43 protein-coding genes (2 of these 43 running past the window's edge) are annotated in these 57,671 nt (G+C 40.2%); 15 read left to right on the top strand and 28 right to left on the bottom strand.

The window, feature by feature from the left end; all coding sequences use genetic code 11:
- Nucleotides 1-476: the 5' portion of a menaquinone-dependent protoporphyrinogen IX dehydrogenase gene (hemG, locus tag L2672_RS06850; protein WP_248995083.1), read on the bottom strand. It extends 46 nt beyond the left edge of the window; only the first 476 of its 522 coding nucleotides appear in the window; its start codon is at nt 474-476; the stop codon falls past the left edge of the window.
- A gap of 375 nt (nt 477-851) precedes the next feature.
- Here hemG and L2672_RS06845 point away from each other — a divergent pair, with 375 nt between their 5' ends.
- The gene (locus tag L2672_RS06845) at nt 852-1,682 is read left to right on the top strand and encodes a TIGR03899 family protein (protein ID WP_420833135.1); all 831 of its coding nucleotides are present in this window, start codon (nt 852-854) and stop codon (nt 1,680-1,682) included.
- 9 nt (nt 1,683-1,691) lie between these two features.
- On the opposite strand, the gene L2672_RS06840 is transcribed toward L2672_RS06845, so the two are convergent.
- Complete coding sequence (locus L2672_RS06840; protein WP_248995082.1) at nt 1,692-2,411, bottom strand: hypothetical protein; 720 nt, start codon at nt 2,409-2,411, stop codon at nt 1,692-1,694.
- A 204-nt stretch (nt 2,412-2,615) separates the two neighbouring features.
- Nucleotides 2,616-3,926 (bottom strand): amidohydrolase family protein, encoded by a 1,311-nt coding sequence (locus tag L2672_RS06835; RefSeq protein ID WP_248995081.1) that lies wholly within the window; start codon nt 3,924-3,926, stop codon nt 2,616-2,618.
- 355 nt (nt 3,927-4,281) lie between these two features.
- Between L2672_RS06835 and L2672_RS06830 the strand changes: the two genes are divergently transcribed.
- Both L2672_RS06830 and L2672_RS06825 read left to right on the top strand, forming a co-directional pair.
- Complete coding sequence (locus L2672_RS06830; RefSeq protein ID WP_248995080.1) at nt 4,282-6,450, top strand: cation:dicarboxylate symporter family transporter; 2,169 nt, start codon at nt 4,282-4,284, stop codon at nt 6,448-6,450.
- Nucleotides 6,451-6,609: 159 nt separating this feature from the next.
- Nucleotides 6,610-7,353: an oxidative stress defense protein gene (locus tag L2672_RS06825; RefSeq protein WP_248995079.1), complete on the top strand. Its 744-nt coding sequence runs from the start codon at nt 6,610-6,612 to the stop codon at nt 7,351-7,353.
- 100 nt (nt 7,354-7,453) lie between these two features.
- On the opposite strand, the gene lgt is transcribed toward L2672_RS06825, so the two are convergent.
- The gene (lgt, locus tag L2672_RS06820; RefSeq protein WP_248995113.1) at nt 7,454-8,263 is read right to left on the bottom strand and encodes a prolipoprotein diacylglyceryl transferase; all 810 of its coding nucleotides are present in this window, start codon (nt 8,261-8,263) and stop codon (nt 7,454-7,456) included.
- 169 nt (nt 8,264-8,432) lie between these two features.
- Here lgt and L2672_RS06815 point away from each other — a divergent pair, with 169 nt between their 5' ends.
- The 4 genes from L2672_RS06815 (at nt 8,433) to L2672_RS06800 (ending at nt 13,544) form a co-directional block, all read left to right on the top strand.
- A complete protein-coding gene (locus L2672_RS06815) occupies nt 8,433-9,287 on the top strand; it encodes a pseudouridine synthase family protein (RefSeq protein ID WP_248995078.1) in 855 nt (284 codons plus the stop codon).
- Between the two features lie 160 nt (nt 9,288-9,447).
- On the top strand, nt 9,448-10,035 hold the full coding sequence (locus L2672_RS06810; protein WP_248995077.1) for a hypothetical protein: 588 nt from the start codon (nt 9,448-9,450) through the stop codon (nt 10,033-10,035).
- 117 nt (nt 10,036-10,152) lie between these two features.
- Complete coding sequence (locus tag L2672_RS06805; protein WP_248995076.1) at nt 10,153-11,319, top strand: BamA/TamA family outer membrane protein; 1,167 nt, start codon at nt 10,153-10,155, stop codon at nt 11,317-11,319.
- Nucleotides 11,320-11,477: 158 nt separating this feature from the next.
- Entirely contained in the window at nt 11,478-13,544 is a 2,067-nt protein-coding gene (locus L2672_RS06800; RefSeq protein WP_248995075.1) for a M13 family metallopeptidase, read from the top strand.
- 77 nt (nt 13,545-13,621) lie between these two features.
- Here L2672_RS06800 and L2672_RS06795 read toward each other — a convergent pair whose 3' ends face one another.
- The 3 genes from L2672_RS06795 to L2672_RS06785 all read right to left on the bottom strand — a co-directional run bounded on the left by L2672_RS06795 (nt 13,622) and on the right by L2672_RS06785 (nt 17,193).
- Nucleotides 13,622-15,133 (bottom strand): M20 family peptidase, encoded by a 1,512-nt coding sequence (locus tag L2672_RS06795; RefSeq protein WP_248995074.1) that lies wholly within the window; start codon nt 15,131-15,133, stop codon nt 13,622-13,624.
- Between the two features lie 58 nt (nt 15,134-15,191).
- Entirely contained in the window at nt 15,192-16,193 is a 1,002-nt protein-coding gene (locus L2672_RS06790; RefSeq protein WP_248995073.1) for a TauD/TfdA family dioxygenase, read from the bottom strand.
- An 85-nt stretch (nt 16,194-16,278) separates the two neighbouring features.
- The gene (locus tag L2672_RS06785; protein ID WP_248995072.1) at nt 16,279-17,193 is read right to left on the bottom strand and encodes a 2-hydroxyacid dehydrogenase; all 915 of its coding nucleotides are present in this window, start codon (nt 17,191-17,193) and stop codon (nt 16,279-16,281) included.
- 546 nt (nt 17,194-17,739) lie between these two features.
- Between L2672_RS06785 and L2672_RS06780 the strand changes: the two genes are divergently transcribed.
- Nucleotides 17,740-20,061 carry a TonB-dependent receptor gene (locus tag L2672_RS06780; RefSeq protein ID WP_248995071.1) on the top strand — a complete coding sequence of 774 codons (2,322 nt, stop codon included), beginning with the start codon at nt 17,740-17,742 and terminating at the stop codon, nt 20,059-20,061.
- A gap of 164 nt (nt 20,062-20,225) precedes the next feature.
- Here the strand turns inward: L2672_RS06780 and acuI are convergent, their stop codons facing one another.
- Together acuI and acuR are read right to left on the bottom strand one after the other, a co-directional pair.
- On the bottom strand, nt 20,226-21,209 hold the full coding sequence (gene acuI, locus L2672_RS06775) for an acrylyl-CoA reductase (NADPH) (RefSeq protein ID WP_248995070.1): 984 nt from the start codon (nt 21,207-21,209) through the stop codon (nt 20,226-20,228).
- A gap of 98 nt (nt 21,210-21,307) precedes the next feature.
- Complete coding sequence (acuR, locus tag L2672_RS06770; protein ID WP_248995069.1) at nt 21,308-21,943, bottom strand: acrylate utilization transcriptional regulator AcuR; 636 nt, start codon at nt 21,941-21,943, stop codon at nt 21,308-21,310.
- Nucleotides 21,944-22,112: 169 nt separating this feature from the next.
- Between acuR and L2672_RS06765 the strand changes: the two genes are divergently transcribed.
- A complete protein-coding gene (locus L2672_RS06765; RefSeq protein WP_248995068.1) occupies nt 22,113-22,904 on the top strand; it encodes a substrate-binding periplasmic protein in 792 nt (263 codons plus the stop codon).
- A 172-nt stretch (nt 22,905-23,076) separates the two neighbouring features.
- On the opposite strand, the gene L2672_RS06760 is transcribed toward L2672_RS06765, so the two are convergent.
- The gene (locus L2672_RS06760) at nt 23,077-24,267 is read right to left on the bottom strand and encodes a patatin-like phospholipase family protein (RefSeq protein WP_248995067.1); all 1,191 of its coding nucleotides are present in this window, start codon (nt 24,265-24,267) and stop codon (nt 23,077-23,079) included.
- Nucleotides 24,268-24,665: 398 nt separating this feature from the next.
- Between L2672_RS06760 and L2672_RS06755 the strand changes: the two genes are divergently transcribed.
- The 3 genes from L2672_RS06755 to L2672_RS06745 all read left to right on the top strand — a co-directional run bounded on the left by L2672_RS06755 (nt 24,666) and on the right by L2672_RS06745 (nt 30,177).
- The gene (locus tag L2672_RS06755; protein ID WP_248995066.1) at nt 24,666-26,330 is read left to right on the top strand and encodes a hypothetical protein; all 1,665 of its coding nucleotides are present in this window, start codon (nt 24,666-24,668) and stop codon (nt 26,328-26,330) included.
- A gap of 218 nt (nt 26,331-26,548) precedes the next feature.
- Complete coding sequence (locus L2672_RS06750; protein WP_248995065.1) at nt 26,549-28,597, top strand: carboxylesterase family protein; 2,049 nt, start codon at nt 26,549-26,551, stop codon at nt 28,595-28,597.
- Nucleotides 28,598-28,713: 116 nt separating this feature from the next.
- Complete coding sequence (locus L2672_RS06745; protein ID WP_248995064.1) at nt 28,714-30,177, top strand: phospholipase D family protein; 1,464 nt, start codon at nt 28,714-28,716, stop codon at nt 30,175-30,177.
- A gap of 1,106 nt (nt 30,178-31,283) precedes the next feature.
- Here the strand turns inward: L2672_RS06745 and L2672_RS06740 are convergent.
- On the bottom strand, nt 31,284-33,470 hold the full coding sequence (locus tag L2672_RS06740) for an OsmC domain/YcaO domain-containing protein (RefSeq protein ID WP_248995063.1): 2,187 nt from the start codon (nt 33,468-33,470) through the stop codon (nt 31,284-31,286).
- Nucleotides 33,471-33,770: 300 nt separating this feature from the next.
- On the opposite strand from L2672_RS06740, the gene L2672_RS06735 reads away from it, so the two are divergent.
- Nucleotides 33,771-35,675, top strand: a complete 1,905-nt coding sequence (locus L2672_RS06735) for a TonB-dependent receptor plug domain-containing protein (RefSeq protein WP_248995062.1) — start codon at nt 33,771-33,773, stop codon at nt 35,673-35,675.
- Entirely contained in the window at nt 35,665-37,164 is a 1,500-nt protein-coding gene (locus L2672_RS06730; protein ID WP_248995061.1) for an AbgT family transporter, read from the top strand. Before L2672_RS06735 ends, L2672_RS06730 begins: the two co-directional genes overlap by 11 nt.
- Nucleotides 37,165-37,254: 90 nt before the next feature.
- On the opposite strand, the gene L2672_RS06725 is transcribed toward L2672_RS06730, so the two are convergent.
- The 8 genes from L2672_RS06725 to aspT form a co-directional block, all read right to left on the bottom strand.
- Nucleotides 37,255-37,497: a hypothetical protein gene (locus tag L2672_RS06725; protein WP_248995112.1), complete on the bottom strand. Its 243-nt coding sequence runs from the start codon at nt 37,495-37,497 to the stop codon at nt 37,255-37,257.
- Between the two features lie 806 nt (nt 37,498-38,303).
- Nucleotides 38,304-39,236, bottom strand: a complete 933-nt coding sequence (gene rluF, locus L2672_RS06720; RefSeq protein WP_248995060.1) for a 23S rRNA pseudouridine(2604) synthase RluF — start codon at nt 39,234-39,236, stop codon at nt 38,304-38,306.
- A gap of 217 nt (nt 39,237-39,453) precedes the next feature.
- On the bottom strand, nt 39,454-41,808 hold the full coding sequence (locus L2672_RS06715; RefSeq protein ID WP_248995059.1) for a 3-keto-alpha-glucoside-1,2-lyase-like domain-containing protein: 2,355 nt from the start codon (nt 41,806-41,808) through the stop codon (nt 39,454-39,456).
- Between the two features lie 443 nt (nt 41,809-42,251).
- The gene (cspE, locus tag L2672_RS06710) at nt 42,252-42,461 is read right to left on the bottom strand and encodes a transcription antiterminator/RNA stability regulator CspE (protein ID WP_248995058.1); all 210 of its coding nucleotides are present in this window, start codon (nt 42,459-42,461) and stop codon (nt 42,252-42,254) included.
- A 272-nt stretch (nt 42,462-42,733) separates the two neighbouring features.
- On the bottom strand, nt 42,734-43,231 hold the full coding sequence (locus L2672_RS06705; protein WP_248995057.1) for a VF530 family protein: 498 nt from the start codon (nt 43,229-43,231) through the stop codon (nt 42,734-42,736).
- 263 nt (nt 43,232-43,494) lie between these two features.
- Nucleotides 43,495-44,349, bottom strand: a complete 855-nt coding sequence (gene pdxY / locus L2672_RS06700; RefSeq protein ID WP_248995056.1) for a pyridoxal kinase PdxY — start codon at nt 44,347-44,349, stop codon at nt 43,495-43,497.
- Nucleotides 44,350-44,557: 208 nt separating this feature from the next.
- The gene (locus L2672_RS06695; RefSeq protein WP_248995055.1) at nt 44,558-46,174 is read right to left on the bottom strand and encodes a bifunctional aspartate transaminase/aspartate 4-decarboxylase; all 1,617 of its coding nucleotides are present in this window, start codon (nt 46,172-46,174) and stop codon (nt 44,558-44,560) included.
- An 86-nt stretch (nt 46,175-46,260) separates the two neighbouring features.
- Complete coding sequence (gene aspT / locus L2672_RS06690) at nt 46,261-47,964, bottom strand: aspartate-alanine antiporter (protein ID WP_248995054.1); 1,704 nt, start codon at nt 47,962-47,964, stop codon at nt 46,261-46,263.
- Nucleotides 47,965-48,726: 762 nt separating this feature from the next.
- On the opposite strand from aspT, the gene L2672_RS06685 reads away from it, so the two are divergent.
- The gene (locus L2672_RS06685; protein ID WP_248995053.1) at nt 48,727-49,053 is read left to right on the top strand and encodes a cupin domain-containing protein; all 327 of its coding nucleotides are present in this window, start codon (nt 48,727-48,729) and stop codon (nt 49,051-49,053) included.
- 125 nt (nt 49,054-49,178) lie between these two features.
- Here the strand turns inward: L2672_RS06685 and L2672_RS06680 are convergent, their stop codons facing one another.
- The 9 genes from L2672_RS06680 to L2672_RS06640 form a co-directional block, all read right to left on the bottom strand.
- Nucleotides 49,179-49,607: a ribosome recycling factor family protein gene (locus L2672_RS06680; RefSeq protein WP_248995052.1), complete on the bottom strand. Its 429-nt coding sequence runs from the start codon at nt 49,605-49,607 to the stop codon at nt 49,179-49,181.
- 153 nt (nt 49,608-49,760) lie between these two features.
- Nucleotides 49,761-50,009 carry a DUF3297 family protein gene (locus L2672_RS06675; protein ID WP_248995051.1) on the bottom strand — a complete coding sequence of 83 codons (249 nt, stop codon included), beginning with the start codon at nt 50,007-50,009 and terminating at the stop codon, nt 49,761-49,763.
- Between the two features lie 108 nt (nt 50,010-50,117).
- Nucleotides 50,118-50,927, bottom strand: coding sequence for an SDR family NAD(P)-dependent oxidoreductase (locus tag L2672_RS06670; RefSeq protein ID WP_248995050.1), 810 nt, complete (start codon nt 50,925-50,927; stop codon nt 50,118-50,120).
- Nucleotides 50,928-51,273: 346 nt separating this feature from the next.
- Nucleotides 51,274-51,723 carry an Hsp20 family protein gene (locus L2672_RS06665; RefSeq protein WP_248995049.1) on the bottom strand — a complete coding sequence of 150 codons (450 nt, stop codon included), beginning with the start codon at nt 51,721-51,723 and terminating at the stop codon, nt 51,274-51,276.
- Nucleotides 51,724-52,017: 294 nt separating this feature from the next.
- Nucleotides 52,018-53,745: a bifunctional UDP-sugar hydrolase/5'-nucleotidase UshA gene (gene ushA, locus L2672_RS06660; RefSeq protein WP_248995111.1), complete on the bottom strand. Its 1,728-nt coding sequence runs from the start codon at nt 53,743-53,745 to the stop codon at nt 52,018-52,020.
- A gap of 200 nt (nt 53,746-53,945) precedes the next feature.
- Nucleotides 53,946-54,428: a GNAT family N-acetyltransferase gene (locus tag L2672_RS06655; RefSeq protein ID WP_248995048.1), complete on the bottom strand. Its 483-nt coding sequence runs from the start codon at nt 54,426-54,428 to the stop codon at nt 53,946-53,948.
- A gap of 73 nt (nt 54,429-54,501) precedes the next feature.
- Nucleotides 54,502-54,720: a DUF6500 family protein gene (locus L2672_RS06650; protein WP_248995047.1), complete on the bottom strand. Its 219-nt coding sequence runs from the start codon at nt 54,718-54,720 to the stop codon at nt 54,502-54,504.
- Nucleotides 54,721-54,840: 120 nt separating this feature from the next.
- Nucleotides 54,841-55,716, bottom strand: coding sequence for an aspartate/glutamate racemase family protein (locus L2672_RS06645; RefSeq protein WP_248995046.1), 876 nt, complete (start codon nt 55,714-55,716; stop codon nt 54,841-54,843).
- Between the two features lie 89 nt (nt 55,717-55,805).
- On the bottom strand, nt 55,806-57,671 hold the final stretch of the coding sequence (locus L2672_RS06640) for an Ig-like domain-containing protein (RefSeq protein ID WP_248995045.1). Its footprint extends 6,927 nt past the window's final position; only the last 1,866 of its 8,793 coding nucleotides appear in the window; the start codon falls outside the window, past its right edge; its stop codon occupies nt 55,806-55,808.

Below are 57,671 nucleotides of genomic sequence, written 5' to 3'. Positions count from 1 at the left end.
TCGGTGTATTCCACTTTAGTGTTGGGATCAGTCGGACCTTTGGTGATCCACATAATGAATCGAATAATATTGCGATCAAATGGCCCATAACCTTGATAATCTAAATTGCCTGCAAAGGTATGGAGAATGTTAGGTTTCCAAACAGATTGCTCTAAAAATGCCTGCATGTAAGCATTGGTTTCTGGAGTGTTTTTATTGGGTTTACGCGCCACTAAGCTGACAGAAAAGAAGCCGCTGGGCTTGGTTTCTAATTCAGTTTGATAACGTTGGATAAATTCATATAAAGCAGGACGGTGTTTACCATGACGAATGCTAGCACCAATAAACACTTTATCGAATTGAGAAAGATCACTCACTTCATCTAGCGTCGCAATGGTCACCTTATTATCAGTTTGCTCAATTTTTGATTGAAGGTAATCACAGATCTTACGTGTTTGTCCGTGCACACTTGAGTAAACAAGTAAAATATTCGCCATAGGGCCACCTAAAAAATAAATTATTGTATTATATTACGATATACAAATACTTTAGACGTTGAAACAGATCACGTGAACAACAAGACTCAATTAAAGAATCCACTTTATGAAGAAAATGGCTTTAATTAAGCCCTAAAATGAACATCGTCTCCAGTGACGATAACGGTAGGTGTTCTGATACTCTACTTTCATCTTGATGCCTAACTGGATAAACTCCCTAAAATGGTATTTTTTATCGGTGCTGGATTTGCGGTTTACTCGTTAATTTTAGCCTGTAATGTCCCCCAAAGTCCCCCGAGAAGAGTTCGAAATCTATTGGCCAAAACAATCAAACTCGTCAATGGTGCCTAAATATAATAAATATAGGGGTAATGAATGATGTCTGAACAACAAAATAACGTAGCGGACGAGTCTGATATTTCTGCTAGAAAAAAAGCATTATTGCTGGGCAGAATGCTTGGGCTAGCCAGTGAAGATGATTATCGCCCATCCACGGCATCCATTGCTGAACGCGCACAACATCGGCAACGCAAATTACAAAGTCATTGCCAAGCCAATTTAGAAACCATTTTTGCATTAGCCTTAAATTACAGCCCTTCGGATGTGACCGGTAGTAACTTAGACGCTGATTGGAGCTATCAGTTTTTTCAAATGGCCGAGCAGATTCACAATCGTAAAATGCAGGATCTATGGGCTCGAATATTAGCAAGCGAGATTATCTCACCAGGAAACTTTAGCTTACGCTCATTAGCCGTACTCAAACAGCTTACCGCAAGAGAAGCGTTAATTATTGAAAAAGCCTTAGGAATGGCAGCCAAAATAGGCAGTGAAAAAAAAGTTAAGTTACTCAGTGGCTATAAAATGAGTGGTGGGATTAAACAATATTTTCGAAAGCATAATCAGACAGTATTTCCGTTATCACAACATGGATTACCCTATTCCAATATATTGACACTTATTGATGCAGGTATTTTATATAGCAGTGAATTTGAAACAGGCTTATTAGACACAAAATCTCCCTTAACAGTCACGTTTACAAATAACCAATTTACTATTAGCCCTAAAAATCCGCATTTGTTATTCAGCTACTATCGATTTACACACATTGGGGAGGAGTTGTGTCAGTTGATTACGCCCAAGTCTGACGACAAGTTTGCCGAAGAAATTAAGATACTGATAAAGAAAGACTTTACACTAACAAACTAATCGTATTGCTTACACTTTATATAAATGAGAATACTTGGCTTTATGAGCACCAAATAAAAAATGCCTTAATGCTTCGCTAGCTTCGCCTTGAGCATTAATTTTAGCCGCCATAATACCATTTTCAGAACGCACAGGCTCAAAATCTAAGTCTACTTCTAGGCCATTATTCAATATGAGCTTACCTGATTTAAGCATGTCATTAGGTGTATCATGCATTTTGACGGTTAGACCTGAGCTAGATAAAGACAGTACTTCAATGGGTTGCTCTGTTTGATTATCAATCACAGTAACATTTTCTAAGTCAGTCACCCGCCAACTGCGCTCTGCACCTCGGGTATCAAAAACTTCAGGCACACCTATCGCAGGAGAGAAGTGCCCACTTTCATTACGATTAAGTACCATAGGAAAGTGCAGGCGGTAGTGTCCAACTTCAGCTAAAAAAGCTAATTTAGACTCACTTAACACATTGGCCATCACCGTTGGGATAGACGTGGAAATATTAACCATGTCAGATAATGAAGAGCCTTCAGCGGCTGTTAATGAAGAGCCTTCAGCTGAAGTAAATAAAGAGCCTTCAGCTGTATTGAATAAAGAGCCTTCAGCGGTTGTAATTGGCAAGTCATCCCTCAGCACTAGAGACGATGTTTGGGACGTCTTAGCATGGGTAGCACTATTCGCATTGAATATGTTTTTTAAAAAAACTAATTCGTCTTCAGATAAACTACTCATTTTTACTGCCTTAAGATTGCTATACCAACATAGAAATACTACATTCCACTTACATTGGTACGGATTTTAACCGAATACAGGTTACTTTTTAATACAATTAAAAAAGTTTCATGCTTTTTCATGGTATTAACCTAACTGGTAAGTTATACACAAAAGAAAAAAGGCATTAAAAAATAATGCCTTCAGTTATCACTATCAGTGATTTTATTGTTTATATATCACACCTGATTTCATCACAAATGGAATGTCTAATAACGCTTCAATGTCGCTCAACGGGCTTTTAGGCATAGCAATAATATCGGCATATTTTCCTGCCTCAATCGTACCTAAGGTATTAGACATATCTATTAGTTCAGCACCATTAACGGTTGCGCTAACTAATATATCCATATTACTCATTCCCGCTTGATGCATCAGCACCGCTTCTTTTGCATTATCACCATGATGAGAAACCCCACTGTCCGTGCCAAAAGCGATGTTTACGCCCGCTTTATAGGATGCTTTGAAGTTAGCCATCATATCTCCGCCAACACGAATGGCTTTTGCTTTAATGGCTGGAGACATAAAATTGGTCGTTTTAGCCATATTAACCACAGTGTCACCAGCAAGTAATGTTGGCACTAAATAAGCACCGGTCTTTTTAAACAACTTAATGCTTTCTTTATCGGCATAACTTCCGTGTTCAATGCTATCTACACCTGCTCGTAAAGCAGCGTTAATACCTGCTGCAGAATGAGCATGGCTAGCCACTTTTCGACCTAAAGCATGTGCTGCATTAATGACTTCGGTTAATTCGTCATCTTCCATTTGCTGGCCAGTTCCAGTATTGGTATCTGACAATACCCCACCTGTTGAGGTAATTTTTATCACATCAGCACCAAACTTAATCGCTCGGCGAGTCGCTTTTCTACAATCAAAAGGGCCATCACATATCGTCTTTGATGTATATTTATCTAGTAAGTCTGGGCTCATACCGTCTACGTCACCATGACCACCTGTCACAGAAACACCACCAGAGGCGATAATTCTAGGCCCTTCAACCCAACCTTTATTAATTCCATCTCGTAATGCATAAATTTGTTCTGGTTTTGCGCCTAAATCCCGCACGGTGGTGAAACCAGCTAATAATGTTTTTTTGGCAAAGTAAGCACTTTGCATCGCGACATCCGCATCTGACATGCGTAGCCTTTCACTATCATTATTGGGGCCTAGTTCACCTTGCAAGTGCACATGCATATCCATCAAACCAGGCATCACAAAAGATTGACTCAGATCAACTATCGAAACCGTGTCTTGTTGGTCGTGTGATACCTGACAAATAAAGCCCTTTTTCACCTCAACCACTTTTCCATCGGCAATAACAATCGTCTGTTTTTGTAAGGGAGTTTCTCCAGGAATACTCAGTAATTCGCCAGCATGAATTAAGGTAATGTCAGCCGCATTTGCAGCGGCACAGAGCAGACTGCTACTGAGCAGCAAAGAAAGTTTGGACAGTATTAAGCGTTTCGTTTTCATCTATTTTTGCCAAATTAAACCAACTGAAGCTTATAAATTGACAAAAAATCTTCTAGGTTACAAGTTATTAGTTTTTTGTTACATTTCAGTAAATTGGTAGCATGTTGAAATTCACTATGAAGATCATGCTCCGCCGTGCGTAAACCCCGACCACATTCGCTCTCTGAAAGAGTCACTCTTTGAGCGACATGACATCAGCCATAGTGGCGAGAATGAATGGGTATAATGCCAACTCCGTGAATGGGACAAACGGCGCTAACGCACTAAAAAGGGGGCAGCCACACCTGCAAACAATAACCTTGACTACACTACTGTTATTAGCAAATTAAAATAAATTGATTTAATAGGGTTCACTGTGTTTAAAAAACTGCTCAATATGTCCAGCTCGACTCAAATGATCGTTGCCATGCTAATAGGTTTTGCTGTTGGTATCTTTTTCGGTGAATCTGTTGGTTGGTTAAGTTCAATCGGTACGGGTGTCATTTTACTGATGCAAATGACGGTACTCCCTTACATTGTAGTTTCGCTTGTAGGCGGCATTGGAAAATTAAAACCCGATACAGCCAAACTGATCTTCAGCCGTGCAGGCGTTATCATGGTCAGCTTATGGGCATTAGGGTTATTTATTATTGCGTTAATGCCGTTGTCATTTCCGTTTATTGAATCCGCCTCTTTTTTTAGTACCTCCATCATCGAACCCGTTGCCGATATTGATTATTTTAAGCTGTACATTCCCTCTAACCCATTTGAGTCGATGGCGGCTGGTTATGTTCCTGCAATGGTTGTTTTTAGCATTGCGATGGGCTTAGCCTTAATTGGAATGAAAGGTGACAATAAAATTCAATTACTGTCATTTATGCATACTTGTGGTGAAATTTTTGGCCGCATTACTCAGGGGATGGTGAAAGTTTTACCCATAGGTATTTTTGCAATGTCAGCTTCTGCTGCAGGGACCATGGGGGTTGATGAGTTTGCCAGTATGCAAGTTTATTTGATCAGTTATTTTGCCTTGTGTTTATTACTCACTTTTGCGGTATTACCTTGGATTGTCGCCTCGTTAACTCCTATCACTTATTGGCAAACCGTACAGATATCTAAGGCGAGTTTAGTGACCGCTTTTGCCACAGGAAATATTTTCATTGTCCTCCCCGTTATTGTGGAAGAATGTAAAAAAGTCCTTCAACAACATAATCACACCCATGAAGACACTGACACCTTAATTGAAATATTAGTGCCAATTGCATTTACTTTCCCTAATATCGGTAAGTTAACGGTTATTTTATTCGTCTATTTTTGCAGTTGGTTTAACGGCTCACCCATTGAAATCATTGACCAAGTATCACTCTCCGCCAGTGGGTTATTATCACTCTTTGGCAGTGTTTATGTTGCGATACCCTTTATGCTCGACTTAGTACATTTACCTGCCGATTTGTTCCAACTATTTGCTATGTCGGGTTTTATCACCGGTAAATTTAACTCTATAGCCGCGGTAATGAATTTGTTCGTGTTAACGTTACTTACCGCTGCTATGTTTCAAAAGAACCTTAAGCTCTTTCCTCCACAACTCATTAAAATGGCTACAGGACTGGGGGTCAGCGTCATTATCACCGTAGCAGTTTGCCGACTTGGAATGGGGTTATTTATTCACAGCCCAGAAACCACCAGCGGGGTAATTGCTAATATGCAAGTGGCAGATAAAGTCCCGACCATTGTCAAAACACAATACCCTCAAATAGGCGTTACCCCTAAAAGTCCCGTCGCCAATATTGATATGATACGCCAACGCGGCATGCTAAAAGTGGGCTATATCCCGAGTAACGTGCCATTTAGTTATTACAATAATAACGGTGATTTAGTCGGATTTGATATCGCCATGGCAAGCAAACTGGCTGAAGATATTGGCGTAAAAGTTGAGTTTGTGCCTTTTAAAAAGAAAGATTTAGTGGAGTCACTGAACAATGGATACTTTGACATCGCCATGTCGGGGCTATCAACCGATATTGAATTATTAGGCCGCTTAAACTTTACTAATCAAGTACTAGAACTCAATTATGCTATTGCGGCACCGGATCATATGGTGAAACAGTTTAAAACCAATGAATCGATTGCGGCACTCGAAGATGCGACTATAGCGTATGTTGAACACAGCCATTCTGTACAAGAGGCGCAACGTAAATACCCTCACCTGAAGTTTGTAAAACTATCGGGATATCAGGTATTTTTTAGGCAAAAAGACAGCAAGTATGATGGCTTGCTGATCAGTGCTGAAGCAGGTTCAGCATGGACATTATTTTTCCCAGGTTATGGCATCACCTTACTTGAACATAATGTTAGATACCCTGTAGCTTATGCGGTTCAGTCTAGTAACCAATCATTACTGAACTACGTCAATAACTGGCAACAGTTAAGGCAAGTAGATGGTCATCAACAACAATTCTATGATTATTGGATGCTTGGCTTAGGCGCGAAACCGGTTAAACCTCGCTGGTCAATCATTCGAGATGTACTGCACTGGGTTGAATAAACCTTTATTTTTTAACACTGCATCCCCCTATCCAGTTTTACGATTGGATAGGGACATTTTTTGACTAAATAAATTGTTGACTAAAAAATTTAAAATTTATTAACCCTTTTAGGTTTTCTGTGCGTTTATAGCTTTAATCATTATGAATGGAGAGAAAACATGTCTGTTACTACCGCAATAAACCTGAAGCGTAAATCGATTAAAACGCTGTTATTAGCCATGGGATTAACAACAGTATGCATGGTAAACAGTGCAAATGTGTTGGCTGATGAACTCCCCTTTGCCCATATCGAAACCACGGGTAGCAGTGAAATAAGTGTTGCAGCTGATATGGCAAAAATATCAGTTGAGGTGATGGTGAATGCTGAGTCGGCAGCGCTCGCTAAACAAGCTTCTGATAATGCCATCGCCCAAACACTAAAACGTATGCAACAAGCAGGAATTGCTCAAACCGATATAGAAAGTGCCAACTTAAACATCAGGCCACAATATCAATATGCTAAAGATACGCCGCCAAAGTTAATTGCCTACCAAGCAAGCCGTCAAATGACCATTAAGGTACGTCAATTAAGTCAGCTTAATCAGCTACTTGACAGCGCACTCTCTGAGGGCATAAATCGGGTGAGTAATATTGAACTGTTATCCAGTCAACAAGCACAATTAGTTGAACAAGCTCGCCAACAAGCGATAAGAGACGCTCAACATAAAGCGGCGTCTTTAGCAAAAGGGTTTGATAAGGAGATTCAAGGCGTATGGAAAATTCGTTATTACAACCAGCATAATGTCAGGCCTGTAGTGTATAAAATGGCCGCAAGTGAAGCCGCTGATGTAAGCCAAAGTTATCAGCAAGGCCAAGTCACGATAACAGATAGTGTTGAAGTCATCTTTAAATTAAAAGAATAATTTTAAAATAGCTATTTAAATCAATAGTTTTCTTGTATTCAAAAAAATGGTCATGTATTAACATGACCATTTTTATATTCACTAAAATAAGCACGAACACTTATTTTGACTTAGCCTGTTTTACTTTCGGCGAATCATCTTTGCCCATTAAGGCCCTAGATAACAGCACCACGCCCACAATCAAAAAGGGCACACTAAGCCATTGTCCTGCGGTTAAAAATGACTCTTGGTAAGCCGTTAAACTGACTTTTACCGTTTCAATAGCAAACCTTGCGCTGAAAATTAACACCAAAAACAACCCAAAAATACCGCCATATCGTTGTTTTAAGTTGCTCATTTTGTAAATAAAACCTAGCAAAATAAAAATCAGCAAGTAAGCAATCGCTTCATACAATTGAGCTGGGTGGCGAGGGACCATATCCACATGCTGGAAAATAATACCCCATGGTTTTTCAGTGGGTTGACCAATAATTTCTGAGTTAACAAAATTGGCCATACGCACAAAAAAGCCAAAGATTGCCGTTGCTATGGCTAATCTATCGAGCAGAAACAAAAAAGGCAGTCCCATTTTGCGCTTGTAGTAATACAAGGCTAATATCGCGCCTAGCCCACCACCATGACTGGCTAAGCCACCTTCCCAAATTGCCAAAATTTTCATTGGGTTGGCAAAGTAATAACTAGGGTCATAAAAAAAGCAATGAGCTAATCTTGCCCCAACAATAATGCCAATAACACAATACAATAATAAGTTATCAAGTGATGCGACATCTATACCTTCAGCCTGATAGATTTTTTTCATCACCTGAAAACCTGCCGCTATTGCGGTGGCAAATAAGGCACCATACCAATGCACGGTTAGCCCCATGAATGACACTAAAACGGGATCAGCATTCCAAACAAAATGGTCCAAACGGTTACTCCAAAAATAATGACCAGCAATAATGGGCGCTAATGCTACGCCTTTTTTCGCCCTCAATAAAGGCACATAAGATTAAGCTCACAGATAAACTTCAAATAGATTAAGGCTTATCGAAAAAATCGCGTAAAATAGGCTTAAGATAAACTCAAATTAATGTTTTATGCCTGACACTTCTCAAATAAACACCACAGTAATTGAATGCCATGTTGACGTTTGCAGCCCTGAAAACAATGCTGTTGAGCTGTTAGCAACAGAATCTGGCTTATCAAAACAGTTGATTAAACAGGCCATGCAGAAAGGTGCGGTATGGCATAGCCATGGCAAGCAAGTGAATCGTTTAAGAAGGGCTAAAAAAGCGTTGGCAGTGGGTGATAAAGTTCATCTTTATTACAACGATCATATTTTGGCAGAAGTCCCCGCCACCGCCCAGATGCTGTTTGACCAACAGCAATATAGCTTATGGTATAAACCTTATGGTTTACGGTGTCAGCCGTCAAAATGGAGCGACCACACAACCATCAATCGGTTTGTAGAACTCAACACGCAACCACCGCGTAATGCCTACATTATTCATCGGTTAGATAGAGCCGCATCGGGGTTAATTATTTTAGGTCACACCAAAAAAGCGACTGCGGCGTTGGCAAAACTGTTTCAAACCAGAGCACTCGACAAATATTATCAAGTCATTGTGCATGGCCAATTTCCAACTACCCAAGTCACCATTAACACTGATGTCGATAATAAACCGGCGTTATCCCATGCTGACTTGCTGGAATATAATCCACAACTAAACCAATCCCGTGTACAAGTGAAAATTGAATCGGGTCGCAAGCATCAAATTCGTATTCATATGAATAGCATTGGCTTTCCGGTAGTGGGCGATCGACTGCATGGTAACGCTGCGGCAGATGCTCCTGACTTAAAACTATGTTGCTGTAAATTCGAATTTTTGTGCCCGATAACTCAGCAAAAAATGATATTTAACTTACCACAATCTTTACAGCCAAAGTTTTAACTTGCATGATTAGTTGATGTAACGGCGACATTAAAAAAGATTGCAATAAAGACAATCGACAAAAAATACGCCGCTGCCAACCTTCAATGATGCGTACTAAAATTAGCGCCTTATTAAAGACAAACTTTACCCTGTGCTTGTTAAAAGTGAGTAGTAACAAATGAAAAAACAGCATCAACAATCATATGCTGATAAGGAAGCTGACACGCTTTCGTTAGAAGAGCTTCTTGACTCAGTTGAACAAACCGAACAACAGGCCAACGCAGCATTAAATGAAAACCAAGCTGAGATTGATAAAGCCAACAATAGACGCGACTTTATCGTTTTTTTGACCCTAAAAGGGATAGATATTACTCATAAAAGTAATATTGTTGAAGTTGCCAAAAAATTTGAAACCGATGTAAGTACAGTGGCTCAAGACCTCCACACATTAAGCAACAAGGTCACTTGGAAACAACATAAAGCCCGATTAAAAGATAAAATCAACCAACAATTACATCGAAAATCTGCGCTAGTCATTGCGCGTAAAAATGATATATCCAATAAAATGCTGCAATCATTTTCATTTGATGAAGACTCACTGGTTAACCTTGCTCATGAGTTTGAGTGTCGCCCCAGCCATATTGTGGATGATATTCGCCACTTCAAAAAATTCTCAACTCAAAAAAAATTACTCATTGAACAACAAAGCAAAGCACCCGTTATAAAAGCCTTCAGCCGTTTTGCTCGTTTCAATATTAAGTACTAATGATAGCTAAGTATTACTATGTCATAAAAACATCACCTCAAATCCAATACAACTAATTAACACGGTCAGCACAAAGTGATAGCCTAACAATGCCAATCACAAGCATTTAGGTATCGTATGAACAAACATTGTCGCCTTTCTAAACTTTTACTACTGGTGCTTGCTGCTGGCACTTCGAGTTTCAGCTTGATGTCTTTAGCCAAAGATTCACCTCAAGATAACACCTCACAAGCATCTGAGACGGCAGGAAAGAAAAGCTTTATTCCTAACATTAAAGATAACGACACTGCGGTAACCGTATCTAAAGGAAATTATGTTGCCGCACCAATTCCATTTTCAAACCCAACAATTGACTCTGGTTTAGCCGGTGTTTTTGGTTACTTCTATCCTCAAGATGCACATCAAAAAGCCAATCAACCGCCTTCTGTTACAGGTATTGGCGCCATGTACTCAAGCAATAAAAGTTATGCAGCAGCAGTAGGACATGCAAGCTACTGGGACGATAATAATTGGCAATTTAAAGGGGGGGTTGGCTATGCCGACTTAAAATTACCTTTAATTAGTAGTGATGAAAATAACATTGGCTTCAATTTAAATTGGGATTTAAAAGGTGTAGCAGCGTTAGCTGAAATAAACCGCCAATTTGCCAAAAACTGGTATGTTGGCTTAACTGGTATCTACCTTGACCTAAAGCAACAATTTTCCGTCGACATAAGCTCTATACATTTTGAATTAGGTAATGAAGTCCAATCTTTTGGTCTTGGTCCAGCCATCATTTATGACTCTAGAGACGTTCCGACCAATGCATACGATGGATATTACTTTAAAGCTGAGACGATTATTTACGACAAAGCCATTGGCAGTGAGAACGAATTTACATCATATAACCTTGAAGTCGATGGTTATCACCCACTAAGAGAAGACCTTGTTGTCGCTTGGAAATTAAAAGGTTGCGCTAGAGAGGGTGATATTCCTTTATGGGCAGCATGTCGCTTGGGACTGCGAGGCTTTGCTTCAACAGAGTTCATGTCAAGACAGTCATTAGAAACCGAAGCTGAGGCCAGATGGCGCTTCCACAAAAGGTGGGGAATGGTGGCATTTGCCGGTTTAGGAGCGCTTGATGACACCCATTCCAGAATCAACGAAAGTGAAGTTATTCCTAGTTATGGTGTAGGTCTACGCTGGATGATCCAACCTGCCGAGCGAATTAATATTCGTCTTGATTACGCCCGGTCAAATGATAATAACCAAGCCGTGTATTTATCTGTCGGTGAAGCCTTTTAAAGCAGCAAGCCTATCACTAACCATTCTGATAAGTTTTCTAACAATTCATTGATTGCACCTTTGGGTACAATCAATGAATATTGTTACGTTAAATGCAAACCAGTAAAAAATATCTATTAAATAACGATAATAATGATTAAGTAAGGAAGCCAAACACAATGAAGAAATCTCTCATTGCCATTGCCTTAGCGGGAACATTTTTAACCGCATGTGGCTCATCTGATGTAAACACAAAAGTCGACACAGTTAAAACCGCACCGGAGGCCAAAGCCGAACTAGGTAGCTTTGGTATTGATTTAACCGCTCGCAATAAAGCGGTAAAGCCGGGCGATGACTTTTTTATGTATGCCAGCGGCACTTGGTATGACAACTTTGAAATGCCAGCAGATAAAACTCGTTATGGCGCCTTTAATGCCCTTGCTGAGCGCAGTGAAGTACAAGTTAAAGAAATTATCGACGACATTATTAGTCGTGATAATTTAAATGCCGAAGAGCAACTGATTGCAGATTTTTACCACACTTACATGGACACAGATACCATTAACAAACTTGGTATCGACCCAATTAAGCCCACCCTAAGCCAAATTAACGCCGTTAAAAATACTGACGACCTAACCGCAATATTCGGTTCAGCATGGCTAACAGGCGCAAGCTCACCATTATACGGTGGCATGTGGTTTAACCGCTTAGACCCTAACAAATATGAAATGTCTATTGGCGCTGGTGGTTTAGGCTTACCAGACCGCTCATATTACCTTGAAGACAGCGAACGCTTTGTTAACATTCGCCAAGCTTACGTAGACCACTTATCACAAATGCTCGCTTTTGCTGGTATTGAAAACGGTGAAGCACGTGCTAAAGCCATTTTAGCCTTAGAAACTAAAATAGCTGAAGGCCAATGGCCACGCGAAAAACGCCGTAACCGCGACTTAACCTTAAACCAAATTCAACGTGCAGATTTGGCCAAAGAATACCCTAACTTCAATTGGGATCTTTATTTTGATCAAATGGGTTATAAAGTACCACAGTTGAATATGTCTCAGCCTGAGCCTATTAAGGCGATGATTGAATTAGTCAACCAACAGTCACTTGATGTATGGAAAGACTACTTAACCGTACATACCATTAGTAATAATGCCGACTTATTATCTGAAGATATTTACAACGCTAACTTTGCGTTTTACGGTAAAACTCTTAATGGTCAAGAAGAGCCTCGCCCACGCTGGAAACGTGCTGTAGATGAAATGTCAGGAACTCAATCACTCGGCTTTGCCATTGGTAAAGTGTATGTTGCTCGTTACTTCCCTGAATCATCAAAAGCGCAAATGGCCGAATTAGTAGAAAACCTACGTACAGCACTAGGCCAACGTATTGATAATTTAGATTGGATGAGTGCCGACACTAAAGTGAATGCCCGCGCCAAACTAGCCGCCTTTAACCCTAAAATTGGTTACCCAGATGTATGGCAAGAATTTGATGGACTTAAGCTGACTAAAAACGACTTAATGGCCAACATTCACAATTTACGTCAGTTTTTCCATGAAGATAGCGTCGCCAAAGAGCTTCAGAAAACCGACCGTAATCGTTGGGGCATGACACCACAATATGTTAATGCGTATTACAATAGCTCGTTCAATGAGATTGTATTCCCAGCAGCTATTTTACAACCGCCATTTTTCGACCCTAATGCTGACCCAGCGGTAAACTACGGTGGTATTGGTGCGGTTATTGGCCACGAAATGGGGCATGGTTTTGACGACCAAGGCTCAAAGTCTGATGCCAATGGTATTCAGCGTAATTGGTGGACCGACTCTGACCGTGCAGCATTTGAAGCCAAAGCAGATCAGTTAGCAGCGCAATATAGCCAATATGAACCTATTCCAGATAACTTTGTTAATGGCCGCAACAGCCTAGGTGAAAACATTGGTGATGTGGGCGGTTTAGCCATGGCATACCACGCCTACAAGCTAAGCCTTAACGGTAAAGAAGCACCGGTTATTGACGGCTTAACAGGCGACCAACGCTTCTTTTTAGCATGGGCACAGGTATGGAAAGAAAAACGTACTGAGCAAAGTATGCTAAGCCAGCTTCGCGCAGGAACTCATGCCCCAGGTCGTTACCGTGCATTAGCGCCGCGTAACCATGATGCTTGGTACAAAGCCTTTGATGTTAAACCAGGAGATAAACTGTATTTACCTGAAGATGAACGTGTTCGTATTTGGTAATTACTGCAGGTAATCTAATGTAAAAAAAGGCCCTAGCATTCGCGTAGGGCCTTTTAGTATCTATGTGTCAATATCCATTAAAGAGATTGCACGTTATCCATAAAGGTGTAAAAAAACGAAATAGAACCCGCTAATTCTTTGGCTAAGATACGTTCGTTAATGCCATGAAAACGGGCAATATCTTTACCTGACTCAAGCTGTAAAGGAGTATAACGATACACATTAGGCGCAAAAGACTTAGCAGCAAAATGTTTGGCATCCGTACCGCCAACCGCCAAAAACGGTGTCACAATCAGGTCATTGCCCCAAGTTTGGCGAATAGTATGTTCAATTAAATTATATTCTTTACTACCAACAGGTGAGATAGCTGAAGGATTAATTGATTGCGATACATCAGCCACTGTCACTCGTTCATCATTCACTACAGCATGAACCGTTTCAATCACCGACTCAATAGTATCACCCTGTAATATCCTGAAGTTAACTACCGCTGTGGCCGTTGTTGGCAGCACATTTGCTTTAATACCGCCATTAATCATGGTCACAGCGGTGGTAGTACGTAACATAGCTTGAGTTAACGGATGAGCAGACATTCCCTCAATAAACTTTTGCTCTAATGGCGTTAGCTTGTCATCACTACCATATGCCACCGCGCTGTACATATCATGGGTCGACTCGGGTAGCTCTGGGCCTAAGTATCGATATTGGTCACGTAATGTAGAGGTAATTCGATAAGGAAATGGATTAGTTTCTAGTTGGTTAATGGCTTTGGCCAAAATGCCAATATTTGAACTCGCTGGAGGCATAGATGAATGCCCACCCGCCCCGCTCACGGTTAAAGATAAACTAACATACCCTTTTTCGGCCACCGAAATTAACGCTGTATTTTGGGCGATCCCCGGAAATAACCCCGGAGCCATTGGTGCAGCTTCATCTAATACTAGGGCGATTTTTTGGTAACCTTTTTGTTGTTCAAGCACATCAACCAGATGCTTTATACCATCTTCGCCACCCACTTCTTCATCATGGCCAAAAGCAAAAATTAACGTCCGTTCTGGCACAAAGCCGGCTGCAATTTTCATTTCAGCAGCTTCTAAAATGGCATGAATCATTGATTTATCATCAATCGCACCCCGCCCCCAAATATAGCCATCTGCAATCACACCGCCAAACGGGTCATGCTGCCACTGGTGTTTTGTTTCAGGCACAATGGGCACCACATCTTGGTGCGCCATTAACACTACTGGGGCCAGCTCGGGATTAGTGCCTTGCCACGTATACAGTAAGCTGAATTGGCGCTCTTTACCTACTAGCTCTTTTTGTAATGTTTTGTGAACCTTAGGGTAAGAATCCGCTAAAAATTGGTGATAGCCAGTAAAAGCAGCTTCATTAAAGTCATTGCGATCTTCATTTGAAATGGTCGCAAACTGTATCCCTTTCGCTAATCGGTTGGCAGCGCCCTCAACATCAACTTTTACTCGGTTTAACGCAACATCTTTCATTTGCATTGAGGTAAATTCACCTTGCTGCGCCATGATACTGGCCGAAAACAGCAAGGGGAAAAGTGTTAGTTTTTTTGAAAAACTCATGAATATGCCTTTGTTTTTTATTAATATAGGGGGCATATACAAGCCCCCACTAGTCATATTACAACCCAATTGACAACCATAGCCTTAACAAGTGACGTCTTTTATCTGGGTCAATATCGTCTTCAAATTCAGTGCGCGCATGAAGCGTTGTGTGATTTGAAATTAATTGAATATCACCAGGTTCTAATGACATATCGAAACAGTTTTTCGGATCGTTAGCGATTTTTTCGTACATTTCAAATAAAGCATGATCCTCATCAGTTAATGCTTCTACTGCATCATGACGAGGGACAGATTTAAAATAATCTAAGTGATAAAACGTCCGTAATGTTCCGTCTGCATAACAACATGGTTGAACCTCAATAGCACCATCAGGTGAATTAACCTCTTTGTCACGATTATCAACAAAGCGCTTATCAAACAGTTTTTTAGCAAGGTGTGGATGAGAAGAGACTAAATCGTTAAATACCGTGACAGAACTAGCAATTCGGCTATGGCCACCTGCTTTTGCTTTTTTCAAACACAATAAGCCTACTACATCGGCTGCATCACAATGAAAGTTAATATGCGATGCCGTTTTATATAATCTTGCTGTTGGGTCTTCACCTTGAACACCTAAATCATTGACGTGTCCTAGTAAATGTCCTTCTGGGTTTTGCAATCCTGGAGTACCTAAATGCAAGCCAAAACACCAAAAAAATAACTCTGCCTGCGCTTTATTCCAATCATCAACGGGCACACCTCTAATCACTTGAAAACCTAATCCGCGATGAATGGTGTCTCGCCATAAGGGAAATTTTTCGTCTAAAGATGGCAACGGAAAATCATCACGAGTAAGTTCAAGAGTCGGCTTATTTAATGATTCGGCATGAGCAACAGCCTGTTTTATCTCGCTCACTTCTGCTGAAGATAAAATATAAGCCACTTGCTCAAGTGGCGGTAATTCTGAACTTCGCCATGCAGCTGGGCTGTCAACGGCTTGATTGGCAACCTCTTGATGTGGACGATCCAAATAGTGCATTGCTTGCTCTTTGAAACCGAGGTAGTTTTTTAAGTTCATGTTGTGCTCCTTTAATTAGCAAGTTGAATTTTTAAATTGTTATAGCTTGCTAACATTTCCGATATCACCAAGAATATTGTTAGCCTTAAAGAGTAACTAGATTCATGGCATCCTTATTTTGATTGAGATAATGACTGATATTTTTCAACAGTGTATTCAGCATATCTTGTCGACATGCATGGGTGCCTGAACTGATATGAGGAGTCAGTAGGACATTGTCTAATGACAATAATTGCGGGTTAATATCTGGCTCAGTCTCAAAAACATCTAAAGCTGCTGCTTTTATTGATTTGGCTTGTAAACATTCAATGAGTGCAACCTCATCAATTAACCCCCCACGGGCAGTATTAATTAACATGGCAGAGGGTTTCATTAATTTCAGCTTATCGGCATTAATGATATGTTGATTATTTTCAGTTAATTGACAATGCAAGCTCACAAAATCAGCCGCTAATAATAAACTGTCTAGCTGTTCACAAAACCTTGCCCCTAACGCATTCATCTCTTGATTGGGCTTATCGGCATAATAAAGTATATCCATATCAAAGCCTTTGGCTCGTTGAGCTACTTTTTGGCTCACAACATCTGCACCCACTATCCCCAAAGTTTGATGGTGAATAGGCTCACCTATTACTCCCGTCATATTATTTGCCGACCATTGTCCTTGACGAATAAACGCATTATTTGCCACAACCTGCCGAGCTAAGGCTAATAGCAAAGCAAAGGTAAAATCAGCAGTATCATCTTTTTTAACTGGAGTGTTAGTCACTAAAATACCAGCCTTTTCTGCGGCTGCTAGATCAATATGGTCGGTCCCCACACCCACGCTAGCAATTAACTTAATATTGGGTGGAAAAGCGGCTATTTGCTTTGCATCAATCGGAGAAAATGGAGTTGTACAAATAACCTCGACGCCTTCAAAATCCTGTTGATGATCAAAATTAATAAAATGCAAAGTCCCTGCATCAATCATCACTTTCGACACCGGCAAAGCAGCCATAGTTATAATCTTATGATTTATCACTACTTATTTCCCTTATTGGTTCATCTTAAGGTTATTTACCTCAGTACATAAGCAAAACCTAGCACGTTACTATTCAAAAGCTTGGTAAAGTTTGTTGCATTTGGATAAATATTCTCACTTTCCTTTCATATTCCCCCTCCCGCGGCAGTTAAAAAATTGATAACCAAATGTAAAACATGTTGCAAACCGAAAAATAAAAGCGTGCTAACGTGAATTCGTACTTGCTTATAGATAATAAAAAATAGCGATACAAAACCATTGCAAAACACTGTTTTAAAATACTTTTTAAGGAAACACCTTACTGTAAGACCTCCGTCTTAATGTGATATTTAAGCAAAGCTAAATGGTGATTTAATTTTTTAGCTTAAATGTAGGTTTACACAGTAGAAAACAGCAGATTGAAATGGCTGATCAGTAAACAGAATACAGTGAGAGCTTGAAATAAGTGGTTATTAGCTATCACGTAATCAATTGAAAAAGAATAAATAATATTAAAACAACAAGGCTCAATTGGGGAACAATATGAATAATCACTTAATGAAACGTTCGATGCTCACTATTGCCGTATTAACGGCATTAAACTCGCCTAATTTAATGGCAGTTGAAGCTGAAGAATCAACCGACGAAAAATCATCTTCTATGGAAACGATTACTGTTACTTCACAAAAGCGCGTCGAGCGATTAATTGACGTGCCACTGTCAGTAACCAGTGTTGATCAAAAAGAGTTGGCTCAACGTGGGATTAAACAACTACAAGACCTCGGCGATACAGCGCCTAACCTGAACATTAGTGAGTCTATTGATTTTCGCTCATCAGTTTCTATTCGTGGTGTCGGAGCAGACAGTCGAAATATTGGTTTTGATAGTCGAGTAGGCATCTATATAGATGGTGTTTACCTTGGACAATCACCGTCTATCAACCAAGGTTTAGTTGATTTAGAACGTGTGGAAGTGCTTCGTGGCCCTCAAGGTACTTTGTTTGGTAAAAATACCATTGCTGGGGCGATTAACTTAATCTCGCAAAAACCTACCGATCAATTTGAAGGCTCTATTACGGCTAATGTTGGCAATTTTGATGCGCAAGATTATCACTTGAAGCTGAATATCCCTATGGGTGAATCAACGGCAGCAAAAGTGTTTGTCAACCGTGCGGTTGGCGGAGCATATACTAAAAATAATATGACAGGGCAGGATTTAGGTGGCAGAGATGCAACTTCAGGCCGAATTAATTTAGTATCAAATTTAACTGATGCGCTAGAACTTAACTTCAGTGCTGACTATTTAACACATGATATTTTAGCCGTTAACGGCATGGCGCTAACAGATGTGCTCGGTTATGACCCAGCAACAGGCCCTGCTAGCATGATGTTGAATGCCACCAATCGCCAAGACTTAAGCGTAGGCTTCACTGAAGCAACTAAAGATAACTATGCAACATTCTCGAATCGAGATACCACTGAGAAAAAAGATGTTTGGGGAAGCTCAATCACTTTCGATTACACCACCGACAGTGACTACACTTTTAAGTCAATCACCGCTTATCGAAGCACTGAAATGGATATAGACTTATCTTCTGATGTGTCTCCGCTTGATATGTTGCATACCCCTTATCAAGATACCTACAAACAAACCTCTCAAGAGTTTCAGTGGATTTCACCTGACCTTAATAATTTACGCTATTTAGTTGGCGTCTACTTATTTGATCTAGATAGTACTACAGACCGTAAAGCCATCGCGGGTCGCGATATGGATATCTACACACTGCTACTGCCCATTCCATCAACGGGTATCGATTATTCTATGCCTGCAGTTGAATCAGCGGGTTCAGTTGATACCCAAAGTTACGCAGTATTTACCAATGGTAGTTACGACTTTAATGACCAATGGCAGCTAGGTTTTGGTTTACGTTATTCCGCAGAAACAAAAGATGTTGATTGGGCGATTAAAGGGACAAACTCTGGCTTATTCCGTATGGCGACAGCGCATATTGTAGATGACAGAAAAGATGATTTTTTAGCGCCTTCATTGAATTTAAATTATGCAGTAACTGAAGATAGCCAAGCTTATGCTCGTGTTTCAACTGGCTTTAAAAGTGGCGGTTACAATTTAGACTTCGTCACTAATGATGTAATTGATGCGGGTATCGAATTTGATAAAGAAACCGTACTAAGTTATGAACTGGGCTATAAAGCTCAATTACTGGATAACCACTTACGCTTAAGTTCAGCACTATTTAGAGCAGAGTATGATGACTACCAAGTTAACCAATATGTTGATTTAGGCGGTGGACGAACGGCGATTAGCATTACCAATGCGGCAGCGGTTATTTCACAAGGGCTTGAGCTAGAAATGGACTATCAAGTGACTGATGACTTCCAAATTACTGGGTCACTGGGTTTACTTGATGCAACATTTGATAGCTTCCCAGGTGGTGGTACTGCAGGTTCTGATGCATCAGGTAACAAGCTACCTAATGCACCTGAAGTGACTGCAGCACTGGGTGTTCAGTACTACCAAAGTTTGTCGTCGCTAAACTCGACATTAATGTACCGACTAGATTACAACTATACTGCCGAGCAATATTTTTTAGTTAACAATGACGAAAACTACCAAATTCCAGGTACAGGTGAAGTGGTAGACTTTGATAAAGCAGACAGCTATAGCACCCTTAACGCACGCATTACGTTAATGAGTGATATGGATAACTGGCAAGTGTCTTTATGGGGTCAAAACCTTACCGACAGCAACCACATGGTAGAAAGCTATCGTGAGTTCTTTGGTGGTATTAACGCCATTTACGCTAAACCTCGTAGCTTTGGTGTAGAAGCGACTTATAACTTCTAACTCAGAGTTCAAGTTACAGCAAAGAAAGCCCCGATACACAATATGTGTTTCGGGGCTTTTTATATAGACGCTTTTGATTTAGACGCTTTTTATTTAGAAGCTTTCTATTTCTAAGCTGATAAATGCTAGCTTTTGTTTCTGGTTTTAATCATTAATCAAAATGCTTATTGGTTTACATCAACAATGATGCGGCCTTGCACTTTCCCATCAAGTAAATCTTGCGCAGCACTCACCGCTTCATCTAACGAAATCGTCGTTGAAATGGCATTAATCACTTCAGCATCAAGTAGTTCACCTAACTGTTGCCAAGCTTCAATTCTATCAGCCAATGGACGCATCACACTGTCTACACCAGCCAGTGTGACTCCACGTAAAATAAATGGTGCAACAGAAGCGGGGAAATCCATGCCTTGAGCCAAACCACACGCGGCAACGGTTCCACCATATTGCATACTGGCACAAACATTTGCTAACGTGTGGCTGCCAACAGAGTCCACTGCTCCAGCCCAACGCGCTTTAGCCATTGGACGACCCGGCTCAGATAAGCTTGCACGGTCAATGACTTCTTTGGCCCCTAAAGACTCAAGGTAGGTAGCTTGGCTAACACGGCCAGTAGAAGCCACAACCTGATAACCCAACTTAGCTAATAGGGCGATAGCAAAACTGCCCACACCACCATTTGCGCCAGTGACCAACACCTCGCCCTTATCAGGTGTCACGCCATTTTTTTGTAGTGCCATAACACATAGCATAGCCGTATAACCCGCAGTACCTACCGCCATTGCCTGTTGCGGGCTAACATTTTCGGGTAATGGAATTAACCACTCACTTTTTAAACGGGCACGCTCAGCCAAACCACCACAATGCGTTTCGCCTACGCCAAAACCGTTTAATAACACCGTATCACCCACGGCAAATTTATCTGAATCAGACTGTTCTACCACACCCACTAAATCAATTCCCGGCACCATTGGAAATGATCTTACCACTGGGCCTTTGCCGGTAATCGCTAAGCCGTCCTTATAATTTAGCGTGCTATAACTCACCTTAACCGTAACATCGCCTTCACCTAAAACGGCATCATCAATTTGCTGTACTGATGCGCGATAACCTTGATCATCTTTTTCAATTAAAATACCACGAAACATAAACCCACCTTTTAGACCGACCGTCTATTAAAATGCAAAAAAATTTAAAATGATAAATATGCCATAAGTCCACCCAAGGCTTTATGGCAAATTAGTGTTTAATTTTTTGGCAGCCCTGCCTGATAAAAATCATAAAAATCTTGTAATGGTTGATCGCTTTCAACCAATTTTGCACGACTTACCGCGCCTTCCCAACCAACCCAAAATATTTCAGCTAGCTTGTTGCAATCAGCATTAAAGCTAAGTTGCCCGTCATGTTGGGCTTGCTGTAAACATTGAGCTAACCTGTTTTGCCAACTCACAAATATTTGTGTTAATAATGGCCGAAAGCTTTCAGGTAATAGGTCAACTTCTTGCTCTAAGTTACCAATTAAGCAACCCCGCTTATAATTAAACTTAGCCATCCCCTGCTTGGCACTGGCAACAAAAATGCTAAGTCTATCAATGGCCGGTAAACTCTCATCTGACAAACACCGGTCTAATTGATACATAAAAAAGCTGGCATAATTTTCTATGACCGCAGTACCAAAGGCTTCTTTACTGGAAAAGTAGTAATAAAATGAGCCTTTGGGGACACCCACTTTTTTCAAAATAATATCAATACCAGAAGCGGCAAAACCGGTTTCTGTTAACTGTTCAAGCCCACTGCGAATTAATATAGCTTTAGTATCTTGATTATCTCGTGCGTGTTTCGGCGGCCGACCACGGCGAGGTTTACTATTAGTCATTTCCATCCCCTGAATATAGACCACCCGTCTACTAAATAAAACATTTTATGACTTAAATTGCGATCTAAAGCAAAATTGGTTGCTTAGCAGAGTGCCTTTTCCAAATAAAATTTGACTCCAGACAAGCGTAATTACACACTACCGAATTAATAAAACATCCAATTACGGAGTTAGATTGAAAAAGTTAGCTTTTTTCCCCACGTTCATATTTTGCTTAATGGCTCTGTATTCAATCGTTATCTCACCCTCTACTTGGGCAAGTATTCCCGCAAAAATCACCCTTGCAACCACACATTGGCCACCTTATACCTCTAGCTACCAAGATGATCAGCCGGGAATTGTATACGAGTACGTCACCGCCATTTTAGCCTCACACGATATTCGTCTTGAGGTTCAGCGCTATCCTTGGTTACGCGCCATCAAATTAGCAGAAGAAGGTCATCAAATTCATGGTCTATTAACCGCAGTGCAGGAAGAAGCGCCCTGTTTACAGTTTACCCAAACGCCAATTATGCAATATAAAGTCAATTTTTATACTCAGTCAGATGCCCAATGGGTATATGAAAATGCAGACTCGTTAAACAATATCCCTACACCATTGAGCATTATATTGGGCTACGGGTATGGTTCACCCGTTGATGAGTTTATTAATAACCCACAAAACCGCAGTAAATTAAATATTCTGTCAGGGGATGATGCGCAAACCAGATTACTTAAAATGCTCCAATACCAGCGAGCAGCAGTGATTATCGAAGATGAACTTGTAGTGAATTACTATTTAAATGATACTTTTAAAGTTCGTTATGCAGGCACCTTAAGTCAGTCGCCCTTTTATTTAGCCTTAAACCCAAACTTACCTTGGGCCAATGAGTTAATTACCCTATTAAATAAAGAATTCAAATCTGCTGAAAACTTATTGTACTTGCAGTCACTTGTGCAAAAATATTCCCAAAAAACGGTTAATTAGCTCGTAAAAATAAAAAAAGCCGGACCATAATAGTCCGGCTAACATGCGCATCCGTGCAATAGTTACCAAAAATACTCGATAGTAAATCTTGCTTCTCTACACCTCAAAACTCAAGGCCGATCCGCTGTAACCAATTACCATGAAAATTCAAATTTGGTTGTTTGGGTAGAGTTTAAGGTAATTTTTTATCCCACAAGTTTTGTGAAACCCCTTTGTCATAACCATATTGATAAATTGCTTGCATATAATCTTGGTCAAACATGTCTTTAGTACTCGGCTCTGCATCAAAACTTTTTTCTATCGAAGTAAAGTTAACGTCGTAGTTTTTCACTTTGCTGAAATAAAGCATCTTGTATAAATCACCTTTACTTTGCATCACGGTTAAACTTTTTAAGCTACGAGTTAACAAAGCAACGCCTTTATCAGGCTGCGCTTCATAAGGCATATTGAATACCCCATTGCGAATCACATCCACATTCGGCTTTTTGGTTAATCCTAGTGCTTGGTTAATTTTGTCAAAGTCAGTATTGATGGGTTCAAAAAACATTTGCGCCGCCATTCCACCGTCAACGTGAAGCTCTTCAAATTGCTGGCCTTTGTAGTGCACTTTAATAAACTGTGGCGGGAATACGCCTGGAATTGACGCACTTGCAGCCAAAACTTGATGAATAAGTTGATTTTTATTTGGCATATCACTGTTGGCTATACTGCCAAGATTCCAAATAGATAACTGCTCAGAGTCAAATTGAGTCGTCCCAATAAATAATCTACGGCCTGCTCTGTGTTGCTCCGCAATTTTAGCAATCATTTCATCATCAAAGGTGGCTTCAATGAATTCATACATTTTTTCGCCGTTTGTGAAAGCATCTTTAAATAAAGTGTTAAGGAAGTTCTTCTTACCAATGACCAGTTTGTCATTGATACCTAACATAACTTGTTTTAAATGCGCTATTTCATCACCACCAATAAACACAAAAGGTGCAATTAATGAACCCGCACTGATACCAGTCACTATGCTGTAATCATTTAACTGCTGGCTATCATATAAGCCATTAACAATACCAGCACCATAAGCACCTTTAGCACCACCACCAGATAGTACTAATGCATTAAGACGATCGCCTTTTACCGTTAAAGGTGTGGTGTTTGTAGCTTCAGAGTAAAGAAAGTTCGATTCATCACCCGCCCAAAAACGAAATGGTTCTACGACCTGTTGTTCCGCTGAATCATTTTGAAACTGAGCAATTGTCACGTCTTGATAATTGTCCTCAGTCACACGGTTTTCTAATGTATGAATAGAGCTACATGCACTTAGCAGTAAAGTCAGTACAACAGTACTTACTATGCGTTTATTGAGTTTCATTGAATTTTTCCTTTTACCACTTTTGACAAGAAATCGCCTATATAACGCTTGAGTACCTGCGTTGATATATCGCTAAAGTCATATCGTTTATTGAAGATGGGGGAATTTTAGAGCACATTTTTCCAACACATTAATCGCTTTTGTAGGATCGTATCCTCAAATTGGTTTACATCTATAAGAATCGCAATGCCAAAAACTCAACCACTGAACTTCCATTGAATTAGGGAGGGTTACATCCTACAAATGCGATTAACTTGTTTTTTACATCTCCCATAAAATTCATCCCATACAGATTACATGGCTTTGAAAGCACATAAAAATCAATGGCAGCTACTTTATCTAGCTAACAACAATCATTGAATACTCATAGCATTGGGGTTCAGTAGAAAGGTGAATATATGTATTTAACGAATCGCTTACCGAAACTAAAGAAAACACTAGCAATTGGTTTTACGACACTTGCGCTAGCAATGTCATTTAACGCAGTTGGTAAAGGTGTTGAGCTCATGAGCGAAGCAGAGGTCGAAGGCAAAGCCATTTTCAAAAAATATGGCATTAATGATGACCTACCTAAATTAGGCATGAGCTCTTTATTACAAGGCGAGCACCTTGTTGAACATGTGAGCCGTTCTGTCACAATAAATGATGAAGTACGTCAATCTGAAGCCTATTTAGTTCAAAATACTGATGAAAAAGGCAACATTGACTTACGCATCAAATATGACCCTGCCAAACTTGATGAAAACGATGATGTTATAGCAGAAATTGAAAATGCCACCAAAATTGAGTATCGCTTGCGCAACTATGCCCAAAGCTACGACCCAAGCACTGTTACCGCAACTGAGCTAGACAATGGCCAAGTTGAAATTGCTTTTAACTACTCAAAATATGGCTTACCGCAAGACATTGCCTATTTCAGAAATATGCGTGTAAAAGTCATTGTTGAGAATGGTCAGCCAGTTAGCATGATCATTAAAAACACCAAACCTTTCGCCTACGAAAAATACACTATTACTGAATATCGTCAGCTAATGAGTTTTGTCACCTTAACCGATGGTCGCGTAGTGCTAGAAGAGAAAAGCATATCAGCCAAAGGCAGTACCTCAAAAGGCGAACCGGTAACATTAGCGACAACTGTCGCACCAGTAGTATTTTACGACGACCTTAAAGGTGCCAATATTTTAAGCGAAGATCGCTTAATGGAAGTATCTGACCCAAGGTTTCGTGAAGCAAAAATTAAACTGGACAGAGTCTTCCCATTAATGGGTGATATGGTTCGCCGCCAAGGTATTGATGTACCGCTACCATTCGGGGTATCTGTTGCCTACCGCAAACAGGACATGAACTTTGGCTTCACCGACTTCGATATTATGGGACAAGAGCTAAATGAATTTTTTGACCCACTAAAATCTATTGCAGATGTATCAGCTGAATCATTTACTGTACGTGGTGACGTGAATATCCTGCCATTTTGGAATGTATATGGTTTAGTCGGCAAAATTAAAGTTGACGCTAATGTTGACGCTGAATACACAGGCCAAATTGGTCAAGAAATTAAAGAAACCTTAAACAACAAACTACCTGGTTTAGGTAACGCATTTTGTGATGGCTTATCAGCATTATGTAACAGAGGTACTGTAAGTGTTCCTTTAAACCTGAATTATGATGTTGTAGGTGTAGGTACCACCTTATCAGTAGGTTACAAGCAGTTCTTCGCTTCAGTAACGGGTACTTACTCTAAAACTCGTATGGAAGGTTCAGATAAATGGGGTGATGGCATTTTAACTATTCAACCTATGCTAGGTTACCAATTTGCTGAATACCGCGCTCAAATCTTTGTCGGTGCAGAATACCAAGGCCTAAAGCCAAATATGGAAGGTGAGATTGCAGGTGTTGAATTAGGTGGTGAAACCTTTTACTACAACGTGGGTGTTGACTTAGACAAATGGGCATACCTAATCGGCTTCAACAAGCAATTTGGTAAAAACTACAACTTGAGCGTGCTTTACAACCAAGGTGAAACCCGTAACGCATTTACTGTTAACTTTGGTTACCGCTTCTAAAAAAATAGATAACTTTCTTAGGGTTAAGGTAAGTGGTTTATCGCATAAACCACTTACCAAATCTGCTAAACGATGATGACGTCCTACATAAGCGATTTAAATCATCAACACAAAGCCGATATTCTAGCCACATACAGAACACAACTGACTAACACTACAAGCACATTAAACCAATTTGTTAGTTTTTGGCCACCAAGCCGCACCAATAGGACTCTATCATGACATTTTTTAAACGTTCTTTAATTGCTGTTACCGTAACATTAACCTTAGCAGCCTGTGGCGGCAGTGACGACACAGCTGAAACACCAAAGCCAATTGATCCACCCGTTTTACAGCCTCTTCCAGCAGAAGAAGTAACGGTTGATATTCAAAACAGCCAAATTAAAGCAATGAAAGAGTCATTAGTGGTGACCTCTTTAGACGACGAGCAAACTTTAGCTTCAATAGAAGCTTTTAAAGGTATTCGTTATGCACAAGCCGAGCGTTTTCAACACAGTGAAGTTGAAGAGCTTGCAGCTGAAGTGGATGCAACCTCGTTTCAAGACGCTTGCCCACAGCTAAAAACCACCACTCAAGCACAGTCTGAAGACTGCTTAAACTTAAATATTTGGCGTCCAGCAGATACTGCTAATGATGCACAACTGCCGGTTTATGTGTTTATTCATGGTGGTGACTTTGAATACGGTGCCGGTTCAGAGCCATTAATTCACGCCGATACGGTTGTAGCCCAAGGCGCTGCTGAAGATAGCCCTTTCATCGCTGTAACCCTTAACTACCGTTTAGGTTTACTGGGTAGCCATTGGAAAAAAGATAACCAAGGCGGTAACTACGGTTTAGGCGACCAAAAACGCGCCCTTGAATGGGTACAAAACTATATTGCTGACTTTGGTGGTGACGCACAAAATATCACTTTAATGGGTCAAGGTGCGGGTGCCATGTCAGTGGGTATTTTACAGCAAGAAGACGGTAAAGAGCCGGTTGCAAACACATACTTCAACCGTGCCATTATGCAAAGTAACCCATATGGGTTTGATTACCGCACCTATGACCAAGCTGAAGATTTTGCGGATAAAGTTGCCGATATACAAGCAGAAATGCCAGAGCTTGATGACGCTAACCTTGCAGACTTACCGCTAGATCAACTTATGCAAGTACAAGCCAAAGCATTATCACCACTAGCTCGAATTGGTGACTGGACAGGCCTAAGCTGTATTGATACCAGCAACCTGGCAGGCAGTGCTTTATGTTTAACGTCTAAAGTATCAGGCGAAGCAACACCATTAGCTAACCTAATGCCATTTGCACCTTATATTGAATATAAAAAGACGTTATTTGGTAAAATTGACGGCTACCACTTAGCTAGCCAACCCGCATTAGATACCTTTGCGGTACCAACGGTTGTAGGTGTTAATAGTGATGAAGCCAATACCGCTGCAATGCTACCTAGCTTAACCTTTTTAATTTCAGGACTATTACCTTCTCCTGAAGAGGAAGACTTATCATCGCCAGAGGCCATTGTTGAGTGGTTAAGCAAAGCTGAAAACCAACAACAAATTGAAACTAAGCTAGCGGCCATGACAGCTGATGACATTAAAGCACAATTAGAGCTTGGAGATTTAACCGCCTACTTAGCCATGACTAAATTCTACTTTGGCTTAGGTAATGGTGATTTAACCAATGGCCTATTAGGATTAACTGATTACTACCCGAATCCAGAAGGTGAAATTGGTGGCGGCCTAGAAAACATGAAGCAATTTAAAATGTTGCTGAACGACATGATATTTGCTGGTCCTAGCCGTTTACAAGCAAAACAAGCTCAAGAAAATGCCATTGATTCAACATTCTATCACTTTGGTTATCACGCAAGCTTCAATGTGTGGACGTACAATACTGATGGTCAAGAAGGCAAGCTAGATATCGGTGACTTGATCAAAACCATCAGCTGTATTACTGGTGCATGTAATGGTTCTGAACTACCATTTGTATTCAACAAAGCGCTAAAACTTGACGGTTCAACGGTAAAAACCAGCTCAAAAGATGAAGCCTTAATGAATAAAATGTCACGCTTGTGGTTCAGCGATGAGTTATTTGAAGCTTATCAATATGATGCAAGCTCTGACACGGTTTTAACCATTAGCAAAGATGGTGACATCAGCACCACAACTGATTGGGATAGCAATACACAATCAGGACTTGATCCAGAACTGCGTAAAGGTCGTCTAAACGGTTTAGAAAACCTAGGCTTCATGCAAAACTATATGAAATAAACATGATTTATTAGTCGCGTTAGTCAGGCCGGATATTCCGGCCTTAGCGTCAACTGCCAAAACTGACTCACTCGACACATCTGCGTTTAATTGAACTTTATACAGGGTTTCTAACGATGACAATGCCACGATTTTTTTCACCTTTATTGTCTTTAGTAACGATTATATTCGTGCTAACGGGTTGTGCTTCACCTAGCCCAACAGTCCCAGAGGAATTTGAAGCTAACTACCAAACCAGCCAGTTTGAGGCAAAAGCTTACTTAATACCCACCGCACCAGAAGCGTTTGCAAGACGAGTAGAGCTTGTCAGAAAAGCACAATCAACCATTGATATGACGTACTTTTCATGGAATGGCGACACCTTAGGGTTAATGCTTGTAGATGAACTAAAACAAGCCGCCGATCGAGGCGTTAAAATCCGCTTAACACTAGATGACTTATTGGTTTTTAATGAAAAATGGCTAGCCGATTTAGACGCTCATTCTAATGTACAGGTACGCATTTTTAACCCATTTAACTCACGCAAAATGGGCTGGGTAGGTCGTGCAGCCGATTTTCAAATGCATCAAGATCAATTAGATAATCGTTTACATGAAAAATACTTCAATGTTGATAATCAACAACTAATTCTAGGTGGCCGTAATATTGGTGACGAGTATTTTGGTTACAGCAAAGACGCTAACTTTTATGATATGGACGTGCTATTTCAAGGTGCTGTTATAGCCCCATTTGCCGACAATTATGAAGTGATTTGGCAAAGTGATGTAGTAACGCCTATTGCAGAGTTAATTAGCATTAAGCAGCCTCAAGAATATATTAACCTCAATAAAGCCTATGCTAAGGCCAAGAAACAACAGCCTGAAATTATTGCAGATATTGAGCAAACCATAGCATTAATGCCAACGGTTGAATTTATTGATGTGACTGTAACACCGGTATTTGACTCATTGCAAAAGTTACAAAACAGTTTGCCTTACTTTAGACAGCGAGCAGAAATCGCCATTAACAAAGAGATCAAAACCGCTAAAAAAGCCGTTATATCAACACCATATGTTGTACCTACCAATGGTGAGTTTGTGGTACTTGATAAATTAACTCGCAATGGCGCAAAAGTTCAACTGATTACTAATTCGTCAGCATCAAATGACTCGTTATTTATCCCGGCTTATTATGAAAAACATCGTCAAACGTTACTTGATATGGGTATAGAGCTTTACGAATACAAAGATGAAGCTAAAAATGATGATCACTTTTATCACGCTGCAACTTATTACCATAATAAGACCATTATTTTAGATGATAAATTGTCATACATTGGTTCATCAAACTTTGACCCACGTTCTGACTTTTTAAATGTTGAATTTGGATTATTTGTTCATAGTGAAGCATTTGCAGCCAAAGTAGAAGACTACCTATTTAGCCAAAAAGAAAGCTTATATTGGCATGTTAGCCGTAATAAAGACGGTGACATTGAGTGGCAAAGTGGTGATGAGGTTCAAGACTCAAACCCCAATTACGGTGGTTGGCACAAACCAATAGATTGGATATTCACAAAAATGGATGGTGAGTCAGAACTTTAAAAAAATCCAAAACAGACCCTCGATAAAAGATCTCGAGGGTGACGGGAAAGAACGTCATTCCGGCAACGCTTTTGAGCCGGAATCTGCTTTCTTCACATAGGTAAACCCAAAACAGACCCTCGATAAAAGATCTCAAGGGTGACGGGAATTTAATTATCTCAAGGGTGACGAGGAAAACGTCATTCCTACGATGCTTTAACCAACGTCATTCCGGCAACGCTTTTGAGCCGGAATCTGCTTACTTCACGTAGGTAAACCCAAAACAGACCCTCGATAAAAGATCTCGAGGGTGACGAGGAAGAACGTCATTCCGGCAATGCTTTTGGGCCGGAATCTGCTTTCTTCACGTAGGTAAATCCAAAGCAGACCCTCGATAAAAGATCCCAAGGGTGACGGGAAAGAACGTCATTCCGGCAATGCTTTTGGGCCGGAATCTGCTTTCTTCACGTAGGTAAACCCAAAGCAGACCCTCGATAAAAGATCTCGAGGGTGACGGGAATTTAATTATCTCAAGGGCGACGAGGAAGAACGTCATTCCGGCAATGCTTTTGGGCCGGAATCTGCTTTCTTCACGTAGATAAATCCAAAGCAGACCCTCGATAAAAGATCCCAAGGGTGACGGGAATTTAATTATCACGAGGGCGACGAGGAAGAACGTCATTCCTACGATGCTTTAACCAACGTCATTCCGGCAACGCTTTTGAGCCGGAATCTGCTTTCTTCACATAGGTAAACCCAAAACAGACCCTCGATAAAAGATCTCGAGGGTGACGAGGAAGAACGTCATTCCTACGATGCTTTAACCACAGTCATTCCGGCAACGCTTTTGAGCCGGAATCTGCTTTCTTCACGTAGATAAATCCAAAGCAGACCCTCGATAAAAGATCTCAAGGGTGACGAGGAAAACGTCATTCCTACGATGCTCTAACCAACGTCATTCCGGCAATGCTTTTGGGCCGGAATCTGCTTTCTTCACGTAGGTAAACCCAAAACAGACCCTCGATAAAAGATCTCGAGGGTGACGGGAATTTAATTATCTCAAGGGTGACGAGGAAGAACGTCATTCCGGCAACGCTTTTGAGCCGGAATCTGCTGTTGCTAGCGGGCTAAACTTTTACGGCATTCCCTCTAGCCTGATGTAGCTTTTTATAGCTTTCAATTAATCTTAAGTGAGGTTCGATGCCTTCCAAGTTCATACTGGTTTGTGTTAAACCATAAAATCTGACGCTACCGTTAACACTGCCCACTACGTTTTCCATCACTTGTTCACCAAACATACGTTTGAAGTTAACAATAAAGTGCTCAAGCTCTAGATCATCGTCTAATTCAACTTCTAGAACGGCATTTATAGCTTGATAGAATAAGCCTCTTTCGACGGTATTATCATTAAACTGTAAAAAGTCTTCCACTAAATCTAATGCTTCTTCGTGGGCACCAAGTGCTAAGAAGATCAGAATTTTCAGCTCAATAATAGTCAACTGTCCCCACACGGTATTCTCATCAAACACAATGCCAATAAGGGTGCGAATATCGGTATAATTGTCTAACTGACTTTCTTCTAAACGATTAACTAAATCCACCAGCTCATCATCGGTTAATGAGTGTAAATTCAAAATATCTTCACGATAATCTAATGCTTTATTAGTGTTATCCCAAATCAAATCATCTACTGGGTAAACTTCTGAGTAATCTGGCACTAAAATACGACACGCTGAAGCACCAAGCTCAGTAAATTCGGCAACATATACCTCTTTGCCCATGTCTTTTAAAATGCCAAATAGCGCATTTGCTTCTTGTTCAGAAGTGCCAGCAAAGTCCCACTCACAAAAATCATAATCGGCATTACTGCTAAAGAAACGCCAAGAGATCACCCCAGTTGAATCAATAAAGTGCTCAACAAAATTTTCAGGCTCTGACACCGCCATACTGTTAAATGTGGGTTTTGGTACATCGTTTAACCCTTCAAAACTTCGGCCTTGTAGTAGCTCAGTTAAACTGCGCTCTAATGCGACTTCAAAGCTAGGGTGCGCACCAAATGATGCAAATACACCGCCGGTTCTTGGGTTCATTAAGGTGACACACATTACCGGGAACTGACCGCCTAAAGAGGCATCTTTCACTACAACAGGGAAGCCCTGATCTTCTAACCCTTTAATGCCCGCTAAAATACTCGGGTACTTTTCTAATACAGACATTGGCACTTCAGGCAGCACAATTTCTTGTTCGATAATTTGGCGTTTAACCGCTCGTTCAAAAATTTCAGATAAGCATTGAACATGGGCTTCTTGTAGATTGTTACCCGCGCTCATACCATTGCTTAAGAACAAGTTTTCAATCAAGTTTGACGGAATATAAACCGTTTCACCATCTGACTGACGAATATAAGGAATAGCACAAATACCACGCTCAATATTGCCAGAGTTAGTATCAATTAAATGTGAACCACATAACTCGTCATCTGGGTTATAAATTTCAAGCGTGTATTCATCTAAAATCCCTTGCGGTAATGCATCATCATCTTCAAGTTCAAACCACTTTTCTGATGGATAATGGACAAAATCAGCATTGGCTATTTCTGTTCCAAAAAATTGATCATTATAGAAAAAGTTATTATTTAATCGCTCAATAAACTCACCTAAGGCTGAGCATAAAGCACTCTCTTTAGTCGCCCCTTTACCATTGGTAAAGCACATAGGTGATGCTGCATCACGAATATGCAATGACCACACATTTGGCACGATGTTACGCCATGATGAAATTTCAATCTTCATGCCTAGATCAGCCAACATGGCGGTCATATTTTCAATGGTTTTTTCAAGCGGTAAGTCTTTACCAACAATATAAGTACTGCTGTCGCCATCGGGTTGCCCCATTAACATGGCATTCGCATCAGCATCTAAGTTTTCAATGGTTTCAATTTTGAACTCAGGGCCGGTCTGAACGACTTTTTTAACGGTACAGCGATCAATTGAGCGTAAAATACCTTGGCGATCTTTTTCTGAAATATCATCAGGTAGTTCGACCTGAATTTGAAATATCTGGTTGTAACGATCTTCAGGATCAACAATATTATTTTGTGAAAGACGAATGTTCTCGGTAGAGATATCGCGAGCTTTACAGTACACCTTAATGAAATAGGCCGCGCACAACGCTGATGATGCTAAAAAGTAATCGAATGGGCTTGGCGCACTACCATCCCCTTTGTATCGAATCGGTTGGTCAGCCGTTACGGTAAAATCATCAAACTTAGCTTCTAAACGTAAGTTATCAAGAAAGTTAACTTTAATTTCCATTAAATTGCCCTACTGTCGCTGCGTATTTACACGCACAAAAATCATCTAATACTAATTATCGTTGTTTTCGCCCCATTAGTCTTGGGTTTATTAAAAAAGCCACCAAAAACAATAAATCAACTAACAGCACAACCGAAAAATAACACCAACAAAATAAACAACTTATCAACATAAGATTAACGAACATTGTGATCACAACCATAATTTTTTATCTGGTAAGTTTTAACGAGTTTTTTTCGTTGACACCCTTGAGACTGCAATTGATAATCGTTCTCCTTTGCAATAACAGTCGTATACACTATGAAAAAAATCATCACCTTAACCAGCCTTGCATGCGTTCCTTTTGTTCAAGCTGACCAATTACAAAATGACATTGCCGCCCAAATTGCGAGTCAAATTAATGAGGTGATGGTAATTACGGCAACGGCTGGCCAAAGTACGCCGATTTCAGAGGCTCCTGCTAGTATCAGCATGATTGATGTCGATATGGCCGATAAAGTGCAAATGTCACAGGATTTAGGCGATATTATTTTTAATATTCCCGGTATCTCTGTTTCAACCAATTCCAATGGTTCACGTAGTGTCAATATGCGTGGACTCAGTAACGACTACACCCAAGTATTATTAAACAATCAACGCTCTCATAGTGGCGAAGCCTTGTGGCGTGGTGATGATAATGTATTAAGCGCTGTCCCCTCTATTGCCATGAGCCACGTTGAAGTGGTGCGTGGGCCAATGTCATCAATTTATGGTGCTGATGCCATGGGCGGCGTGGTGAACGTTTTCACCAAAAAGCATAACGGTAGCGCTGAAGGCGCTATTAGCATTGAAGGCCAATACAACATTGGCGATGAAGGCGGCAACGGTGAACAGTTGGGGTTATATTTTTCAACGCCCATAAATGACACCCTAAGCTGGACGGTATTTGGTAACTATTTACACCTTGATGAAACCTTTTATGAAGATACGCCAACCTCAAGTAAACTGCGGGCACGTGACAACTATAATGTTTTTAATCAGTTAGATATTAACCTAGCGGAGAATCACCAGTTAGGTTTAGAGCTACAACTCTCTCGAGAAGACCAGCAAGCCAATAGCGTTTATAACGGCAGAACACTTGATCAAAACCGCGACAAACAAGCTGTTCGTGCCGATTATCAATTCACCATGGAAAATGGCGAGTTTAATGCCAACTTTTTCTATGATGATTTTCAAGTTGATTATTTAGATAACCCAACCGCCAATTTGCATGAACGTACCTATGGTGTTGATACCCAAGCCAGCTTCTATTTTGACCAATATGATGTCACTTTTGGCGCAACGGCAAAGCAGTCATCACTGACCGGTAATGACATCTTTTTTGAAGGCGACAGCATTGAAAGAACGGCCAGTGGTATATTTGCGGAAACCAACATCGCTTTAACCGATAACACCAAATTAACCTTAGGCGGCCGTTTAGACGATGATGAACAATTTGGCAGCGAGTTTACCTACCGCGCCTATTTAACCCACCAAATTGCCAATGGCTGGAGCATTAAAGGAGGCATAAGCACCGCCTTTAAAGCTCCTAAAATGGTTCAAACGTTCGCCGACTACACCGCTATTGGTTGTGGTGGACGTTGTGAAATTGTCGGTAATGAAGATCTAGAAGCCGAAACAGGTACTTTTGGTGAACTAGGGGTGCATTATGACAATAATAATACCCGTGCCAGTGTGACACTATTCAATAGTGATATTGAAAATATTATTGAATACGTTGCAGTTAATGAGTCATTACAAACCTTTGGCAATATCGACAATGCCACCATTAAAGGCGTTGAAGCGACAGTGTCTCATCAATTCGAACATGTAGGTATTGAAGCGTCATACACTTATTTAGATGCCAAAGATAATGCCGATGAAACCCGTTTAAAAGGCACTGCTGAACACGAGGCAACAACAGTAATTAATTGGTATGCCACAGACTCAGTAGACGTATTTGCTAAAGCACACTTTAGAAGCAATGTAATTGGTGAACTTGGGCAAAATGATGTTGCCGACTCTTATACCACAATCGATTTAGGCATGAATTATTACTTCAATAACGATCTGCAATTAAAATTTGGCGTAAATAACCTGACCAATACTGATGTATCTGATCCAATTACTTACACAGAGGTCATCCGCGGTACGACTGCATATGCCGGACTAGAATATGCATTCTAAAACCGTCGAAGGTTCGGCTTCTATATTTGATCGAATTGAAAAATGGGGTAATAAACTCCCCCACCCTGTGAGTTTATTTTTTATTCTTACAGTGGGTTTGTTGCTGGTATCGGCCATAGGCTCATACTTAGGTTGGAGTTATCAACTGCCCGACCAACCAGAGCAAACTATCAATAATTTGATATCTGAACAAGGCTTGAGAAACTGGCTAAGCGGGTCAATTCAAGCCTTTATCAGCTTTCCGCCACTAGGCATTATTATCATAGCCATGATAGGCATTGGCATTGCTGATGCGTCTGGGCTAATCGGTTACGCAGTACAGCGGGCAATAAAACATGCCGGAACCTGGCAGTTAACCAGCACCATATTACTGCTAGGGGTGTTATCTAACATTGTTGGCTCAGTGGGTTATATTGTATTGATTCCTCTAGCCTGTAGAGCATATATAGCCGCAGGCCGCTCTCCCCTTGCAGGGCTTGCCACCGCATTTGCCGGGGTTGCTGGCGGCACTCACGCCACCTTCTTCATTACCACTTATGATATTGTTATTGCAGGTATTAGCACCTCGGCGTTAAATTTACTTCACCCCGATTTAACCGTCAGCCCTTTAGCAAACTACTACTTCTTGTCGGCCAGTGTGATATTACTGGTTGCCGTGGGTACCGTGGTATCGATTAAATTTGTTGAACCCAGATTAAGCCGCGGAGAATACCGCAACCCACAGCATTTGTCCCTCACCCCTAGTACAGAAAACGACAGAGCATTAAAGGTTGCTGGAGCAGTATTTATATCGGCTATAGGATTAATCTTATTCTCCGCGCTAAGTGAAAATGGTTGGTTAGCACCAGCAAACCCTGAACAATTAGCCAGAAGTGAAGTGATAAAAGGCTTACCTATTTTAGTCTCATTTGTGTTTGGCTTAAGTGGCATGGTGTTCGGCTTTGTATCCGGTAAATTTCGACGTGAGCAAGATATTATTAAAGCCTGCGAACAAAGCTTAAGTCAGCTTGGGTTATTTTTATTGATCATGTTTTTCGCCTCTCAGCTTATCTTCACTTTTAAGCTCAGCAACTTAGCCGGTTTGCTGGCCGTTAATTTAAGCGACATGTTAGCCGTACTGTCTATTGAGGGACCGGTGTTAGTTATCATACTGGTACTATTTAGTGCCGTGCTAAATATCTTTATGGGCTCGCCTGTTGTGCAATGGAGCGTAATGGCGCCTGTATTTGTACCCACGTTATTACTGGCAGGTTTACCGATAGAATTAATTCAAGTTGCCTTTAGAATTGGTGATTCGGTGACTAATATTATCTCGCCATTATTCGGTTATTTAGGGCTAATTCTTGCTACAGCACAGCAATATCAAGGTCATGCGAAGCTTGGTACATTAGTCTCTATGATGCTGCCATTCAGCATGGCATTCTTGATCATGTGGACCAGCTTGCTGGTTATATGGGTCTACGTTTTAGAGTGGCCACTGGGAATTTAAACAGAGAGTTTAAACTGGGGAATAAGTTGGGCCTAAAAGTAATACCCTAGATGTAATAGCAAGCGCGATAACTGACGGCTAACATTAATGCTACTTATCGGCATGATTAGTTTTGTCTGACTCTCGTTTAACTAATATAAAGGTCAAATACATTTTGGTGGGTAAAGATAACGCCATTCCAAATGCCACACACATCGCACTGATAATAATGCCTTTAACGCCCATAGCTTCAATAGTCGCATTAAAGTTATGCAAATAAATACCTAGTAATATCAAGCAAAGCCCTATAACAATACAGGTTTTAAGTATCCGAATGAGTTTAGCGTCGGTCATAGTCATTAAGATATTTGGCTCGAAAGTCGTTAATAAGCTCAATAATAGCGTAATTTCACTATAGTGATATTAACAATGATTCAATCGCAGCTTCTTTTGTAAAGATTCATTCCGGCGATGCCTACTTTACCGTTATTCCGGTAATGTGTAGCCCCCTCATTCCAGCAATGCTCTAACCAACGTCATTCCGGCAATGCTTCTGGGCCGGAATCTGTCTTTACTGGTGCAATAAGCAAAAGCTGACCCTCGATAAAAGATCTCAAGGGTGACGGGAATTGAATTATCACGAGGGTGACGGGAACTGAACTATCACGAGAGTGACGGGATAACCGTCATTCCGGCAACGCTTCTGGGCCGGAATCTGCCTTTACTGGTTCAATAAGCAAGAGCTGACCCTCGATAAAAGATCTCAAGGGTGACGGGAATTGAATTATCTCGAGGGTAACGGGAATTGAATTATCTAGTGGGTGTCGGGATAACCGTCATTCCGGCAACGCTTCTGGGCCGGAATCTGCCTTTACTGGTGCAATAAGAAAAAGCAGACCCTCGATAAAAGATCTCAAGGGTGACGGGAATTGAATTATCACGGGGTGTCGGGAACTAAACTATCACGAGAGTGATGAGATAACCGTCATTCCGGCAACGCTTCTGGGCCGGAATCTGCCTTTACTGGTTCAATAAGCAAAAGCAGACCCTCGATAAAAGATCTCAAGGGTGACGGGATAACTGTCATTCCGGCAACGATTTTGGGCCGGAATCTGCCTTTAATGCTCTAAAGACCTAAAACTAACCTGAATTATGGTTAACTAACGCTTTGGTTTTCTTGCGCCACCGGTTTTGCCCTTACCGCCTTTTGCGGCTTGGCCTTTAGTTTGCCCTCTAGGTTGTCCCTTTGCTTGGCCTTTGTGCTTAGTGCTGCGATTATGCTGCATAAAGTGCTCTGGCCCTTCAATTTTGTCGCGTAATGAAGCGAGCTTGGGCTTAGGTTTAGGCTTTTTCTTTTGGGCTTTTTTATCTTCAGAAGATGAGTCTTTAATCATCTCAAATAACACATCTAATTCTTGTTTATCTAAATCACGCCACTCGCCAATGGGCAAGCCTTTAAGACTCACATTCATGATCTTTTGACGTTCAAGTTTGGTCACTTCAAAGCCGAAATATTCACACATTCTGCGAATTTGACGATTCAAACCTTGCACTAACACAATTTTAAATGAATGAGTGCCCACCTGTTCAACTTTACACTTTTTAGTGACTACTCCAAGAATAGGAACACCAGCTCCCATACCTTTAATAAACTCATCCGTAATAGGTTTATTTACGCTAACCACATATTCTTTGTCGTGATTATTGCCCGCGCGCAAAATTTTATTCACCAAGTCGCCATTATTGGTTAAAAAAATCAAACCTTGGGAATCTTTATCAAGTCGACCAATAGGAAATATTCGAGTGGAGTGATTAACAAAATCCACAATATTGTCACGCTCAGAGCCTTCGGTAGTACTAACGATGCCCACGGGTTTATTTAACGCAATAAACACAAGGTCTTCTGCATCACGCGGTTCAATATCCCGCCCATTGACTTTAACCTTATCGCCCATTGCAACCTGATCACCAACTTTGGCGCGTTTGCCATTAATAAATACATTGCCTTGTTCAATAAATCGGTCTGCATCTCGTCTTGAACAAATACCACTTTCACTAATGTATTTATTGAGGCGCATTGATGAATCAGTCACTGTGAGGTCCTATTAAAAACTAACAAGCATTGAAATATTATTGCGACGTAGTTTATCAACTCAACACGATTTTGCATAAGTATGGTGGCAAAAAAGCAAAAAAAAGCGCAAATGGTTTGTACCATTTGCGCTATCTAGCGACGTAACACTTAGCTAACCGTAACCCCATATTTCCTTTAAGATCACGATTTTTGTTATGGAAAATAATAATACCAAATTAATTTACCGTAACATTTCCTGGTGTTTCAGCCCCTCCATCACCATACAAGCAACGTCCCTGACCATAAACACTCACTGCAAGGCCAATATTTTGTGCATCTTGTAGCTGGGTATATAGCGCTTGCCCACTAGAAGAATTTGAGGTCATAAGCCAACCAGAAGTCTCAGAACAACTTGGAAGATGGTTATATTGACCATCAAGCTCAAAATAAAACTCATCACCACGTTGCTCTAGCTTAGTGACTAAGCCAGTTTGTTGACCTGCCCCAGCTAAATCAGACAACTGTGACCATGAAATATTAATAATACTGCCATGTCTAGCCCCAGTTGGAAGCTTAGTATCAGTCAGGTTTAACTGAGTATATGAACCATCACCATGCTTTTCAGCTACCCCCCAACGACCCCAGAAAAAGTAATCATAGTAAAGGTATTCTTTTTCATCACCATTCACTTTAGCGGTAAATTGCTGCGGACCTTCAACATAAGATACTGAGGGTAACAAGCGTTCATACCCCTCAAATTTATCAATGGCAGGGTCTAAACTGGTTGATGTTGCACGGCGAAGATGACGGTTTATCGCTGGGCCAAACTCGGTTTTATAAACCATTTGATAAACCCCATCATCATCTTTGACGATATTGGCATCAATAACATCTACACCAGGATAAAAATACACCTCAGGTTTGGTAAAATTAACCCAATCAGTTGTCACGCTGTACCAAATTTTATCCGTCCAGCCATCGTCCCCTTTTTCACCTGGCTGACGTGGTGTTCTTGAAGTCCAAAAGGTGTAATATTTACCTGTTTCTTGTTCATAAAAAAACTCAGGAGCCCAAGCATTTGGCGCACCGGTATCTTTCATAATATCAATAAAACCACCGGTCCAATTTTTCAAATCGGTTGATTGCCAATGGTAAAAACCCGTTATAAAGGCACCTGCTTTAGTATGCACAAGATGAAATGTTTCTACGCCATCAATTACCACCTTCTGAATAAAAGGGTCTCGTAATCGTATATTATAATCATTGGCATCAAATACGTATTGATCATCGTTTAACGGTGTGAAATTTAAAGCATCATAACTTTTGGCATACCACATTTTCTCTTGGCTAAGGCTATTACCTTTAAAGTAAGCAAGTAAATAAGGATTATCGTGAATTTCTCTGGTTTCTTTAGTAGTAATTTCGCCGTCTATACTCAAATTATCATAAGCGGTTTGAACGCCATGAGTGCGAAATCCAACGAGTCCACTCGCAAAGCGACCATCATTAACCTCTAACGTTAACGCGCCATCTACGTATATTTTAAAAATATTATCAATAGCTACCACTTTTAAGTGATAAGTTTTTCCTTTGACATAGGGTAAATCAGCAGATGCAATTTCTTGCCAATTATTATCATGCTTACCCATGATAAGCTTATTATTTCGGCCAATGCCGACATAATAGCCTTTCAATTGGTCCAACCCAACGCCCAAATCCGAAGCGCGAAAAATAACTCCTGAGTCTGACTTCCAATGCCATGAGTTGCGCGGGGTAACATCAACCTCTAACGTAAAGTTATCAACGGGTTTATTATCCAGTACAATTTTTTTTCCCCAAATACCAACGCGTGCATTGCTCTGAATTAACTCGTCATCGACAACATTCCATTCACCAAAATAATCTGAATATTTATTACTGGTAGTGTATTCAATAACTGTTTGGCTATTTTCCACAACTTTTAAATCAGAGTAGACTGCTGATGTTTTATCGGTACGTAACCCAATTGCTCCTTCAATATCCTGAATCTGTTGTGTGAAGACAAATTGATCGTCTACAAAAACTCGCAATTGTTTATCTATAACCTCTATTTTGAGTTTATATTTAGTCGCTTTCTCAAAATGAAAGGGTTCTAAATGTATTGGAAGTACTCGATTATTGCCATCCAAGTAACTCAAAATAAGATTATTACTTTTACTGATACCTAGGTAGTATCCTTTTACTCTGTGGTTACCACTATCTAAATTATTGGCACGAAAAATAACACCCGCACTACCACTATTAACTGTTGATTTTAATTCAATGGTAGTTTGTAGAGTAAAATCTTTTACAATATTCTGGGTAAATAAAGCCTTACTGTCCTCCCACTGACTACTTATTTGATGAATATAACCGTACCTATATTTCCAACTACCACGATAACTGAGATCAGGCGTAACATTAGTTTCGGAAAAATCCTCACTAACATTTACTGAAGAAGTTATAGGGGTAGACACATCTGTTTGAAATTGCCACGAATGTTCACTAGCACCAGTACTGGCAATAAAGGGCAGCATGGTTAGCAGCGCTAACTTATTAAACTTGAATGTCATAAAAATCATCTTCCTTGTATTTAGTTATCATTTCTACAGCTAAATTCTAGGTTTATAGATTCTTTTAAATATTGTATATAAAGCTTTATTTACCCTAAGCAAACTTTTACATTATTAATATAAAATTACTATTACGACTTAACCTTTATGTTATAGCTATAGAGTGAGTATGCACTTTAAAATATACATTCCACTGTTAAAGCAAATTTAAAATGCACCTTAACAAATAGGGCTGTCACTTTATTAAAGGTGATTATTAGAAATTAAAATACAGAGTTAACATTCACTAAAGTTTAAATAATGTTTGAAGCTAATTTCATGCCAAATTACAGGCGACATTATGACTAAAAGCCAACGCATTTTATCTTGCATATGCCGGTGAAAAAAATGCAAAAAAAAACGCAAATGGTTTGCACCATTTGCGCTATCTTACTAAGTAGAACTTAGATAGCAGTAACGTTAGCTGCTTGTGGGCCTTTTTGGCCTTGTTCTACGTCGAAAGATACTTTTTGGCCTTCAGCTAAAGTTTTGAAACCGTCTGAAGTGATTGAACGGAAATGAACGAAAACGTCCGCGCCGCCATTATCAGGAGTGATAAAACCAAAACCTTTCTCTTCGTTAAACCATTTTACTAAACCAGTTGTATTAGACATGATGTGTCCCTTATATAAAAAATTAATAAATCTATCGCGAAAATGCGATGCGCTGATGCTTGAATTATTGATGTGACTATGAAGCTAAGGGAAACACTTTGGATAACAACGATAACGCAGAGATCTAGGGCTTACTTTTACTTGATATTCATTAATAACTCTGAATGCCAGAGCAAGCAGCATCGTACATGAGTTTGAGTTTTTGTAAAGCTATATTTAATTTATTTGAGTGGGATAGCACTTTCCCACTCATAATGAATCACGCTAAATGGCTATTTTCCCCAAGGATTGCGCGGGTCTTGTGACGGAGCAGGTCTATTTTTATCGGTACGCTTATTTTGTGCATAATGGTCTTGGGCTTTAGGCTTATCTTTACCATATTGAGGACGTACATTATTACGCTTCATTTCTTGATAATCAGCTTGTGCCTTTTTTCGCATTTCAGCAATCAACTCTACTGTCAACGCTTGAGGCTTGCGAGGCACAATGCCGTCGGCAAATCCTCTTGCACGTGGTTTCAGCTCAAATTGTGCTGCACTGCCTTTCGGCATCCGTTTAAAACGGTATAAATAAAAGCTTTCTACTCGCTCTCTTGCCCATTCCGTTTTCTTTAAAAACTTCATACAGGCTGCCATGCTTGGATTGGTGTTGAAACACTCTAACCGTAATGCCGCGTAAAGTATTTTCCAGTCATAAAACGCCACTAACTCGGTTAGCATCGTTTCTAAACTCAAGCCGTGAAGCGGATTATTTTGTTGCAATTCAATCATGAAACAGTCCAGTAGCCAGCAATTTGGCCTTATTAAAAATAAAGATAACAGCAATTAGATCGGTCAAACAGTGTTAGCGTAACGACACACTAAGCGGATTATTATACCGATCACGGTAGGTAAGTGATCTGAAATAGCGTTAGAAAAATACTTGAGAACAAGGCAGATTTTTTCGATAAGTAGCCATTCTACAATCAAAAAAACTAACGCCGTTATCAAGTAATTTCACAAGCTAGGTGATCAGTTAGATATTACGATTGATATTATAACTTAATTGCATTAAATAAGTGCGTTGGGTTAACTAACTCGTCCTGTGCAGCAATCGTTTGTAATTCCCACTGAGCCATTTTATGGGTTAATTTAAGAACACCAAAACTGGCGTTAGTAGCATGTTCAAAAGCCTCTAATGCCGACATCCCTTTAAGTAATCCGCCTGTAAATAATGCCGAAATTAAATCACCAACACCGACAGGTTGAAGTGAAAAATCTAATTGAGGACGCTGAATCAGGTAACAGCCTGATTGTGTCGCTAACATCATGCTAAATGTATCATCAGCAATAGAATGTAAATGCTTCACCAAAACGATTTTAGGCCCTAAAGTTAACGCTTTTTCACAAGCTTGTTTGGCCTGCTCAAGGTTATTAATGTCCATTTGAGTAAATTGGGCTAACTCAAATTGATTCGGCACAATAATATCCGCAATCGGCATAACGTCATTAATTAATTGCTCAGTAATTCCCTCCGCCAAAATACAGCCCTTTTCAGGGTCTCCCATTACCGGATCGCACACATACAAAGCGTGAGGGTTTTCAACCTTGACCTTTTTAACCGTGTTTATCACCGCCTGACATTGCTCTGCGCTGCCTTGATAGCCTGACAATATGGCTTGGCAGTCAGCTAACTTGCCAATATTGGCCATTCCGTCAACTAACTCATTGATGTCATTTGCGGAAAATGCCCGACCAGTCCACCCTTGTTTATATTGGGTATGATTAGAAAACTGCACCGTATGAATAGGCCACACTTCTAACCCTAACCTTTGCAGGGGAAATACAGCAGAGCTATTACCAGCATGTCCAAATACAACATGAGATTGAATTGAAATAATGCCTTTCATATTTTTCCTTATTTGGCTTCAAACCTTCTGCGCAATCTTATTAACTATAAATCTAAAGAAAGCACTGCGTTGACCATGAAACTATTGCATCAAATCATAGCCTGAATATCAGTAAAGTTTAACTCATGGATGATGGACTCCGCCCTACAAAAAAACGCCAATCAAATGATTGGCGTTTTCGGTGTTAACTTAACGGCTAATTAAGCAGTTATGCTATTTCAGCTTGGAACTCAGCAAAGTAGTCATCTAATACTGAACGAGTTTCGCGGCCAATTAGCTCATATTCATGATGAGTTAAGTTTGCTAACGATACACGTACTGATGGATGAACTACATCAAAGCCTTTACCTGGTAATAAGATAACGCCTGTTTTATAAGCTAAACGGAATAAGAAATCTTTACCTTTACCGCTTTCTTTGAACCATTGAACAAATGCGTCACCGTATAATTTACCGCCTAAAGTATCAAGCTCAAGTAGTGTGTAGTAATCAACACGGTCAATATTTTCTTCAACTTCAACGCCCATGTTTTTGTATAAAGTGACATAACGTTCACGAATAATACGTTTACAAGAAGCTTTGTAGTTGTCTTCTAAGTCCATTAGGCAGTTTAGTGAGAACAATGCCATTTGCACTTGTTGTGGTAATGCTAAACCTGCAGTGTGGTTTAATGCTACTGCACGGCTATCTGCCACTATACGGTCAATAAACTTGATGCTACGTGGGTCAGGAGTCAACGTTTTATAACGATTATCAAGTTGTAATTGATGCGCTTCTGGTAATGCACGCATAGCATCATCAAATACGTTTTCGTGATGAATACCGATAGTGCCTAAACGCCAGCCGGTTGCACCAAAATATTTTGAGAACGAATATACACATAAAGTGTTGTATGGAAGTTTTGCAAATAAAGACACAAAGTTGTCAGCAAAAGTACCGTATACGTCATCAGTAATGATAAATAAGTCTTTACGTTGTGTGTTCACAAAGTCTGTTAAACGATTCAATGTGTCATCAGAAAATTTAACTGACGCAGGATTAGCAGGGTTAACCACACATAATAATTTAATTTCTGGGTCAGCTAATTTTTCAATTTCTGATTGTGGTAACTGCCAAGTTGTTTCATCTAGACGAATTTCAACAATTTCTAATTCGTATTCTGCTAACTCTGGAATTTCTAAATATGGCGTGAAGATTGGCGTAATTAACGCAACTTTATCGCCTTTTTTAAGTAAACCATTATGCGCCATAGTCGCGAATGTATAAGTCATTGACGCTGTGCCACCTTCAGTAGCAAACAAGTCAAAGTCAGTCGACATAGGTAAGTCGCCATACATTTCTTCGCCTATGTATTGTTTAACCACTTTCTCAATGTTGGTTAACATACGAGAAGGTACTGGGTAGTTACAGGCTAAAAAGGCATTTACAAATTCATTTAAGAAAACTTGTTTATCAATACCTAAGCGGTCTTTTGCATAGCTAATGGCTTTTTGTAAAAACTCAACACCTTCTTTACCTTGGTTGTCTTTTGCAAAGGTATCGAAACGCTCAACCACGCCCACACCATCAGGAATACCACCAAAGCCTTGGTTTAAGTATGAATAGCTACGTTCTGATTCTTCTAAAGCAAAGTCACCTAAGCGTAAAAATGCTTTACGTGGCAAAGTGGCTAAAAAGTTAGGGTTACCACGACCCGCGTCTAACAAAATACGATCAGGTACTGATTGTGCCACTTCAATTAATTTATCTTTTAACTCAAATGGGCTTAAATCTGCGAATTTTGTGAAATCAATGGTTTCTGAAACGTTAGTGTCTTGAATGCTCATAATAATTACCTTAAAAATACTGAAAAATACGTTTTGGGTGGGTAGGCGTTTTAACATCGCCTACCGGTCTAAAAATTAATAAAGGGTTACTGGGTTGAAATAATGCCAACAATGATTGGGCCCCAGAGTGTTAATAAAACATTAGCGATAGCGTAGGTTACGGTGAATGCGAATACCGGTGTTGCGTTACCTGCTTTTTCAAGTAATGCTGCAAATCCTGGGTTAGCACTTCTACCACCAGCCACACAGGCTAAGGCTTCAATTGGATTCTTAATGTTCAAAACATAGTAAGAAATAAAGAATGAAATAATTTGAGGAATAATGGTTACACCAATACCTAAGAATAGAAGGGTTAAACCATGTTCTTTAATTGTATCAATAGCTTGAGGTCCAGCCTGCAATCCAACTACGCCCACGAATACCGCTAAGCCAAAGTCACGTAAGAAGTTAGATGCGCCTAATGGTAATGATGCCATTTGTGGTTTACGACTGCGTAACCAACCTACAAACAAACCAGAAATCAAACAGCCTGCGCCTGAGCCAATAGTCACTGGGATACCGGCTATTTCGAAGTTAATTAAGCCAATAAGTAAACCTGCAACCATACCTAAGCCAAACAATACATAGTCAGTGGCAAACACAGAGCCTAAGCGTTTACCAATACTGTTTTGCACACGATTAATATCTTTTGCAGTACCAGTTAACTGAATAATGTCGTCTTTATGAACCACGAACTCGGGTGTAATGACTTGAGAGCTACCGCCACGAATCACATCAGTTACGTAGACACCACGGAAGGTATCACGGTTAACAGACGCTTTAATTTCAGCTAATGATTTTCCAATTAATTTGGCATCTTTGGCCACTAACTGGCGGTTTTCTTCAATTAAGCTTGAACCAGCAGGTAAGTTAACTTCATTAGCGTTGCTACCAACATGTCCAGCAATTGCTTCACGACGTCCAGTAATTACCACTACATCTTCAGCTTGAAGTTTTACAGACTTATCTACTTCAATTGATTCACCATTGCGTGACACCATTTCGATAGCGATATCAAATAAGCCGCGATTCACTTGTTGAATATCTTGTCCAATCAAGTCGCTGTCAGCGTCGATTTTATAAGCACGAGATACAAGGTCAGTCAGCGCATTAAATTCACCTGGAGCCAGTTCTGGTTTACCTGAAGATTGCTGCTCAGCCAATTTGATGGCTTCCTCACGGATATCCCACTTCATAAATGAAGGGATTAACCATGACACCATTAAGATAGGGCCTAAAGAGCCGAAGATATAAGTCACCGCATAACCCACAGCAACATTGGTTTGCATCAACTGTTTAGCTTCTTCAGTGACATTACCTAACTGAGATATGGCATCACCTGCCGTACCAATAATCGCTGACTGTGTTAAGCCACCTGCAGCAAGACCTGCAGCTGTACCACTATCGAGGTCAAATATCATTGCCGCAGCAAGGACACAAAGTAGACCGGTTACTGTCATCACAACAGCTGAAAGTAATACATTGATTGTTTTGAAGTTGAGCGCGCTAAAGAACTGAGGCCCACCTTGATAACCTACCGCATAAATAAATAATGCGAAGAAGATTGTTTTGACACCTGGGTCAATTTGAACACCAAATTGGCCAATTAAAACACCCATAAGTAAAGTACCAGCAATACCACCTAGCACAAAACGGCCAATAGTGATTTTACCAATGAGATAACCTAATGCGAGCGTAATAAACAGCGCAATGTATGGCGATACAGCAAAAAGATTTTCGATAATATTCATAATCTGTAGCCTTACGATTATTGAATGAAGTGATTTTCACTTCGGCTTTAAGAATTCGGTTGCTTGATAATGTGTAATCAAGTGACACAACAAACATGACTTGCTGTGCTTGGCAGGTATATTAAGGGGCAGGTGTAAAATAAAAGACTCTCATTTGACGGACCAAATCATTCAAAACAAGAAAAAGGAATGGTAAAGCCATGCAAAAATACCGTTTAGAAATAGTTAACAAACAAAATAAGCCACTAATTTAAAACAATAAAAAACCATAAAACCTTGTAACAACTGACTTAACATTAGGCTATTTATTAAAAAAGTTTACAGTCGGTGGGAATGAAATTTATATCGAAAGGAGTAGCAATTTTGCTGTTTATTATTGATTTACATTATATGAACCAATCTACTGGTGAAAAATTAACCTGAAGTAAGCCAACAAAATAACTTAAGCAGTGCTGCCAGCACTAATATATAAGTACAAGATTTGCCCAACTACGCAACCAGAGCGGAGTTTTTCACTTTCAAGCATGTCAAACACTCACCTTTTGTTATAAAATAAGACAAATATCAAAGTTTTTAAATTTACCCAGCGAAATTGATTGTAGATGGTGACAATTTAATCTATTTTGCCTTTATTCAATGCTAGCTCATTGCATTTATTCTTTGATGTGCTCATGCAGCGGGCAATAGGCCACCTCTCACTCCGGCCAAATTGCAATGAAGTGGGTAAGCAGTATTTAACATTTAACTTAAGTAGGTATTAACATGTTTGTTTTTAACGAAGACGTTCAACTTGAAGATTTAGGCAACGGTTTATCACGCAAAATCTTAGCTTATAACGATAACATGATGGCTGTTGAAGTCCATTTTGAAACAGGTACTGTTGCGGCCTTACATAGCCACCCACACGAACAGTTAACCTATGTTGCTTCTGGTGTTTTCGAATTCACTGTAGGTGACGTTGTTAAAACCGTAAAAGCAGGCGACAGTATTTATAAAGAGCCTAACATCATCCACGGTTGTGTATGTAAAGAAAAAGGCATCTTAATTGATAACTTCACGCCAATGCGTAAAGATTTCGTTGCTGAATAATTTTCGCTCATTTTTATAAGCGCAATACCTTGATGCTTATAAATTGAGTGACAAAAAATGGAGTAGCTAATATGCTATTCCATTTTTTTTATTTAATGTTCAGTCAGTTATAGTTGTGCTTTTGATTAAACTGAATCATCTGCATTAAACCGCGCTATTCTGGCCTCAGGTTCGGTACATCCTGTTAATGCAATTAATTCCGCTAGGGTGATATTAGGCGACTGATTAATTAATCGTATTAACTTAGCCTCTAACGACTCTAATTTATCAGGGTGTAAGACTAATTCCTGCTCCATTTTCCCGATAAAATACCCTAAAGATTTAAGCTCTTTAGCATTGAAAGATGCTTTACTTTGTTGATTGAGTTGCAAATGCTGCCCAAGCTGTTGAATCTTTTTGGCATCACCATAAAGTTGCCAGTGGCGTGAGCGACGTACGCGCTTTAATTCACAATTAAATGATACCGCTTGCAGCTTTAGCCACTGCGCTTGGGCTGTGCCGATACGGTGAATAAATGAAGGTAGTCGAACAGTAATATGATTATTATCAGACACCCTTTAACACCTTTAAATAAGATTCGGCTGAACAATAAGATAAGTAGCTTGTGCAAGTAGAGATAAGTTAAATAGGAGGAAATTAATAGGGCTGGTTAAGATCTTACTAATAATAAAAATATCAGCACAGCCCTAGTCAAAGGCATTTTTTAGTTATCGATAAAATGCTTCAACAGTCCCTTTTAGGGTTGTGAGTAACGGTTGACCGCGACGATCTAGTGCTTTGTGTGCAGCCACTTTTACCCAACCTTCGCTAATACAGTATTCTTCCACATCAAAGCGTTCTTTACCGTTAAGTAAAATACCGATTTCATATTCAAATACTTCAGCCTGATGATGAGGGCTACGAGGGTTGATCGATAAGCGATCTGGTAAAGCAGGTTTTGCAGTTGTATCGTTCATAGTCTTTTTCTACTGTTAATAAAGCCTGCAGTATTGTAGGCAATCAGCCGCTTAGGCTCAATAGCTACTCAAATAAAGTGGAAGGATAAATAGCCCATTGGAGTGCATTTATTTTACAACCCGACTTATCACTGACTCCATTGTATTGATACAAGCATTAACGATATAAAAGTCATTTGCAGCAGTATGAGGTAAGGTAAATCTGCCTCTATCATTATCAAAATACTTGCCATGGGCATCAGCAAACTCATCAGATAACGCTATTTTTGTTAGAATATTGGCCCCTATGCGCAAGTCTGCTCCCATAAGTTCATAAGCCTGTCTTATCATTTTGCTAGCCAACAGTGATCTAGGGTTAACCGAGACGATCATCGGACCGGTACCAACATGCGCTTCACCTAAAAATTTTGACCACATTGTTAATGCCAGTTTGCTTTGTGCGTAAGCTTGTCCATCACTCAATTTAACCGTCCCTAACAAAGCCTTAAAATTAACCGGTGACTGTGCTGCAGAGGATAAATTGATAACACGACTGTCAGGGCTTAAATGAGGCAGTAATTGCTTGGTCAAATAATAAGGCGCCACTGAATTAACCATAAAACGTACGTCTAGATTATCTCGAGTGACGGTGTTTGCGGTGAAATAAACCCCTGCATTATTAATCAATACATCAAGAGGTAAAAACTGCTTAATAATCTGATTAGCCATGGTTTTAACGGCTGTTAAGTCTCTTAAATCACATAAAACTGACTTAACATTTTTTGTGGGAGACAACAAAGTGAGTTCATTGACTGCGCGAGCAATTTTGATGAGGTTGCGACCATGAATAATGACTTCATGACCATTTTTCACCAGTAGTTTTGCGGTTTCAAAGCCAATACCGTCAGTGGCGCCTGTGATGAGAATTCGCTTGCTCATACTGCTTCCTTAGCTTGCCAATCCATTAAAATAACCAACCCGTTAAGGTCTTTGCTAATTAGACACTTATTGCTGATAATTTATTCAAGCGCGGGGGGAACAACAAGTGAATAAAGTCGTAAGATGCAACGACACACTGTGCAGCTGAAAGACATCAACAGGGTTAAGGTTGGTATGAAAGGCAATCCTAAAGAAATGCCATGGTAGCGAACTTTAGTCATTAAAAAGGGTTTAACCTATTAAGGTTAAACCCTGATGCAAAATGTCATCGAATTGGGAAGGAATAAACAAAAACTAAATAAAAAATAAAGCTCACTTAATATCGGTTAATAACAACTGACAGAGCTTATTCTTCCAACAATTTTGTACGACCAATTTCAATTTTGCGTGGTTTCATGGCTTCAGGAATTTCACGAACTAAATCAATGTTTAGCAAGCCATTTTCAAGTTCAGCACCCACAACTGTAACATACTCGGCTAATTGGAAGGTTTTTTCAAAACTACGCTCAGCAATGCCTTGGTGTAGATATTTACGACCATCTTTAGGGGCTGACTTATTACCTTTAACCAGTAGTTTTTCACCTTCGCTGGTGATATCAAGCTCTGACATTTCAAAACCGGCAACGGCCATAGTAATACGGTATTCGTTTTCACCTAGCAATTCGATGTTATATGGCGGGTAACCAGCATTACTTTTATTGGCGGCTGCATTTTCAGCCAGTTGGGCTAATCTGTCGAAGCCGATAGCGGTACGGAATAGTGGAGTAAAATCTGGAGAAATAGATAAATTGTGCATATTCATATCCTTGTCTTAAGCAATATGTAAAAAATTAAGCCATTATTGGCAATGTCATTGCCCTTTCGGCGCAATGGGTAGCAACAAAAAATGAAATCTCTATTGAGCATTTCTAACTGTCTTCCTGCTACAAAATAGATATAAGACTGCTTTGTTTATTTTCAAGGGAAAAAATGAAAAAAATAAAAGCAGGCCCATTACCTGAGCCTGCTTTATATTATTTTAATTTTAAAAATCAATTAAATAGAATCTAAATACTGTATTTAAATTTTTCTATTTTTTTAAATGATTTTATTATCCGGCACAACTTTTAACTTCAGTACCATTTAAGAAGAAAGTTAACTGCCCTTCTACTGGCTCATACTCGTCTGCTTTAATTTGTGGGTTAGCCACAAAGAACTCGCGGAAAACTGCTGCATCAGTTAATTGCGTGTCGATATAGTTAGGATGAGTGTTGATTACAGGGTAATCATCTCCACCCGCTGCACTAAAGTGAATTAATGAGAAAGTGTAGTTGTCAGCAACATCAAACGAGCGACCACCTAAACTAGCAATATCAACAGTGCCCGCATCACAATTAACTTGCATATTAACGTCGTTTAATTGTGGGAAACCACCGCCGGTTTTAACAGCGATTTGGGCTAAATAATCTTCAACTTCTGCACCTGTCATAGTGACGTAAGATACAAAGTTACCAAATGGCTGAACCGTAAGTACATCACGATAAGCAATATCACCGGCTTCAATAGAAGCACGAATACCACCAGAGTTCATTACCCCAAAATCAGCAGTGACATTGAAGTTTTTAGTAACAAAGTCAGCATAAGCCGTTGTTAGTAGGTTACCTAAGTTAGTTTGTTGGACACGAACCACTTCACGATCGCCTTCCAACTTGCCGTCAGTGTGAGAAATAACAACGTCTAATAACTCTTGTCCACGGTCTTGATAAGGCTGCAAGATTTCTAGTACATGTTGATTAGGCTCAATAGGCTCACCAATGTGAACTAACTCATCATTCTCATCCGCTTCTTTTAAGTTGATTGGAATAAGTTGATAACTCGCTAAATTTAACTCGCCATTAATCATTTCAAAATCAGCACGGCCAACATACTTGCCCCACTCATGAGCTTGCATGATGTAAGTGCCGTTTTGTTGATCTGGTTTACACTCATCACCTGGTTTGAAGTCGGCGTAATCATCGCCTTCCATACACACAGGGTTTTGTGAGTGGCCACCAATAATGGCTTGAAGCTTGCCTTCTTCAACAGAACGCGCCAACATCACATCACCAGCGGCTTCTGTACCGTGGTTACCGTCAGCGTAATGGCCCATATGAGTCACTGCAAACACCATATCAACTGTTTCGTTTTGTTCAATTTCAGCTAATACTTTGGTAATTTCGTCTTGCGGATCTGTGAAAGCTAGCTCGCTAACATTTTCAGGGTTAACCACTTTAGGCGTATCTACCGTAGTAAAACCGATAACCGCAATGTTGATTCCGTTAACTTCAAATACACGATATGGCTCAAAGTAACGCTCGTCACTGGCCTCACCGTTTTCATCTTTGTGGTAGATGTTTGCCGCTAACATTGGGAAGTTAGCTAGAGTTGCTTGCATATCTAATACATCAAGCGGGTTATCAAACTCATGGTTACCTACAGCCATGGCGTCGTAACCTAATAGGTTCATACCAACAAAGTCTGGAATCGCTTGCTGCATGTCAGACTCAGGCACGCCAGTATTAATATCGCCACCCGATAACAGCAAGGTTTCGCCACCATCACGTTCTACTTGATCACGAATTTGTTCAATAACTGTTTTACGTGCAGCCATACCATATTCGCCGTTACTGTTTTCCCAGAAACGACCATGGTTATCATTAGTGTGAATAACAGTAAACTTAGTACAGTTGTCCCCAGCAGCCTCACAGGTGGTTAGCTCTTTGTCGTCTGAACTATTACAACCTGCTAGTGCGGCTAACACAGCACTGGCAACTAATCCTTTATAAAGCTTGTTTTGCATAATTGACCCCGATTTATTTTTAGTTTTATTCATTTGAGCATGCTCAAAATTCGGCGCTAAGCATACCAACAATCAGGTTATATATTTATGACAATCATCAAAAATTACCTTTAAATATCGACATTTAAACAAAAAAAAACACTTGTAACCGTTAGGCACAAGTGTCAGAAATAAATGTTAAACCACTTAACCGCAGCGAATTAACTTTCAGCCAGCAATTTAAGTTTTTCACCCGTTAAACGATAAACTGTCCACTCATCCTGTGGTTTTGCTCCAATGGATTCATAGAAATCAATCGCTGGAGTATTCCAATCAAGCACGCACCATTCGAAACGGCCACAGTTTTTACTAACTGCAAGTTTGGCTAAGTATTTAAGTAAGGCTTTACCCGCACCAATTTTGCGATACTCAGGGCTGATATAGAGGTCTTCTAAATACAGACCGTTTTTACCTAACCAAGTTGAATAGTTAAAAAAGTACACGGCAAAACCAATCACTTGGCCATCAACACTACAAATAATGGCATCAGTTGTTGAACCTTCTCCAAAAATACTGTGTTCAATACTGCTCAGTGTTGCTTCAACTTGATCTAAGGCTCTTTCATACTCGGCAAGTTCTTTTACAAATCGTAAAATAGTACCGCTGTCTGCTATTGTGGCTGGACGAATATCTACTTGGCTCAAAACCGACTCCATTAATTGTTATTAGCTTAAATCTTGGGGTTCAACTATCACGGCTATGTTAAATCGAAGCTGATTATAAAGTATCTTGGATCATTTGTTTGATGGTTTTTGCTTTTTCAAAGTGATCTAGTTGATGGGTTTGAATCCACCAAGTGGCCACTTCCATTAATGCGGCGGGATTGTCATTTTTATTGGCAAAGAAGGCATAAAACGACAGCCCTACATTTTCTCCCTTCTGGGCGATTTTTTTATCGCATACTGCAATTATTTTGGCTTTTAATTCTGGGCTCATATTTTGGCTTATTTTTTTATCCATAACGCCATAAACAAAAACGCTAGCACATGGCTAGCGTTTGTTATCTTAACTCAATGATATGCGGAAAAGCATAATATTTATCAGTTAAATAAATGCCTATGCTTGAAGTGCTTTTGTCGCAACGTAGTTAACTAAGTCTGCTGAACTTTTAATGGCTGCTATGTCTGTTACCACAGTAGGACACTCACCTATCGTTACATATTCATCAGCTTGCTCATAAATGGCTAATACGTATTCTGCCACTAGCTCCATTGGGTCAATAAAAGTTAACTGCGGGAATTTAGCCATTAACTGCGGTTGCACTTTAGCTAAGCCAAAGTAACTTAAAATGATGGTAGTAACACCCTTTTCAACTAAGATATTAATGCCCTTGGTCAGACGTTCAACATTAGCGTCAATTACACCCGCATTAAGCCCATCTCCTTGACGAATAAACTCACCATTGGAAGCTTGTTTAGTGGTCTTTGAACCAAAAATAGCGCTGTGAATATATTGCTCTTGTTGCTCTGCATTCAACTTTGTATGAGCAAGCCCCGCATTATCTAAATAATTTTGGTAAATACCAGAGTGATAAGTGCCATTATGTCCAAGCACTCCAACAACCACTTCAGGCTGAGTTTCTTGGATAAATTGCACCGTTGTTTTTAGCATATCAACCAGATAAACCGAGGTTTGTTGTTGCACGGCATTGAGAAAATAATGCGCAGCACTACACGCCATTATCGCAAACGGCACGTTGTTGTGTTCTAACACTCGTGCTGACTCAACAAGCTCAGGTACAGGGTCTTCCCCTACGCCCATAATTGCGGCGCTGCGATCTGGAATATCAGGGTTTTTAACCACTATCATGCTCATGTGTTCTTGCTCAGTTAACACACCGCATTCAATTTCTTTTCTAGCTAATACATCCTGAAAGTATGAATCAGCTTCTGGCCCTATATTGCCAATAACGCCAAATTTGAGCTTCTTCATCGGTTACCTCAATTAATACATCTAAACGAATAATTGAGAGTAATACGATAATGAAGATCTAATGAATCCTTTATGACGGATCTAACCCATCATAGCAATTCTCGATGACGCCTAAAATACAACCAACAGAGACAGAATAGTAATACACCGCCCCCTAAAGAACCTCCGCCTTGAGTGGTGATATTATTGTCTTCAACCATTTGTTTTTCTGCTTCAATGTGCAGATATACATAGGCAGTGATTGTCTTACCCTTTCCATCACTGATGCTATATTGCAGCGTATCTTGACCGATATAACCCGTTGGAGGCACGTAGGTTAGTGAGCCATCTTTTTCAATAATGACTTTCCCTAACGTCGCAGCGGCATTGATAACAGTTAAGGTATCACCGTCTGAGTCAAACGCATGATCTAACACCATTATGTTAACCTCAGTGTTTTCCACTACTGACATGGTAATGTCATCCACTGTTGGCGCTTGATTGTTACTGAAAGCAATGCCTATACCGCCCGGGTCGCTAATTTCTCCATTAGCTAGGCCGTCATCATCATTAGGGCCACCGTCTTCAATACCCAACTGCACACACCAATGGCCTGCTGTTAATCCTGCTTGCCATTGTGCCCCCCCTGGCGGTGGGCAAAAACCTTGCTCTCCTGCGGTACTTTTGATGGTATTCAAGTCATTTTCTACAAAATCTACCCAGCCTGATTGGGTAAATTTACGATAAACTGCACCAGCAGGAATGACTTGCCGCTGCGGTAAAACAATTTGATAAGTTTGTCCTGCATGGGGAATATTACTAATTTCAAAATCATATAGGCCTCCTACATTGTCAACTTCAGAGTCAACAGGCACTTCATCAATAATGATATTCAAGGTGTCATCACTAAGCCCAACCGCGCTGTTATCGGCTTTATAAGCAAAGAGTCCAAGGCGAATACAAGCACCTGGTTCCCCTTCCACCAAGAATCGGTCATATTCACCCTCTTGCCCAATAATGACGTTACATTGAGATTGATTATCAACATAATCGGCTAAACCATTTTTATTTTGATCCGCAAAGCCTTCTGTATCATCGGGTATGAGGTCGCCATCGGTATCATTGCTTACACTTAATTGCGGTAAACTATCAACCACCTTAAATTTGATATCAACAACATGAGATAACGGTTCAATCGCATCATCTGTTACCGTTAATCGAATAATATAAATCCCGGTAGATAAGTTAGCGGTATCAAGGGTAAATTGCTCTTCAACGGTGTCGATATCCGTTGCCATGCCTTGAATCACTTGCCAATGATATTGGTGGCTATCTTGAGAGTTTAAGTCGGTTAACAAACTACTAATAACGGCATCGCCCTCGTCTTTGCCCATGGTTAATCTTTCAACGTTATTTTGACGAGCGATTAACTGCACTGACGGAGCAATGTTATCTTCTACCAGCGTAAATACTTGCTGGAATTTTTGTCCACGATTTATCTCATCAGATAAGCTCACCACCAGCGAGTCATTTTTACCTTGTGCATGTGTAGGCAAAATATTAAACGGAATACTGGCAGAGGTTCCTTTAGTTACTGTTACAGTGCCCGATGCCAGTGGATAAGTTTGGCCATCACTTTGCCCTATAACGTTATAGGGCACTATGACGGGGTAAATGGGTGAAACCCCATTTAAATGCACCTTTAGCATGACGGTGGAATCACTCATTACTAGCTGATCTTTACCCAGTGATATCAGCGGTCTAACATTGACACGTTGCTCAGCAATGGTGGTATTGCCCTCTGAGTCCGTTGCTTGCCATAAAGCGATGTTTTTACCCGCTTCAAAAAAGGTGACACCATCCACCAGCGACACTGGCAAAGGATGACCAAAGCGGTCAGTGGCTTTGGCAACGCCTAAATCCACTTTAGTAAATAATGCGGTGGCATCTACCCAAACGGTTCCGGGCGGAATGAC

Source organism: Shewanella gaetbuli (assembly GCF_023284065.1).
In the GTDB taxonomy this organism is placed as follows: domain Bacteria; phylum Pseudomonadota; class Gammaproteobacteria; order Enterobacterales; family Shewanellaceae; genus Shewanella; species Shewanella gaetbuli.
Note: the sequence above shows the minus strand (reverse complement) of the source record. Positions and strands in the feature narration are given on the sequence as shown.

What these genes read in the sequence shown, in the direction of transcription:
- L2672_RS06845 (WP_420833135.1), top strand. Translation starts at nt 852, where the DNA reads ATGATGTCTGAACAACAAAATAACGTAGCGGACGAGTCTGATATTTCT.
- L2672_RS06840 (WP_248995082.1), bottom strand. Translation starts at nt 2,411, where the DNA reads ATGAGTAGTTTATCTGAAGACGAATTAGTTTTTTTAAAAAACATATTC.
- L2672_RS06835 (WP_248995081.1), bottom strand. Translation starts at nt 3,926, where the DNA reads ATGAAAACGAAACGCTTAATACTGTCCAAACTTTCTTTGCTGCTCAGT.
- L2672_RS06825 (WP_248995079.1), top strand. Translation starts at nt 6,610, where the DNA reads ATGTCTGTTACTACCGCAATAAACCTGAAGCGTAAATCGATTAAAACG.
- L2672_RS06815 (WP_248995078.1), top strand. Translation starts at nt 8,433, where the DNA reads ATGCCTGACACTTCTCAAATAAACACCACAGTAATTGAATGCCATGTT.
- L2672_RS06810 (WP_248995077.1), top strand. Translation starts at nt 9,448, where the DNA reads ATGAAAAAACAGCATCAACAATCATATGCTGATAAGGAAGCTGACACG.
- L2672_RS06805 (WP_248995076.1), top strand. Translation starts at nt 10,153, where the DNA reads ATGAACAAACATTGTCGCCTTTCTAAACTTTTACTACTGGTGCTTGCT.
- L2672_RS06800 (WP_248995075.1), top strand. Translation starts at nt 11,478, where the DNA reads ATGAAGAAATCTCTCATTGCCATTGCCTTAGCGGGAACATTTTTAACC.
- L2672_RS06795 (WP_248995074.1), bottom strand. Translation starts at nt 15,133, where the DNA reads ATGAGTTTTTCAAAAAAACTAACACTTTTCCCCTTGCTGTTTTCGGCC.
- L2672_RS06790 (WP_248995073.1), bottom strand. Translation starts at nt 16,193, where the DNA reads ATGAACTTAAAAAACTACCTCGGTTTCAAAGAGCAAGCAATGCACTAT.
- L2672_RS06785 (WP_248995072.1), bottom strand. Translation starts at nt 17,193, where the DNA reads ATGGCTGCTTTGCCGGTGTCGAAAGTGATGATTGATGCAGGGACTTTG.
- L2672_RS06780 (WP_248995071.1), top strand. Translation starts at nt 17,740, where the DNA reads ATGAATAATCACTTAATGAAACGTTCGATGCTCACTATTGCCGTATTA.
- acuI (WP_248995070.1), bottom strand. Translation starts at nt 21,209, where the DNA reads ATGTTTCGTGGTATTTTAATTGAAAAAGATGATCAAGGTTATCGCGCA.
- acuR (WP_248995069.1), bottom strand. Translation starts at nt 21,943, where the DNA reads ATGGAAATGACTAATAGTAAACCTCGCCGTGGTCGGCCGCCGAAACAC.
- L2672_RS06760 (WP_248995067.1), bottom strand. Translation starts at nt 24,267, where the DNA reads ATGAAACTCAATAAACGCATAGTAAGTACTGTTGTACTGACTTTACTG.
- L2672_RS06755 (WP_248995066.1), top strand. Translation starts at nt 24,666, where the DNA reads ATGTATTTAACGAATCGCTTACCGAAACTAAAGAAAACACTAGCAATT.
- L2672_RS06750 (WP_248995065.1), top strand. Translation starts at nt 26,549, where the DNA reads ATGACATTTTTTAAACGTTCTTTAATTGCTGTTACCGTAACATTAACC.
- L2672_RS06745 (WP_248995064.1), top strand. Translation starts at nt 28,714, where the DNA reads ATGACAATGCCACGATTTTTTTCACCTTTATTGTCTTTAGTAACGATT.
- L2672_RS06740 (WP_248995063.1), bottom strand. Translation starts at nt 33,470, where the DNA reads ATGGAAATTAAAGTTAACTTTCTTGATAACTTACGTTTAGAAGCTAAG.
- L2672_RS06735 (WP_248995062.1), top strand. Translation starts at nt 33,771, where the DNA reads ATGAAAAAAATCATCACCTTAACCAGCCTTGCATGCGTTCCTTTTGTT.
- L2672_RS06730 (WP_248995061.1), top strand. Translation starts at nt 35,665, where the DNA reads ATGCATTCTAAAACCGTCGAAGGTTCGGCTTCTATATTTGATCGAATT.
- L2672_RS06725 (WP_248995112.1), bottom strand. Translation starts at nt 37,497, where the DNA reads ATGACCGACGCTAAACTCATTCGGATACTTAAAACCTGTATTGTTATA.
- L2672_RS06715 (WP_248995059.1), bottom strand. Translation starts at nt 41,808, where the DNA reads ATGACATTCAAGTTTAATAAGTTAGCGCTGCTAACCATGCTGCCCTTT.
- cspE (WP_248995058.1), bottom strand. Translation starts at nt 42,461, where the DNA reads ATGTCTAATACAACTGGTTTAGTAAAATGGTTTAACGAAGAGAAAGGT.
- L2672_RS06705 (WP_248995057.1), bottom strand. Translation starts at nt 43,231, where the DNA reads ATGATTGAATTGCAACAAAATAATCCGCTTCACGGCTTGAGTTTAGAA.
- pdxY (WP_248995056.1), bottom strand. Translation starts at nt 44,349, where the DNA reads ATGAAAGGCATTATTTCAATTCAATCTCATGTTGTATTTGGACATGCT.
- L2672_RS06695 (WP_248995055.1), bottom strand. Translation starts at nt 46,174, where the DNA reads ATGAGCATTCAAGACACTAACGTTTCAGAAACCATTGATTTCACAAAA.
- aspT (WP_248995054.1), bottom strand. Translation starts at nt 47,964, where the DNA reads ATGAATATTATCGAAAATCTTTTTGCTGTATCGCCATACATTGCGCTG.
- L2672_RS06685 (WP_248995053.1), top strand. Translation starts at nt 48,727, where the DNA reads ATGTTTGTTTTTAACGAAGACGTTCAACTTGAAGATTTAGGCAACGGT.
- L2672_RS06675 (WP_248995051.1), bottom strand. Translation starts at nt 50,009, where the DNA reads ATGAACGATACAACTGCAAAACCTGCTTTACCAGATCGCTTATCGATC.
- L2672_RS06670 (WP_248995050.1), bottom strand. Translation starts at nt 50,927, where the DNA reads ATGAGCAAGCGAATTCTCATCACAGGCGCCACTGACGGTATTGGCTTT.
- L2672_RS06665 (WP_248995049.1), bottom strand. Translation starts at nt 51,723, where the DNA reads ATGCACAATTTATCTATTTCTCCAGATTTTACTCCACTATTCCGTACC.
- ushA (WP_248995111.1), bottom strand. Translation starts at nt 53,745, where the DNA reads ATGCAAAACAAGCTTTATAAAGGATTAGTTGCCAGTGCTGTGTTAGCC.
- L2672_RS06650 (WP_248995047.1), bottom strand. Translation starts at nt 54,720, where the DNA reads ATGAGCCCAGAATTAAAAGCCAAAATAATTGCAGTATGCGATAAAAAA.
- L2672_RS06645 (WP_248995046.1), bottom strand. Translation starts at nt 55,716, where the DNA reads ATGAAGAAGCTCAAATTTGGCGTTATTGGCAATATAGGGCCAGAAGCT.